Raw genomic sequence first — 57,671 nt, 5'->3', positions numbered from 1 at the left:
TGGTCGGAATCGTTGACCATGAAGTAGGAACACGCGATATTCGCCGATTAGGCGGATTGATGTCGTTAATGCCATTTACATTCACTATTGCCGTAATCGGCAGTGCCTCAATGGCAGGTTTACCACCATTCAATGGCTTTTTAAGTAAGGAAATGTTCTTTACAGCAACATTAAAAATTACACAGCTTGATATTTTCTCACTTGATAGCATCGGCCTTTTATTCCCGATTATCGCCTGGGTGGCAAGTATTTTTACGTTTATTTACTGTGTCATTATCGTCATGCGTACATTCTTCGGGAAAATACAGCCGGATCGTCTGGAAAAGCCGCCACATGAAGCGCCATTTGGTATGTTAATTTCACCATTTGTTTTAGTTGCTTTCGTTATTGGGATTTTTATATTCCCGAATGTTTTGGGACATTATATTTTAAGTCCGGCGATGGCAAGTATTTATCCAATGTTTCCTTCGGCAGAGGAATTGACGCCTCATATTTCAGCATGGCACGGGTTTAATACGGAGCTTATTATGACGTTTGGTGTCATTGTTGTAGGTGTTTTCTTATACCGTACATTAAAAAAATGGCGTCCGGTCTATCAATTAATTCCGCAAAGCTTTACGTTAAATGCGATTTATGAACGTGTCATTAATTCAAGTGAGGGTGTATCAGGACGTGTAACAAACCGTTATATGAACGGTAATTTAACTTATTATTTCGTATATATATATGTGTTTTTTGTAACGCTGCTGGCAGGGTATATGATTTATGCTGACGTATTCAGCTGGAATCCATCAAAAGACTCGGTGATCGAGCCTTACGAATTAGTTCTTGTATTCGTTATGATTGCTGCTGCAATTGCGATTATTTTTGCAAAGCAGCGTATTACAGTCGTGCTGTTGAACGGGGTACTCGGATATTCTGTTGCCTTTTTCTTCGTAGTATTTAGAGCCCCGGATTTGGCGCTCACTCAGCTTGTCGTTGAATCGGTCACAACAGCGCTGTTCTTACTATCATTCAAATATTTACCGAAGCTTAAAAATGAGTATATTTCTAAAAGCTGGCGTTTTGCGAAGGTTACAATTTCGATTGCGGTCGGTGCCACTGTGACACTGATCGGATTAGCTGTGATGAATTACGATCGTTTTGAACCAATTTCAAAATACTTTGAGGACTCGTATGATTTGGCGGGCGGGAAAAATATCGTTAACACGATTTTAGGTGATTTCCGTGCATTTGATACGATGCTTGAAGTAGTTGTACTTTTCATTGCAGGTCTTGGCGTCTACACACTTATTAAGCTTAAGGCGAAAAAGGGGGATGCAGACGTTGAAAGTAAATGATGTTATTTTAAAATCAGTCGTACGAGGCGTTGTGTTCATCGTCTTTACGCTAGGTATGTATTTATTTTTTGCGGGACATAATGCTCCGGGTGGCGGATTCATCGGCGGATTAGTGCTTGGCTCGGGCATTGTCCTGCTATATTTGACATACGACATTGAAACCGTGCATAAAGGCATGCCGTTCGATTTTAAAAAAGTTGCTGCAATCGGTGTATTGCTGGCGACAGGTTCGGCCATTGCCTCGATTTTCTTTGATGTACCATTTTTAACACAGACAGATGGCTATTTTAATCTCCCGTTGGTAGGAGAAAAGCATTTGTCGACTGTTACGATTTTTGAAGCAGGTGTCGCATTGACGGTTATCGGTACACTCGTAACGATTATTTTAAATATAAGTGAGGATGAATAGTATGGAATCATTAATGATTGTACTTGTCGGTATTCTAGTCGCAGTCGCTACTTATTTAATCCTCTCTCGTAGTGTCATACGTGTGATTGTCGGCACCGCCATTTTATCTCATGCCGTTCATCTATTGTTATTGACGGTCGGCGGGTTAAAAAAGGGAAGTGTGCCGTTATTAGGTCAAGCGGCCGCACCATATACCGACGCTTTGCCACAAGCATTGATCTTAACCGCAATCGTTATTAGCTTTGCTGTTACGGCCTTTTTACTTGTGCTGGCTTATCGAATGTATTTAATGAACGGAACCGATGATCTAGGGGAACTTGGAGGGTCATCAGATGAATAATATAATTGTTTTACCAATGATTGTGCCGATTATAACGGCCGCATTATTAGTATTTTTAAATAATAATATTAAACTGCAGCGTGTTGTAAGTTTAGTAACAATGATTTTTGTAATAGGAACTTCTGTTGTCCTGTTACAGCTTATTCAAACGGAAGGTATCATGCGTATAGACTTTAGTGGTTGGGCTCCGCCGTTCGGTATTTTATTTGTCGCCGATTCATTCTCGGTACTACTTGTTTTAACTGCAAGTATTGTTACGGCGATCTGTTTAATTTATGCCTTTTCCACAATTGGCGAACGTCATGAAAAAATGTATTTTTATCCGTTTGTATTGTTTTTACTGGCAGGTGTAAACGGTTCGTTTTTAACAGGAGATATTTTCAACTTATTCGTTTGTTTTGAAGTTATGCTCCTTGCTTCTTATGTACTTGTTGCTCTAGGCGGGGGAAAGATGCAGCTGCGCGAGTCGATCAAGTATGTGCTTATCAATGTTGTCGCATCATGGATTTTCCTCGTTGCACTGGCGTTTATGTATGGAACATTAAAGACGCTTAATATGGCGCATATTGCACAGCGTGTTGCAGAAGCCGGCCAAGATCCATTATTAACGGTTGTGGCACTTGTTTTCCTAATTGTTTTTGCTTTAAAAGGAGGCTTGCTGCTGTTCTTTTGGCTTCCTGGTTCATACAGTGTGCCTCCAACGGCAGTACAAGCATTATTTGCGGCTCTATTAACAAAAGTCGGTATGTATGCATTGTTCCGTACGTTCACGCTCATGTTCCCGTTACAGCCGGAAGTTACGCATACAGCTATCGGTGTGATGGCAGGTCTGACTATTATAGCGGGATGCATGGGTGCATTTGCCGGGCGGGATGTTCGGACAATTGCTACGTACAACGTCATCATTAGTGTCGGCTTTATAATGGCGGCACTTTCGATCGGAACTGAATCGGCTATGGCAGGCGCGGTTTATTATTTAATCCACGACATGCTTGGTAAGGCGCTACTGTTTTTACTTATTGGAACAATGGTGCTTTTAACAGGAGAAATTGTCGTGAAAAATATGAATGGATTAATTCGAATTTATCCGGTATTTGGCTGGCTGTTCTTTATTATGATGTGTGCACTTGTCGGAATTCCACCGTTAAGCGGATTTATCGGAAAAGTACTGATCGGGCAAGGTGCTGTTGAAGCAGAGGCCTATATTTTACTGGCATTGGCATTCGGCTCGAGCATCATCGTACTCTATTCATTAATGCGTATTTTCCTTGCTTCATTTTTTGGAGAAACATCGATTAATGAAGAGGACAAAATTCGGATGCCACGCGGTGCGATGGTATCGTTTGTGCTATTGACGATTTGTATCGTTGCTTTAGGAGTTGGTGCAGAAGGGCTGGCAGTTTATGTGAATGATGCAGCTTACACATTATCCAACCCTTCCGTATACATTGATGCGATATTAAATACGAATAAATAAAGGAGGGTGAGCACATGTTAGGTCAATTTATTATTAATTTATTTATTGCGGCGCTATGGTTTTTGTTAAAGGATGATCCAACTGCAGACTTTACGACGTTTATGTCAGGCTTTTTAGTCGGAACATTGATTTTATATGCTATGCACCGATTTTTCGGAACACAGTTTTACTTGCGTCGTGTATTAAAGATTATTAAGCTCATCCTCATATTTATTCGAGAGCTGCTTTCATCAAGTATTTCTGTATTAAAACAAGTACTGGATCCACAGATGAATTTCACACCGGGTATTTTCACTTATGAAACAAAATTAAGAGGAGACTACCAAGTGACGACATTGGCCCTGTTATTAACGTTGACACCGGGTTCTGTTGTAATGGAAGTTTCAGAAGATAACAGTACGTTTTATATTCATGCAATGGATATAGAAGAATCGAAAGAAACGGTACTCCGTTCAATCGGCAAGTTTGAACGTGCCATTTTGGAGGTGACACAATGATCGATTTGATTCTAAAGGCGGCACTTGTTCTATTTATGGTGGCAATCGGACTATCCCTATTCCGTGTGATAAAAGGACCGTCGCTGCCTGACCGAGCAATCGCTCTTGATACGATTGGTGTCAATTTAATTTCAGCGATCGCCATCGTGTCGATTGTTTTAAAAACAAAGGCATTTTTGGAAGCCATTCTAATATTGGGGATTCTAGCATTTATCGGAACGATTGCATTCTCGAAATATATAGAAAGAGGTGTCATTGTTGAGCGTAAATCAGCTGATTGAATTGATGGCGGCACTTCTTATCTTGTTTGGTGCAATTGTGAGTGTCATTAGCGCATTCGGCATGATACGTTTACCAGATGTGTACACACGCTCACACGCAGCAACGAAAAGTGCGACACTCTCTGTATTGCTATGTTTGTTCGGCGGGTTCATTTACTTTTGGATTCATGATGGCTATGTGAGTATTCGCCTCATTTTAGGAATTATCTTTGTATTTATTACAGCACCTGTTTCCGGGCATTTAGTATGTCGCGCTGCATATCGTTCACGTGTGCCGCTAGCTGAAGGTTCTGGAGACGATGCATTAAATGAAATCCTGTTCGGTGAAGAGAATTTGCAAGTAAAAGAAGAAGTAGAAGCTACATTGAAAGAAATTAAATAATGAATGGAAAAGCATTTTAAAAGTGATGACCTGTCGCTTTTAGAATGCTTTTTTAGTGGATAAAAAATAAGGTAATGTGGATAACTTGTAGATAAAGTTTTACATTTATCCATAGGTAAGGGGGCAGTTGTTTATTTTTAACGGAGCATTAGTACTGGAGATTTAAATTATTCTTTTTTTGGGGAATGGACAGGGTTAACTTAGAAAAATGTGACGATTTTTAGAACAAATGAAAATATATTCGAATATTTTTTTGGAATCTTGTTCTAAAATAGAATTCCAAAATATTTTTTGTGGATAAGTATAATGCAATCTGTTGAAAAATCGTGATTAAATTGTGGATAATCAACGTTAATGTGTATAACTTTGTGGATAAATAGTATATGTGGATAATATTTCTTGATTTATTGACAAATAAGCTCGTTTTTTATATAGTACATTACAACACTAATGTACTGGATGACCTGGAAAGGAGGATCTCTTTGATTTTTAACACACAGAGTACAATGCCTATTTATATGCAAGTAGCAGAATGGATCGAAAATGAGATATTGGCGGATCGGCTGCTTCCGGAAGGAAAAGTGTATTCTCAGTATCAGCTTGCCGAAATATTTAATATTAATCCGGCAACCGCTGGAAAAGGCCTGACAATTTTAGTAGAAAAAGAAATTTTATATAAAAAGAGAGGGCTTGGAATGTTCATAATCGGGGATGCAAAACATCGAATTTTAACAACAAGACGAAGTGACACCTTGACGAAGATGGCAAAGGAAATCGTAGAAGAAGCAAAACGTTTAGGCGTGATGGATGAAGATTTGCTTGAGCTGATCAAACATATTCAAAAGGAGGGGTGAAAGAATGATTTTTTGCGAACAAGTGGAAAAACAGTACGGCAGGAAAACGATTTTGACACAGTTATCTTTTGAAATTACGGAGCCAAAGATTATTGGACTGATTGGACGAAATGGTGTCGGCAAGTCGACATTGCTAAAAATTTTGGCAGGGCATGTAAAAACATCGGACGGGAAAATTGAAGTCGTTGGTAAAAGACCATTTCAAAATTTAACGGTTGCCGCAAATACCATTTTTATCGAGGATGCAATGACATTTCCGTCTGTCATGAGTTTACAGGAAATAATTGAATCGGGTGAAAAGTTTTATAAAAACTTTGCAACAGAATTAGCGTTTGAACTATTGAAGTTTAGTCGAATATCCGAGAAGAATCACCACCAACACCTATCAAAAGGTCAAAAAGCAGTATTCAATTTAATTTACGGTATTGCTAGCCGCTGTGCCATTACATTACTGGATGAGCCAATGAATGGCATGGACGAGACAATCCGTGATGATATGTACCGCGTTATTTTAAAGGACTTCCTGGCATATCCACGTATAATGATCATTTCCAGCCATCATTTAAATGAAATGGAGCATTTAATCGAAGACATTTTACTGTTGCATGAAGGGAAAGTGGAGTTATTCTCATCTGTTGAAGAAGTGCAGCAGCTGGCGGTCAAGCTAGTAGGGCAAAAAGAGAATGTGGAGCCGTCATTAAAAGGGTATGAAGTGCTTGCGACATATGAAAACGGCCCAATTTTTGAAGCAATTGTGAAAACCAGTGAGTTGTCATTACCTGAAGGAGTGAGGATGCAAAATCTATCGGCAAGTGATGTATGTAAAGTGTTGACGACATCGAAAGGGGGTTCCGTTGATGACATCTATCGTAACAGTAAGTCCAATGCGTAATATTTATGAGCAGGTGAAGTGGAAATGTAAGGCGTACAGTTCAATGTTCAGTACGGTTCTGATTGTATACATTTTAATGGGGTTACTTTCAGGGGGGATGAGTGGCACTGTAGGAAGAGGCGTAAGTTTTGTGAATTATGAAGAGCAATTCTATTCACTGGATGGATTTTTTATCTATACAATCATGCTAATGCTGATTTTAGGGTGGATGCTCGCTTCAAAGCAGCTTTCCCGGCAAAACTATTCGATTGTAACGACAAATCTAACGGAAGTTGTTTCAACAGGAATATTCCTTATAGTTTTATGTATTTTTACATTTACTGCAGCGATTAGCACTTTAACTATTTCGGTTTTAATCAATCTATTGAGTGCGGGGGATCAGAATATATATTACGACTTCACTATATCACTTACTGCAATTATCGGTTTTATAGTTTGTTCATTACTCGCTGCATCGATCGGCTATTTTTTTCATGCTGTGTTTGATTTCTCAAAGATTGCTTTTATCATAATCGCTGCCGGTATCTTCTTGTTAGTTCGGCAATATACGTATGATACATGGCAGTTTGTTTTTGGTGATGGAACGATGCAGATTATTGGACGAAGTGCTGTTTATGTCATAGTTCTTTGGCTTCTGATTGCATTGATCCGCCAGAAAAGAGAGGTGACACGCATATGAGTGGCGTTCTGATAATTCTCCTAATAATAGGTATAGCTATGATATTTACAAACTTGTTAGTTTCAAAGGTACAAATTTGGAAGCCGAAGCGGACGTTTTGGTTTGCAATTGTTTACTTTAGTTGTGGAATAGTAGCGCTTGTTTATTTGCTGTTTGTGTCGGGCAATGTGGAAAAAATCGCTTCTGATAAAGTTTTACAGCAGCAACTAGAGGAAACTGAGCAACTGGAGATAGATTTAAAAAATCGCCGGTTTGAAAGTTTGAAGGAAGAGCACTTAAAATTTACAAAAACTTTTGAAGCAACGGAAGAAAATATTGAAGTTGTACGTAATCAAACAGGCCATTACTTGCCGGTCGTTATTTCATGGACGGATTCAACTGACAATAAAATAGAAGCTTCTTATTATGAAACACCGCTCTACTTGAATCGTGTTTATATTTCGCCGTATGTTATAGCACCAAAAATTGAGTGGGATGAGAATAAGCTGTACATTGTGGAGACCGAAACGAAAATTATGGCGAAATCAATGCGTTTGTCTATGGAACTATTGAACTCTTCTGAGTATGAACGCTATAATAATCCACTCAACGAATTAATTGGTAACAGGATTTTACACTTGAATGTTCCGAAACAGTTCAATATTATTGATAAAGATGGGTGGTATTAGTAGCTGCTTAAAACTCACAATGAATTGAGCGAATAAATTGAAAAAGTTATTGAAAATAATCATCTTTATAGGTATAGTCTATCTATTTTTATATATAAATAATAATTGGCTTGTCACAACCGATTATGTACATGAATCAGAGAGAATTCCGGAGAACTTTGATGGCTACCGGATTACCCAAGTGACCGATCTGCATGATGCGACATTCGGTGAAAATCAGTCACGGTTAGTGGAAAAAGTACGGGCTACCAAACCGGATGCTATTTTCATAACGGGTGATTTAGTTGATAGTCGCCGCTATGACTTGGAAAACAGTTTGCAGGCTGTCCGCCAGTTAGTCGATATTGCGGACGTATACTATGTACTGGGTAACCACGAAGTTGCATTGAATTTAACAGATGAAATATATACAGCTTTAATTGAGCTCGGTGTCCATGTATTGCCGAATGATGCGGTACAGTTGGAGCGTGACGGAGAGCACATCGTCATTGCGGGTATTGAGGACCCGTTAATGGGAAAAGAAGTGGGCCAGTCGATTGATGAAGCGCTGTACAATATGGATCCGGATGCATTTAAAGTGTTATTGTCGCACCGTCCTGAGCTGTTTGAGGCATATGTTGAAAAGGATATCGATTTAGTGTTAACAGGGCATGCACATGGCGGCCAAATTCGTCTGCCATTTATCGGCGGGCTTTTTGCGCCAACACAAGGTTTCTTGCCAAAATACACTGCAGGTATTTATGAACAGCAGGAAACGGAAATGATAGTAAACAGGGGATTGGGGAACAGTCTGTTTCCTTACCGAATCTTTAATCTGCCTGAAGTTTATGTCGTTGAGTTGAAAAAGGAAAGCTAGTTAGTAGTTTTTTAATATATGCTGCGCGTTTTCTAATAAATTCGAAAAATTTCTAATACATTTCCCGTTCTTTAATAAATGGCAGCAATCCCGTTCTAAAAGCGCAAAATATTCGTAAGCTTGTGCAGAGTATCGTAAAATAAGTGAAAATAGATTTTAGGAGTATGCAAATGGAAGGGATTATTACACTACTTGCAATGGTGGGAATCATTGTAATGGTCGTGCGTTTTATGCCGAAAAAAGGCGTGAAATATATTACGACTAAAGAACTGCAGCCTATACTGGAAGACGAGAAATATGTATTTGTGGATGTGCGGACGGAAAAAGAATATAAAGAGGCCCACATTCCTCAGTTTATCAATCGTCCCCTTGGAACTTATTTAGGAGATTTGCCGAAAGATCGTCCTATTGTTGTCATTTGCCAAAGTGGTGCGCGCAGTAATAAAGCATGCAAGGAACTCGTAAAGCTCGGTTATACCGATATAACAAATGTTCGCCGCGGGATGAATGGACTACGGGCAGGATAAAACATGAGAAGCTAATGAATGGTCCAACCCATCATTAGCTTCTTTTTCATTTATCCCGCATTAACTGGTAGTAAGACTCCAACCTCCAGGTTTAGGCAGGGCAAAGGAATAGGCGGGAGATCAACTACCCGTAAAAGCCCGATTGGTTCAACTAACAATCCGTGGGGGAAAACCCCCACGGATTGAAGTTTCACTTTATTGAATTGCTTCTTTCATTGCCTCAATCAGAGCTTCTGCTGAAACGATTTTTTCACCGCCGCCTTGTACAAGTGCATCATTTCCGCCGCCTTTACCATTTATGAGCGGTAAAGCAGCTGCAGAAATATCTTTCATCGATTTCGTTTGTTCACTGCCGCGTGCCGCAACAAATTGTAGCTTGTCTTCATTATTGGCAACAAGCAGTGCGATTGCCTCACCATTTTGCTGTGTAATAAAACGCGCCAGCTTCTGCAAGCTTTGAATCGAGCGGTTTTCGAATGTCGCTGCAGCAACTGTTTCGTTTGCTAATTCTTTGGCTTCGAATTCAAGTAGGGCGTCTTGTGCTTCCGTTAAACTTTTCTCTGTTTGCTTCGAAGTTTTCAATAATTTACGTAACGCATCAGCAGCTTCTTCTTCCGGTGCGCTCAACTGACGGGCCACATCACTTAAAACCTGTTTACGCATAGCCAGCTGCTGTAATACGCGATTACCGCATACGAAGTGTACACGAATCTGCTTCTTCATTTTCTCTGTTGCTAAAATTTTCAACAAGCCTACTTGTCCCGTAGAAGTAGGGTGTGTACCGCCACAGCCATTGTAGTCATAGTCAGGGATAATGACTAAACGGATATCTTCGTCGACTTTTACATCTTTCCGTAAGTTATATTGCGCTAATTCTTCTTTTGTCACCCATTTAGTTTCAATCGGGCGATTTTCCAAAATAATTTCGTTAGCCCGTTTTTCCACTGCTGCCAGCTGATCTTCCGACACTTCGCCAGCATTTAAATCGATTGTGACAAGCTCTGTTCCTAAGTGGAAGCTCACTGTCGCCATATCGAATAATTCCACAAAGGCCGCTGTTAAAATATGTTGACCAGCATGTTGTTGCATATGGTCGAATCGGCGCGACCAATGAAGTTTCCCGGATATTTCCCCGGAAATATTCGACACATCGGCTGCCGTATAATGACGAATTTCTTCATCAATTTTCTCAACATCAATAATTTCCATTTCATTAATCCATCCGGTATCATGGGGTTGCCCCCCACCAGTAGGATAAAATGCAGTATTGTTTAGTACTATGAAATTTCCTGTTTCGTCTTTACCTGTTTTCACAATTTGTGCCGTAAATTCCTTCATCATTGCATCTTCGTAATAAAATAGATTTTTCAAAGTCCATCACTCCTTAATTTCTAGTTTGTCATATGAAAACGTTGCTGTCACGGTGTAAATGAATGATTGTTATTTGACGCGGGGCAATTTTCGTTTATGATAAAATAGAAGCATTTCCCGGAAGGAGCATGAATATGAATATTACGCAATTTTCGATAGAAGAAATTTTAGATCCGACAAAGATTATTGAAGGTAAGCGTTATGAGTTTTTATTAGATGTAGAAGTGGATGAGGAAGATGAACTGTATTCCGCTGCAGGATTAGAAATTCGAGTAATTGTAGGGGTAATTGACGATAACGTACGCATCGTGAACTATTTTATTACGGATAAAACAAATAATGAGTTTTTGGATTTTGCATTGGAAGAAGACGAAGAAGCGATGATTTTAGCGTTTTGCAAGGATGAATTATCTGCTGATTCTAGTGAAACAGAAGCTGAATAATTGGTATAAGAAAGGTAGCAAATACGCTACCTTTTTTTAGTCAATATATTTTGTTTTTAACTGGTCTGCACCAATCCCGCCGATTACCATTAAAGCTAACGGCAAGAAGTTTGATAGGATTTTTGGTAAGCCTTCAGGAATGATAACATCCATACCAGTAAAATGATTTAAGCCCATAATAATAAGTTTTGCGACCAATAAAAATGCCCCTAATAAAAACACACTATCAAAGAACGCTTTCCATTTTGGATACGCCAATTTCTTACTATCCCGAATTACCTTTTCTTTCAATTCTCCGTCACTCCTCAACATTTCATCGATAGTGATGCCAAACAAATCACTCAAATCAATGATTACTTCAATACTCGGATAGTTCTTCCCAGTTTCCCATTTAGAAACGGATTGGCGACTAACATGAATTTTTTCGGCAAGATCCGCTTGTGACCAACCTCTTTTTTCTCGCTCTTTTTTTAATCGTTCACTAAAAATCATGTGAGTCATCCCCTTCCTTGTTTTCAGTATTGATGAAGTGTACCGGTAAAGTAAAGATAGTTATAGGTGCGTGAGGGGGCAACCTCGTGTTGCCACTGATTTTCCGCAGTTTAATCATTTAATCATAACTTATGATGGTCCATAACTGAAAATATAAATATAAACAGGAGTATCCCGCAAAATTTGGGATACTCCTGTTTTATGTAATAAACTATCTTACCAAGCCGCAATTGCGCCATCTGTACGTGGTTCTGTTCCACCGTACAATACGCCTGTCTTCTGGTCGCGCCATATAATTTGACCGCGTCCGAAACTGCCGCCATCGACTGCAACATGAATTTCATGGCCTTTACGCTGCAATGCATGCACTAAATAACTAGGAAAGTGCGGTTCGACTTCAATGCGCTTTTCACCAATCCATTGCCATCTCGGCATATCAAGTGCTGCCTGAGGGTTGAGTGCGAAGTCTATTGTGGATGTAACGACCTGGAAATGCCCTTGAGGCTGCATATAGCCACCCATTACGCCGAATGGACCGACCGCTTCATTATCCTTTGTCAAGAACCCTGGAATAATTGTATTGAAAGTTCGTTTTCCAGGCTTTAAGAAGTTCGGATGTGCTTCATCGAGAGAGAAGTCATACCCGCGGTTTTGAAGTGTGATACCTGTTTCAGGAATGACAACTCCTGAACCGAACCCCATATAGTTACTTTGAATGTACGATACCATATTCCCATCTGCATCGGCTGTAGCCAAATACACCGTACCGCCTTTTGGAATATCGAACCGTTTCGGATCAATTGCCGTATCTTTAATTTCGGCGAATCGTGATTCTCCATATGTTTTTGATAAGAGTGTTTCGACATCTACCGGCATGTCATTTAATTCTGTGACAAATGCTTTACCGTCCGTATATGCAAGCTTCATCGCTTCAATCTGATTATGTAATGTTTGTGCATCCTGCCATTTTGGCTCGGCATGCTGATAAATATTCAATGCCATTTGTGCAACAATTCCCTGACCATTCGGAGGAATTTCCCATACGTCATAGCCTTTGTAATGTACTTTTATCGGGTTTACCCATTCAGGTTCATAGCTTGCCAAATCGTCCTTCGAAATAAAGCCGTTATGCTTTTTCATAAAAGCATCTATTTTGTCTGCAATTTCGCCTTTGTAGAAAGCCTCCCCATTTGTTTTGGCGATTTTATGCAATGTTTCTCCGTGGGCTGGAGAGTTCCAAACTTCACCGATTTCCGGCATCCGGCCATCGATTGAAAATGTTTCAAACCAGTGTTGGAATTCTTCGGATGTGAAATTTTGTTTATATTTTTTATAGGCCGATTGCCAGTAATGTCCGAGTGTTACGGAAATCGGATATCCTTCTTCTGCATAGGAGATGGCAGGGGCCAATACTTCGCTTAACGGCAATTTCCCGAATCGCTTCGATAAGGCTGCCCATGCTGATGGAGCGCCTGGAACAGTGACCGGGATAACTCCATGCATCGGAATTTTATCTAATCCCCGCTCTGTTAACGCTTCTTTGGAAATCGATTTGGCAGAAGGACCTGAAGCATTTAACCCGTAAAGCTCATCCTTCATCCAGACGAGCGCAAATGCATCCCCGCCGATTCCATTTGATGTAGGTTCAACAACAGTAAGTGCTGCTGCTGTTGCGATTGCTGCATCGACTGCGTTACCGCCTTTTTTCAAAATATCCAGTCCGGCCTGTGCTGCGAGCGGCTGGGATGTTGCGACCATTCCACGATTGGCGATGACTGTATTCCGCTTGCTTGGAAACGGATAATGTAAATAGTCCAAAAATAATCCCCCTTTTGATTTAATGACGCAATAAAAAGAATATTACAATTATTTTAGTATAGAAAGCAGGTTTTTACAATTTAAATATTTCACAATCCGAAATAAAAAGTTGTTCGGAAAGGGGATTCACTTTCCGAACAACTTCATAGTCATATTATTTTAGCAATTCATCAATCCAACGCTGTACTTTTAAGCCTTCCTCGAATGGTACGACAAATGCTTCCTCGCCTAAAAGTACTTTTCGGCATGCCTCAAGCATTGTTTCAGGGGTTTCGGTAAGGGTAATTTCCACTTCCGGCTCATATGCTTTGCTTGTGTAAACTTCGGACCAGTTTCGTAATGTTACAACTTTATCTGTTCCGAAAATTTTAAAGTCGATGCGCTCTTCCTGTCCAATGCCTGCAAGCCCGTTAATGACCATTGGGATGCCGTTTGCTGTTTTCGCCAAAGCAGATACTCCAACTTCGCACAGCGCTTCATCTTCAGGATAAGCTGTTTCATGCGCCAAAATTTCAACATCACCGAATAAATGGTGCGTTAATTGCAAATAATGCGGGAAAATCTCCCGAATAAACCCGCCTTGCTCACGTGAAGCAATCCAAGGGTTTTGCTGCCATTTACGCGGCCATTCAGGGAAATACGTATGCAGCTCAATACGTGTAATGTCACCCATATCTTTTGCCAATTCTTGTTTTAGCCGATGGACTGCCGCACCGTACATTAACGGAAAATGCATCGCTGTTTGTACATTTGCTTCGTTTGCAATGCGTACCATCGTTTCTCCGTCTGTAGCATCATGGGCAAGCGGTTTTTCCGATAGAATATGTAATTTGTGCTTTGCGATCTCAGCCGCTAATGTTGCGTGGCTGACAGGCGGTGTGCCAATATACACCCAGTCCGGTTTTAAATTCAATAGCGCTTGTAAATCATTAGTAGTGGGTACATTATATTTAGCGGCCAATTGTGCTGTACGTGTTTCATTCGTATCAAAAATTGCCGCAATTTCATAATGTTCGTTTTGCAGTGCCTGGTTAATAATGCGTTCACCGACAACACCGGTACCGATAATGCCAATCGTCGTTGTTTTAGTCATTTAGGTTGCTCCTTTGCGAAATGTAGGATTTTTCTGATAGTTAGTGTAACATATTTTGGGAGTACATAGGATTACGAAACAACAGGGAATGATATGCTATAAATAGAAACAGTTTTCGGTAGCATGTTAAAAGAAGAGAAAAGTGTATTGAGGAGTGGATCAAATATGAAAGTTGTAATTATAGGCGGCGATGCGGCAGGAATGAGTGCAGCAATGGAAATTGTGCGTAATAATAAGGCCGCCCACGTTGTAGTATTGGAAAAAGGAGAGGTTTATTCGTATGGACAATGCGGATTGCCATACGTAATTAATGGGAAAGTCCCTCATACAGAAGAATTGATTGCAAGGGATGTCGAGGAATTCCGCTCAAAATACGGAATTGATGCACGCATTTTCCATGAAGTGACAGCAGTTGATACAAAGCTGCAAAAAGTGAGTGGCATCGATGTAAACAGTAATGAACCTTTCGAATTTATATACGATAAACTGCTCATCGCTACAGGAGCGTCACCAACAATGCCGAAAATTGAAAATGCCCACTTAAAAGGGATTCATACAGTAAAAACCATTCTACAAATGGATGAACTGATGAAACAGTTGCCAAATGTGAAACACGTTACGGTCATCGGTGGAGGCTATATTGGTCTGGAAGTTGTTGAAACAGTAAGGGAGCGTGGTCTGGATGTGCGTCTCATTCAACGCGGAAGCACATTAATGTCGATCCTTGATGATCAGCTGACCGACAGTATTTATGAGGAAGCAGTCAAAAATGGTGTGGAAGTTTTATTAAGTGAAGATACGATAGGCTACGAAGGAACCGAATTTGTGGAGGCAGTTCGGACAAATAGTGGTGTGCATAAAACTGACCTCGTCATCGTCGCGACAGGAGTACGTCCAAATACACAGTTTGCACAAGGTTTTGCCAAGCTTGAAAATGGGGCACTTATCGTCAATGAAAAAATGGAGACTTCGATTGCTAACGTGTATGCAGCAGGGGACTGTGCTTCCCATTTTAATCGTGTAAACCAAAAGAATGATTATTTACCGCTTGGTACGACAGCAAACAAACAGGGGCGAATTGCCGGGTTGAATATAGCCGGCTTTAATCAGAAGTTCCATGGAATTGTCGGGACATCCATCCTAAAGTTTTTCAATCTGCATATAGGCATGACAGGATTAAATAATGAAGCTGCAGATCGTTTAAATGCACTTGTAGAAGCGTATGTAATGGAAGTAAATGATATTGCAAGCTACTATCCGAATGTCCAGCCGATGAAGCTTCGAATGCTTGTCGAACAGCAAAGCCGCAAGCTCGTTGGCCTTCAAATAGTAGGAAAGCACGGTGTCGATAAACGGATTGATGTATTTGCGACAGCGCTTTACAATGAAATGACTTTCGAGGAACTGCTGGACTTGGATTTAGCGTATGCACCTCCATTTAGCGGCGTGTGGGATGCAATTATGCAGGCACCCAAACGCTATGGTAAAAAAGAATAAAACGTCAAAAGCTCCAGCTACTATTGGGAAATAGCTGGAGCTTTTTGGTGCTTAACTTCTTTTAGTAGCATCTTCCCACCTCTACGAAAGGTTGCAAGATGGCTGGAGGAAGTGTTTATATTTGTTTTAAGTGTGTGTTATAAACACTCGCTAAATGAAGTCAAAACCTCGGGTGGATATCCAACGTTTGGATACAATTACGCTGTGACGTAATCGGCAAAGAGGTGTTAGTCAAATTTGTTCAAATTAATTATGTATAGTTATACGTTCACTCATGCTAGCAGCTATGACTTTCTGCAAAGGTGGAATCATGGTGAAGGCTCACTACTTGTTTTGAACTTATCCATACTATAGCGCATAATTATTAACAAAACGCCATTTTAATGAACATGTAAATAACATGTAAAATAGCGAATTATATAGCAAAACCTTTCGTATCAGGGGTTTGAAGGTCTTTTTAGTGCTTTTTATAATTATTTTATTGTATTTGTATAACAAAAATATGACATCTGTGACGAAATAAAGAAAAATTATTTTGGAATAAATAAAGTGAAGCAAAACAAACTAAATTTATCATCGAAAAGGAGGAATCATGATGAAAAACGACAGACATGATGTTTTCAACAAAGGATCGGAAAATGCGATAAGTTTAGGTAAAATGATCAACAATACAAAAGAAAATATACACGAGGCTGAAATTAGTAAAGAGTTTGCACTTCCTGATGAACTGGAAAATATTGAAGAAAAAAATGCTCATCGTAGAACCGCAATTGCCCAGCTGGAAGAACAAATCAGAGAAAGAAAAGCAGCCAAAGCTAGAAGGGACTCATTTAAATAGCTTAAAAGATCGAGTATCAACTTAAAAAAAGCAGCGATTTTCTAAATCGGAAAATTGCTGCTTTTCTTTATGTCCCATATTTCTGTATACAGAGCAAAATTTTAAGAGATTTTTGTTAGGAAGTTTTCATTTTCATACTAAAACTATCATACAGTGTTTTGGGAGAGTTCTTCTATTTTAAATGGGATTGCTCAAAATAGTTATTTGTACCAATCAAATGACTTGAAGGAGGTTTTAAATGAAAGTAACAGAATATTACCAAGCATCTGTACAAGAGGTAATGAAAAAGTTAGATGTGACGCAATATGGATTAACTGATTACGAAGTCCGGGGCCGCCAGAAAAAGTATGGCTATAACGAATTGAAAGAAGGAAAGCAGAAAAGTATTTTCCAAGTTTTCTTCGAGCAGTTTCAGGATTTTTTAGTGCTCATTTTAATTGTTGCGGCAGTTGTTTCGATCTTCCTTGGAGATACGGACAGTTCCATTGTCATTTTAATCGTCATTATATTAAATGCCATTCTTGGAACCGTTCAGCATGCCCGAGCTGAAAAATCATTGAACAGTTTAAAGGAAATGGCCGCACCCGTTTCAAAAGTAAAACGTAACGGGGAAATTATTGAAATACCATCTAGAAATGTAATAGTAGGGGACCTGCTCATTTTGGAAGCGGGCGATTCTATTAGCGCGGATGGACGAGTAGTTGAAAGTCATAGTTTGCAAATAAATGAAAGTTCATTAACAGGTGAATCTTTGGCGGTCGATAAAGTTGCCAATACAATTGTTGAAACAGAGCTAGCACTAGGAGACAGAAAAAACATGGTGTACTCCGGAAGCTTTGTAACAAATGGCCGTGGAGCAGTGGCTGTTACTTCAATTGGGATGAATACGGAAATCGGAAAAATTGCAAAGCTGATCGACAATGCGAAAGAGAAAAAAACACCTTTGCAAGTCAATCTTGATAAATTCGGAAAACGTCTTGCCATCGGAATTATCCTTATTTGTATCGTAATTTTTGCTTTGGATATTATTCGGGGACGTGAGCTAATTGATTCCTTTATGTTTGCAGTTTCACTGGCTGTCGCGGCAATCCCTGAAGCGTTAAGTTCGATTGTAACGATTGTTCTGGCAGTAGGAACTCAAAATATGGCAAAAGAAAATGCAATTATCCGCAAATTGCCAGCAGTAGAAAGTTTGGGAAGTGTTTCGATTATTTGTACAGACAAAACCGGGACGCTGACACAAAACAAAATGACAGTTCAGGAAGTTTATACAGGGGGGCAGTTTTTTTCCTCCAACGAGATGGAGCCGAACAACCCGAATCATAAAAAACTGCTGGATTTCGCAATACTGTGCAATGATTCCATGATGCTAAGAGAGAAACCAATAGGGGATCCGACAGAACTTGCGCTCATAAAATTGGGTCATGGACATGAATTGAACGAACAAATGATACGTGGGCTTCATCCGCGTGTTGGAGAAATTCCTTTCGATTCCACTCGAAAATTGATGAGTACCGTGCACCGAATGGGGAATCGGAATGTCATGATTACAAAAGGAGCAGTGGACGAGCTTATTCCCCGTATTAGCCGTATCGATTCAAGCAGCAGTTCGATTATTACGAACAAGCAGCTGGAACAGATTAATCAAGCGAATGCTGCATTTTCGAATGCGGGATTACGGGTAATTGCCATTACGTATAAAGAAGTCTTTTCTTCTAATATAAGTGAAAAGGACGAGCAAGGTTTAACATTTGTCGGGCTAATCGCGATGATGGATCCTCCGCGCGATGAATCGGCACAGGCAGTTGCAGACTGTATTGAAGCAGGAATTAAGCCTGTCATGATTACAGGAGACCATAAGATTACGGCAATCGCGATCGCGAAACAGCTCGGTATCTTAAAAAGCCCTGATGAAGCAATTGAAGGAAAGGAAATTGAAAAGCTTTCAGACCGGGAACTGAAAAATAAGGTGGAAAGCTTCTCCGTCTATGCCCGTGTATCACCGGAGCACAAAATCCGGATTGTAAAGGCTTGGCAAGAAAAAGGACATGTTGTCGCGATGACAGGGGACGGGGTAAATGACGCCCCGGCGTTAAAACAGGCTGAAATTGGAGTGGCAATGGGGAAAACAGGAACGGAAGTAGCCAAAGATGCGTCATCGATGATTTTAACAGACGATAATTTTTTAACGATCGTTAAATCCATCTCGAACGGGCGAAGTATTTACGCAAATATTAAAAATGCGATCAAATTTCTGTTATCCGGAAATGCAGGGGCAATTTTCGTTGTTTTATATGCGACGCTTTTTGCTTTGCCTGCCCCGTTTCTGCCGATCCATCTGTTGTTTATTAACTTATTGACGGATAGCCTGCCAGCAATCGCGATAGGCTTGGAACCGCATAATAAGAAACTGATGAAGGAAAAACCGCGGAATATAAATGAGTCACTGTTAAATAAAAAATTCGTCTCTCAAGTAGGATTTGAAGGACTGATTATTGCGGCAGTCACAATCATCGCATTCCAGGTGGGCTTATCGACCGGCGATACAGCGGTAGCTACAACGATGGCGTTTGCAACATTATGTTTATCAAGATTGCTGCACGGATTCAATTGCCGTTCGGAAGACTCTATTTTTAAAATAGGAATCTTCTCGAATTTGGCCGTTTGGATTGCCTTTTTACTCGGATTTACAATATTGAACTTTGTACTGATCAACGGGTTATTTGAGGTAGCCGATTTGACAAGTAACCAATATTTAATGATTTATGGATTATCGTTAGTGCCGTTAGTTATTATCCAGGTCCGTAAACTGTTTTTCGGATCTGCCAAGGCATAAATAGAAAATGTAATGATACAAAACAGTATATGGCAACTTTTTTAGCCGGTTAACATAAAAATAAAGTTAACAAGGTTATGGAAGGATGACATTATTAGCACGACAATTAAACATTTCTTCGGCCAGGCAATGACAGGGCAGGGTATTAAAAATATTTATAAAGAGTTGATGGATGAAGCGAAAGCTGTGTATTTATTAAAAGGAGCGCACGGTTTCAAAGTTTCGGAGTTACTGCAGAAAATCGGGTCGCATTATTATGAAAAAGGTGCACACATTGAATTTTTCCATGATCCTTTATTTGAAAATACGGTCGAAGCTGTTTATATTCAAGCCCCTCATCGAATATTAATTGTTCAAGCGACAAACCCGTCAATAGAACCGGTACTGCCAGGAGTACGGGATCATGTCATTTCCCTTTATGACTGTTTGGATGAACAGCACATTGCATTGAATGGAAATTTATCTTTGGTAAACGAATCGAAACAAGCCTATTATGACCGGTGCTTTGCTAAGCTATCACATGCTATTCACATTCATGATGACTGGGAAGTGGAAACGAGAAAGCAAATGGAATGGAGCGGGTTGGATCAGCAGTTTGCTTATTTGTCGAACAATCTATTTGGTGAAACGAATCGGCAGACATCCGGTCAGCTTACTCACCGTTTACTTGGAACATTGACTCCAACAGGAGCACAGGACACAGTACAAAGTATTACACAAAATCTGGAAAAGAGATTGTTTATTAAAGGGTATCCAGGAACAGGGAAGTCTTCGATGATGAAAAAGTTGGCGAACGAAGCGATAAGCAGAGGGTTTGATGTACAACTCGTGTGGTGCGGACTGGATTCAAATTCGATCGATATGGTCATTATCCCTGAACTGAAATTCTGTATTTTTGACAGTACGGAGCCGCATGTGTACTTTCCGGATGAAAATCGTCCTGGTGATGAGATTTTCGATATTGCCCAGCATTGTCATCCGACAGAAATAGAGGAAAGGAATATAGAAGCAATCGTAGAAAAGTACAAAGCAACGATGGCAGATGCAAAACTTTTTGCAGCAAAATACGCAGAACAAGAAAGGGAAGTTCGTGAAGCAGTAGATGCTGCAATCAATTTGGATGAATTCAGTAAACGAACAGCCTTACTATTTGAGCTTTTCAAATAAGGATAAGAGTTTTAACAGGCATGGGTCCGAATTCATTTCGGGTCCATGCCTTATTTATTAATGGTAGAACCCTAGGATCAATGCTATTTTAATATAATTTTAGAACTTTCTAAATATTAATTTTTTTAGGAGCTATAAATTTTACTCAAACAGAAAATACTGTATGCTGATGGTGAGCTTTTCATTACAAAGGAGGACAACTAATGAATCGTTTTGAAGGAAAAGTTATAATTATTTCCGGTGCAGGTTCGGGATTAGGACAAGCTGCGACATTACAGCTTGCAAAGGAAGGCGCAAAGCTTGTACTCGTTGATTTAAACCAGGCAGGACTGGATGAAACGAAGAAAAAAGTGCTGGAAGTGGCGCCAAATGCTGAAACATTATTAGTGACAGCAAACGTAGCTACAGAAAGTGAAGTTGAGAATTTTGTGAATCAAACGGTTGAGAAATTCGGCAAAATTGATGGTTTCTTTAACAATGCAGGAATTGAAGGGAAGCAAAACTTAACTGGAGATTACGGTATTGAGGAATTTCATAAAGTTATATCCGTCAATTTGAACGGTGTATTCTATGGTATGAAATATGTGCTGAAAGTAATGAAGGAGCAAGGTTACGGCTCGATTGTCAATACAGCTTCGGTTGGCGGGATCCGCGGTGTCGGAAACCAGTCAGGCTATGCGGCCAGTAAACATGGCGTTGTCGGATTAACGCGTAACTCCGCGATTGAATACGGCCAATACGGAATTTCGATTAAAGCAATTGCCCCAGGTGCGATCATGACGCCAATGGTAGAAGGATCACTGCGCCAAATGGGTGGCGATAACTGGGAGGAAGTCGGCAAGGAGTTTGTAAAGCCGAATCCGATGAGACGTTTCGGTAAGCCGGAAGAAGTCGGTTATTTAGTAGCATTCCTGCTATCAAACGAAGCGGACTTCATTAACGCAGCAGTTATTCCAATCGACGGCGGCCAATCTTATAAATATTAAATGCTAATCCCCTTAAAATAATCTTTAAGGGGATTTTTGTCCTCTTTGAATTCTCTGTCTTTTAACGCTTCAATACCCGGCTTTCCAATAAATACGTTACTTCATATTTTTCTGCCAATCCTCTTAAAAAGGGCAATAATTCACGGAAATTAGTTGTCTGTATCAATTGTTCGTACTGTATTTTCTCTTCTTCGTCTGCAACCTTCTTAAAATAGCCCCACATATGTTGGCAGGCATTGCGCATGCTGCCTTCTGTTGGTGTTAAGCTTAATGCCTGTTTGATCAGCGCTGAAATTTCTTCATAAGAAGCCTTGTTTTTCATCGCCTGACGAATTGCATTATAATGATTCTGACTATAAAACATCACATTGTACTTTTCCTCACGCCACAGGATTTCCGTCTTCTTTTGATCCATTAAAAATTTCACCTCATGTTCCGCATCTGCATAATCTACTAGTTGTTCACATTATATAAGATAGATAAAAGTTTTGCTTTTATTAGAAGTCAAATCCGACTTATAATGTAAAAAATTTGTATAATGAAAATAGCACTTGAATTTACTGAATTTACTTAAAATTAAAGGGGAGAGGGATTCCAATGGTAAATGAACTAACATCAGTGAATGGACAATTAACAGGGGATTCGGTATACCGGGATACACCAGTTATTCAGGCGGCCGAAACAATATTCGTCAATGAATTTACAGATGGTGTGTTAAATCCGAATGCACCTATGTTAGGACCTTTAAAAGATGGGGGTACAATCATTGCCAATACAGCTCCTGGTTGTTGGGGCCCAATGATTACACCGACGATTCGCGGAGGGCACGAAGTCACGAAGCCTGTATATGTGGAAGGCGCGGAAGTTGGGGATGCAATCGCCATCCAGATTAAGTCGATCCAAGTTACATCGATTGCGACTTCTTCGGGAACAGACGAAGCGCAAAATGAACGCTTTATCGGAGATCCTTTCGTAAAGGTAAAATGCCCGGGCTGCGGGAAACTCCATCCGCCGACAATTGTACAAGGAATCGGTCAGGAGTCTATAAAATGTATGACTTGCGGGACGGATACAACGCCATTTAAAATTTCCAACGGCTATACGATGGCATTTAATTCAAAAGGGAATGTAGGATTGACAGTCGGAAAAGAAGCTGCGCGCCGGATTGCCCAAGACAGCAAAAACTATATGCGAACTCCGGAAAATTCGATTCAAAATCCAATTACTTCATTCGCGCCGAGTGACCTGATCGGAGTACTTGCAAGAATGCGTCCGTTTGTTGGACAGCTTGGGACAACACCATCAAAAGCAATGCCGGATTCTCATAATGCTGGCGATTTCGGAACGTTTTTAATCGGAGCACCGCATGAATTTACAATGACCGAAGACGAGCTGAATATCCACCGTACAGATGGACATATGGATATTAACCGTGTGCGTGAAGGGGCTGTTGTCATTTGTCCTGTAAAAGTTCCTGGTGGCGGTGTATACGTAGGGGATATGCATGCGATGCAGGGTGATGGTGAAATCGCCGGACATACGACTGATGTATCGGGTATTATACAGCTACAGATAAGTGTACTGAAAAAAGTAAACTTGGATGGTCCCATCTTACTTCCGAATGTTGAAGATTTGCCTTATACCGCAAAACCTTTTACGAAAGAAGAAAAGCGCATTGCACGGGATTTGGCTGAGGAATTTGGTGTGAAGCAGGTTGAGGAAAGTTTCCCGTTATCAATTGTAGGAACAGGGGTTAACTTAAATGCGGCTACAGAAAATGCACTCGAGCGCTCGGCAAAGTTATTTGAACTGTCAGTGGAAGAAGTGAGAAACCGTGCAACCATTACCGGAGGAATTGAAATAGGAAGACATCCGGGTGTGGTGACTGCTACAGTCCAAATGCCAAAAACACTTCTGAAAAAAGCACGACTGTTCAAAACAGTTAAGCGCCAGTATGATTGAATGCCGTTGTTCAATTGTTAAAAGCACTAATATCATAGTTAATTAGATAAGTTTTTGTTCTTTATTTTTCGGGAAAAAGGAAATTACTAGAAAAGTAGAGGGGATGAAGCGATGCAGCCATTGATCAAGAAGATAGAAGCTCTTGTCATCTCGATTAGCGTTCAGTCCGGTATTGGTATTATTGAAGCAATTAGTGAAAAAGACGGCAATAAGAAAGTCATATTCCAAATTACATCAAAAACGCCTTTAATGACAAAGGACGGGTACCAAATTGGGGCATCAGCCATTCCGGTCAAGGCGAAAATTATTGCCTTTATTGATTCCAGAAATCCGTTGCCGATGGTTTCTCCGCCGCATACAACACCATTGCTGATTATTTTTGATCAGTTTGATAAAGACGGTGAGATATGTGTCGGTGCATTTGATCGGGGGCTTTACTGTGATCAGCTCAAGCTTAAACTCCATGTGAATGAAAAGACAGAAATAGTGGATTTGGCTGGAAAGCGCGTGGATCAGAAAGATTTGGAAGGAAAGATGCTGTTCGTTTTTTATGACCGTGCAACAAAAAGTAAACCTGTGCAAGCCAATCCATCAAAAATTATCGTGACCTCTATTTTGCATAACGAATAGTTATGAGGCATATCAATTTCTATTGTCAGTACGTATGTTTTAATCAATATTTCATACGAATTGCTGCAAATGAAATGGTATGCTTTTTTTGTGGAATCAGCCTGAAGGAAAGTAAAAAAATTAAAAACGTTACATAGATATTTATTTTTTGGTATATTTTTGTATAGAAATAAGGTGGAAAAAATGGAGGGATCTTTGTTGTTGCTTTCATTTGATGAGCAGCTCTTTCAACAGACGAACGGACAAACAGGGAAAAAGCTAGAGCAAGCTTTGGAAGAAAAGTATCTATTTATAAAACAAACTGCGATTTGGGGCGCACCTATACAAAGCAATGAATTTTTGTTGGAGCAGGAGCGTGCAGAGAAGTTTTGCTTTCAGTTAATCAAAAACTATTGGGGTAGATCAGACTTATTTGTTAATGATTCAGTTAACGAGAAGAATACAGCGAATGAAAAAATGGAACAGTTTTTTGCCAAACAGCAAAACAGAAAAGTGCTACTTTCATTTTTACAAACACAGGGAGAAGTGGTATTTGACCAGCTGATTGAATATATTTTTTCAAAACCGGTCCCTGTATCCCATATACAAACAGAACTTAAGAAAATTTATGTGTACAAAGTTAACAATCATTTCTTTGTGCAACCGGTTTATAGTGCAAATGAAAAGTACTGGGAAATAATTGGTGCAAAAAAGATTTATTCACTGTTTTTACAAGTACCTTTAATGAAGATTACGAGACCTGTTGATTTAATGAGGCATTTTAAAGCATTGCTTGCCGGACAATTGACGGCGAATCGGATTGCGACAATCATTCATAAGCTTGTACAGAAAATTGATTATGAAAATCCGAAATCGGATGAAGTTAAGCAGCTGCATCTTTTAAATGTCCGCACGCATTTTACGAGCGGGCGACGGCATATGCTGAAACTTCGAAAATGCATTCAGGCATTACTGGAAAATTGGTCAAACGGAAAGTTTGCATTGAATACGAAAGAGCAAACATTGCTTGGCTATATGTTGTTTCAGGAAGCGGTTTATAAAAGAGATTATCGGAGTATTTTACTGCAAGGAATGTATTTAATTGAGGAAGAGCGGATAAATAATCATGCGATCGAACTTGTCGTTGAATATGCGGATGTGTTGAGCAGCATGAACCCGCAGCCCGATACACTTGTGAAAGATTACCGGGAAAACTACTTGGAGCATGTCTTTTATGAACTGATTAATAGTGTTGTAAAAGAGGAGCAGTTTGAGCTTGGGATAGAGCTGTTGAAAAATTATGAACTTGCGTCATGTACAGCCATTTTTCAGCTCCTTCATGCAGATGAAACGGAAACGATCCTGCATATGATCGAGGCAACTGTTCAACGCGATATTGCTCTATTCGTTGATGGTTCGCCACAAAATATCCGGGAATCGATCATTATTTGGCAACAGCAATATTTAAATAAAAACAGCGATTATTATCGTATAGCTGAAATGACATCACAGCATATTTGCAATTTGTTGAAGATACTGTTTTGGGCAGAAGAAGATATTTTAGTGGAGAAACTGTTAGCGGTCTATAAGAAATATTTGCTCATACCGCATCATTTCCAATATTTGCGCCAGTTTATTGAGCGCCGTGTTGTACAAAGCAAATAATGAAAGGTGAAGCAATGCCCATACATGCTTCACCTTTTTGCTTTATTGTAATACGCCATCGTTTGTTAGTTGCTCGATTTGTTCTTTAGTATAGCCATATGCAGTTAAAATTTCCTCGGTATGTTCACCTATTTTTGCCCCAACATGTTTGTAAGTCGGTTCAACACCGCTTATTTTCAAGGCTGTTCCAATTTGGCGCTGCGAAGATCCATCCGTTTTCTGAACATCTACAAGCATATTCCGTGCTTTTATTTGCGGGTGTTCGCAAGCTTCGTTAAATGTAAGAACCGGCTCAACACAACCATGGAAATCTTCATTGAAAATTTCAAGCCATTGATCAAATGTTTTCGAGCAAAACGCATCGGTAACTGCTTCTTTAAAGCGTTGCTGTGTATAGTAGGAGTCATTAAATGTGCTGTCGATCAGTTCTGGAATGCCAAGAGCTTCACATAGGAGTTTGCGGAATTGTGGCTCCAGGCTGCCGACTGAAAAGTAACGACCGTCTTTCGTACGGTAGTAATCATAAAATGTCCCGCCATTTAAAATTTCCTCTTCCGGCTGAGGTGGACGGCCGCTTCCGAGATATTGCGTCCCATATAAGGCATTCATCGAAAACATCGCATCGGTCATCGAAACATCGATAAACTTCCCTTCACCGGTTTTTTCACGGTGAAGAGCAGCCGCTAAAATTCCGATAGCAGCATGCATTGTCCCGCCTGCAATATCGGCAATTTGAATGCCCATAGCAACAGGCTTTTTATCCTTCAAACGGGAATGATGGAGCACCCCGCCAATTGATAAATAATTATTATCATGGCCTGGCCGCGTTGCATATGGCCCGGTTTGCCCATAGCCTGTAATTGCACAGTAAATTAGGCGCGGATTATATTCACGGAGTGTTTCATAGTCGATTCCTAGGCGCTTCATCACACCAGGACGGAACCCTTCAATGACAATATCGTAATCTTGGATAAGCTTTTTAATAATTTCAATGCTCTCCGCAGACTTTAAATTGAGCTGCAAAGACTTTTTTGAGCGGTTTAAATGCTGATGGAAGTAAGATTCCTTGTCCTCATCATACGGCGGCATAATCCGCATTAAATCAACACGGCGCTCTGACTCCACATGAATCACATCTGCCCCGAGATCCGCAAACATCATTGACGCAAGCGGTCCAGGTAATAGAGAAGAAAAATCCAAAACTTTTAACCCATTTAAAATAGACATACCCATCCCCCTTATGTGTAGAACAGTTGTAGTAGAAGTATTGATTGTTTATTATGGAAAGTAAAAAAACTTTGCCTGAAAGTAGAACCTGTCGATACAAAAATAGAAACAAGTTCAATGAAAGTAGAAAGTATTGGTGGCAAAGTGGAGAGTTCTAAATGAAAAGTAGAACGGATACTAAATTAAGAACTCCCAATAAAACATAATACGCCAACACTTTCAATCAATATAAATATAAGAAAAAGAGTCCCCTTATTTTCTAATTCTCTATTATCTATTATATTTTAAATACTCTGAAAATTATAGTGCGAAAATAAGCAAAATGTGCAGAAATATAGGAAAAACAAATAGAGACAGATTATTATCTAACTTTTTTAAAAAAATAGTCATTTTAAGGAATAAAATGGTATTTTAGTGAATATTAACTAAGTATAGAAACCCTATTAAAGATTAGAAAGTTTTTAGCTAGGGTAAAGTATGGATGGTTGGCTATTTATTTATAGAACGATTTTGCTTTATGACATTCAAGTCGGAGCAGGGTCGTTCCTTTTTTTGTCCAAATTTAGAAATCCAGAATTAAAATGAAAAACTGCATAAATTTCATACAGTTTTGCGCACCGTTAGCCGATATAAACAATAGATGTTTTTACTAGATTGAACATGTTACGACATTTCAAAAGGGAGGGATTTTCTAACATGGACTCGAAAAAAGCACAAAAACTTTCAAAGGCAGCGGTCGCAACGGTTTTGGCGACAAGTGGTGTGCTAGTTGCAATACCCCACCAGGCAAATGCCTATTCATTCAGTGATTTAAATCCAAATGCGGATTATTATCAGCCGATTATCGATTTAGCCAACCGTAAAATTGCAACTGGCTATTCAAACGGTACATTTAAACCGAATTCAGCAATTACTCGTGAAGATGCCGCAAAAATGCTGGCACTGACGATTGATGTAAATATAACAAATCCAAAAAATCCCGGCTTTAAAGACGTGCCGGTGAATAACCCAAACTACCGTTACATTGCCGCATTGGCAGAGGCGGGTGTCATTAATGGTTATTCAGATAAAACATTTAAACCAAAAGAGCCAATTACACGCGGACAAATGGCGAAAATTTTAACGCTTGGCTTCAAATTTGGTATTTCCACAAAACTTAACCACGGTTTCAAAGACGTTACAAATAAAAATGCCAATGCTTATTTTATACAGACACTTTATGACCTGAATATTACAAAAGGAAAAACACCTGTTTCATTTGACCCTTTTAATACCGTAACCCGCGGGCAGATGGCGACATTTATTTGGCGTTCAGAAAAAGCGGACCGCGGCAATCCTGTCTACACAGTCGGGGATATTGTAGGAAATCAAATATACATAAACGGTGTCGCGTACACGGTGGCATCCCATTTACGCAGTATTATTAATGCGGGAAATCAAAATGTATTAAAAGGTGCTTACATCGAGGGAAGTTATTCAGGAAAGACCCTTCAAAATATTTCAAAGCTGACGATCAATGCGAGCGGGAATTCTTCGCGTTTACTGGCGCTTGATGGGGGCTATTCTTCGTTTGCAGGGGAACTTGTCGTTCATGGAAGCTATGTGCGCTTCAAAAATATTAATTTTACCGGACGTGTAGAAGTTGCGGAAGCACCGCGACGTTCACTTGGCGCATTGGAAAATGTGCGTATTGCAAGTATAGGAAACTTCGCATCGTTTATCGATTGGGGAACACCTACAGATCCGGAAAATGAAGATTTCCTCAACCCTAGTGAAAACGAGAATTTACAGAACAAGCCGGACCCGACAAAACCCGAGCACCTGCAAAAATACACAGAACGTATGGCAAACGTAAAGAAGTACGTGGACTTTGAAAACGCGGATATTCGTCATTTGTATGTAACTGCTGACCGTACATTTTTAAAGGCTAACTATGATATCGACCGCCTTACAGTACAAGGAAATGTAGCAAATGTGGAACTGTATGCAAGCCCGAAAGCGATGTATATCGATACGGACTATAATGTTTCTATTTATGGCGTTCATGATATTCAATACATGTATAAAAACACGTTGAAAAATGTGTACCTGAATACAGACAGCACATATGATTATTATTACATTACATCAAGCAACGGCTTTACGAATCTTGGTACACATGCCTATATTTCTAAAGCGATCATCCCAAACAATAAAACTGTAAATGATGTGTTTGACGATTATAAAACAGATGACCCGAACATTGGGTATGTAGAGGATGAAAATGGAAAAGCGGTTGATCGTGATCCGGTGGAAAATACAATTGTTACCGATGTTACGTCTCCAACCATTACACAACTGGATGTGGCAGCTGGCGGATCGACAGCCGATGTGACATTAACAGCGGATGAAGATGGAACATACTACTATGTCATTAAAAAAGCTAATGAAAAAGCGCCAACAATCAGCGAGATTAAAACTGGGGGTACTAAATACAACGGCAATGGGCCACTCGTAATGGACGAGCCTGTGAAATTTACGGTATCCGGTCTGGAAACGATGACGGACTATGTCATTTATGCGATTGTTATTGATGATGCGGACAATGTATCGGAGAAGGAAGAGCAGGAGTTCTCGACAATCGATAACCGACCACCGACATTCCGCCTCGATAAAGGCGAAACGATGTACGGCGGAAAGCGTGTACAATTTGTTATTAAGGGGATTACCGAGCCGGGTGAATACTACTACTATATTCGCGAAAAATCATCCGTTACGATGCCGGACCCGACTGTTGATGAAATTATGAAGCGCTATACAGGAAAAGGGACAATCACAAAACCTGATGATATCGTCATTACCGAAACTAAATATGGTGCAACTCCGGCGATTGGTGATATTAAGCCAAGTACAGAGTATGAAATTTATGCGGTAATGGTCGACAAATCGGGCAATAAGATGCGCAACCCTGCTCCGAAGATTGTGATTAAAACAGAGGGACCGGATACAACTTATCCGTATGTACTGGATCCGCCAGTATTGGAGTTGGCAGATAAAAACAAAGGCTATTTCTACATTACGGTGAGTGAAGAATTAGATAAAGCAACGGCTGAGAATCCAGATAATTACCTATTATCAGGGACAGGAATTGTCAATATTTCTGGTCATAAAGAAATGAAGCCGGTGGAAGTACAATATTCGAATAAGCGCATTCGTTTAACTATTCCTGCAGTAAGCTCTCTGGTAAATGGAGATACAATTGTGGCCACTGTTTTAAAAGGGGTAAAAGACTTAGCTGAAAATGAATTTGAAAGTAAAGAAACCGTAGCGGTCGGTGTAGAGCCACGTAACTATGCTCAATACAATCATTCAGATTCGGTAAAACCAGAATTAACAATTAAAAATGTTATAACAGGTCCAGATAAATATGAGGTAGAAGCAGAGGCCAAAAAAGCAGGTACTTACTATTACATGATTTTACCGAATGATTTTGATTTTAAAGATATAACAAATCGTGATTTTGTAGATGAATTTTCAAATGACCCTAAAGTAGTTACTGGTAAATTTCAACTAACAACACCACTAGGGAAGCAGAATGCCTATATTGGGAATGGTCAAAATCCGGCTCCTTTAGGAACATTTAAGTTTGACGTATCAAAGCCTGGTACACCTCCACGTGATCCGTTTAAAAGTTATAAAATCTATATGGTGTTGAAAGATCGTTCTGGACAGCTTTCAAATATTATGGAAAAAAGTTTAATTGACGATGTGAAACCACCGTTATTAACAGGTGTGTCTATTAAAAATGTTGAAGGCAGCGATACACAAATTAAATTTACAGCGTCGGTAGATGAAAAAGCTAATTTCTATGTACTGCCTGTAAAGAAATACATTAGGAAAATAGTGAACGGCAGAGAAGTATATGAGTTGAATACTGCTTATTTTGATACGTCAGGGAATTTAAAAGATATTACGACAGTATTAAATACACCAGCAAATGCATCAAATCTATATGATAAGTTTAAATCTTTAGGAGCAAAAGATATTGGTGGTTCTGAAGGAAAGGGATTGGTCGAAAAAATCCCTAGAGCTATTGAATTAGGGTTAGAAGCGCATGAGGAGTACGGATTTTACATTGGAGCTAGAGACACGATTGGTAACTTTACTATTTTAGAAAAGAGTTCCGCTTCAATAATTGAAGAAGACGAGCCTAAAGGTCCGCAGATGAAAGCGATACTTTATATGGACGGAACAAAACCATATGTGAAAACTAGTCAGGATAATCCATATGCATCAATTACAAACGATGCCATAATTTACAGAACGCCAGATTCTAAGTTTGAAATTACATTTAACGAAACAATTTTACGTCAGGATGATACAAACTTAACAAACTATAATAAGTCTCAAATTAAACTTATAAATTCATTAAATCTCTCGTCAATATTGAAAATTACGAATGATGCGGGTACAGATATTACAAGTCAATTTGAGTTTGATGGCTATACTGTTGGCAGTAAAACTACTGATGAATCCAAGTTGGTAATTAAACCACTTGACCCTGTTAATGCTGATAAATCCATTACAGTAACACTAAAAGATGATTTAAATAATGCTTATGATTATGTAGATCACTTTACATTTGATATTTCTAAACTTGGTAAGTATATTTATCCTTCAAATAAGGTTAATATTATGTCTAACGCGCTATTAGGTCCGAGAATGGCTGATCCTAATAACTCTAAACAAATTATTATTACACCACAATTAAGTGCTTCTGACGTTAAAGAAGTATATTATGTTGTTGTGAATGATGGAGTTACATACGCACCTACAGAAACGGATATTTTAAATGTAGTTAGATATGGTCAACAACCTTCGGCGGTTACAATCAATTTATATGGTAAAAAGTTAATCACAACAGCCGCTGATACAAGTTCGGAAATGACATTGGTTGCTAACGGAAATACGAATGTCTTCAGAAAAGGCCAAAAAGTTTACATGATTACACTAGATAGATATGGAAATATTAACTGGGTAATGAATGAAAATAATCGAACTCAAAAATATAGTACTGTCGTAGATTAATAAAGAAAGTTAAATTAAAAACAATCTCACAAAGCGAAAGCTGCGTGGGGTTGCTTTTTTGTTTTGTATTTATTCTAAGTGCAGAACCCCTCAATGTTTAAAATTCTTCGCTCTTCGTTATAAAATAATGCTTCTTTTAACCTTCTTCACACCGTTTTCATAAAATATATAGCGATTAAATTATGAAAAGGATATTGGAGTGAAATTTATTTAAGTAATCACAGTTAGGTGATTGCTGTTATTTAAGATTTGAAAATAACAGCAAAAGCTACCCTTATTTAATTACGATTGCCATCCCTATTTCCGGAAAGGACCTGCTTATTAAACAGCCCTGTAGTACAAAGGCTCAGCCCGTTAAACCTCATAGTTTCTTCATTCCTAAAAGACAATTTAGTACGCTCGGGTTAAATGCCTTTAATGTAAAGTTTGGAAACAGTGGGCGCTTTACCTCTTTATTAAAAAATTGAATTCATATTATTTCAGTAAGCTAAAAATAGGAGGAGTATAACATCATGAACAGAGACTTAATGCTTTCGCTTGTCGGGAAAGTTGTAAAAATCGACAGAGGTGGTCCGGAGTCACGCGTTGGAATGTTGCTGGCAGTAGAAGGGGATTATTTTGTGCTATTCACGAAAGATGACGGTGTTGTTTACTATAAAATGCAGCACGTAAAGAGTATTACGCTTCATACTAAGGGCGGTCTAGACAAAGGATTCGAAGGAAATGAAAATGTCGGTTACCACCAAGGCGAAGATTTCAAGTCCGTCATTTCGAATTTTAGACATAGTTGGGTAAAGGTAAACCGCGGAGGCCCGGAATCACTTGAGGGAATTTTAAATGAGGTAGAAGATGATTATGTAACCATTTTCTCTAAAGAAGAAGTTATCCAGCTTTCAATGTTCCATATTCGAAATATCAGCTTCGGTGCAAAAGAAGAAAGCCAAGAAGAAAGCCAAGAAGCTCAAAGTCAAGAAGCAAAAAACAGTACGAATACAAAGTCTTCAGGGAACAGAAGAAGGTAAAATAGTACTTAGTCACTTAAAACTCATTAAACTAATTTTCGTGCCAAAATTCCAAAAGAAGGAGGTGAAATGGTGCTCATTTTATTTATAATCCTCTACTTCTCGATAGTGGGAGGTTTATTTTATAAATTATATATTTCAACTCCAATTGAACAAAGACTAGTCAACGGGCCAGGAGTCGAACCAGTACTGGAACTAGAGAAAGAATTCGCACATGAACCAGTAAGATCGAAATATATTAGTAATGAGGCGGCGGATATTAATGTGGGATAGCTCGCTCATCATGATGCTTATTATCTTTACATTCACGATTGTCTTTATGCTTTGGAGACCTATGAATGTTAATGAAACGGTCCCAACAACTATCGGGGCGGCAATTGTGTTAATCCTGGGTATCGTATCGTGGACTGACATTCTTGATATTATGGGCATCGTCAGTGGACCTTCACTTACAATCCTTTCGACCATTATGATGACGATTGTTTTGGAAAGTATCGGCTTTTTCAAGTGGATTGCGTTCAACATTGTCAACAGGTCTAAGGGATCTGGTATTAGGCTTTATATTTATACAAATTTGCTCTGCTTTTTAATGACAATGCTGTTTAATAATGATGGCAGTATTTTGATTACAACACCAATCATCATTCGTATAGTCCAACTTCTCAAATTCAAACCGCATCAAATGTATCCATATTTAATTTCGGGTGCTCTTATTGCTACAGCTGCCAGTGCCCCCATTGCAGTTAGTAATATTTCGAACTTAATTGCTCTGAAAATTGTTGGACTCACTTTGAATGATTATGTACTCATGATGTTTATCCCGTCGATGATTGGTATCTTTGTTATCGCCTGGCTGCTTTTTTTATATTTCAAAAAGGATATACCGAAAGTTTCTACCATGATTCCCTTTAAACGTGCACACCTCCATTCTACTCAATTATATACACATCCACTTGATCCGGCAGGCAATCCGGAAGATATCGACTGGAAGATGTTCAAAGTATGCTTACTCATTATTATAACAACTCGAATTGCGTTTTTTGCCCTCACTCCTTTTGGTATCTCGCTTGAATTTATCGGATTATTCGGTGCTGCCGTCCTCATTATTTATCGATGGATTCGTATCCGCATTGGAATTAAAGATGTGATAAGAAATACACCATGGCAAATATTTTTATTTGCTTTTAACATGTATGTCCTTGTTTATGGGCTCAAAAATGTCGGTTTAAATGACTTCATTGTAACTTCATTGAGAGAGGTCATAGCTCAGGATGCGTTACAAGCGACAATTATTATGGGAATGCTGACTACTGTGCTTTCAAATTTAGTAAATAATTTACCGGCTGTCATGTTTAGTACAATGGCAATTGTTGATATGGGACTGGAACCTCTTATTATACAGATTGCATATCTTGCCAGTGTAATCGGGAGCGATATAGGGGCGCTATTAACACCAATCGGTACACTTGCCACATTAATTTGGATGTTTGAACTTAAAAAGTTTGGTGTGAAAATGACATGGCGTAAATATTTGAAAGTAACATTCCTAGTCATTCCAATTGGATTGTTTGTCAGTTTATTTAGTTTATATTTATGGATTATGTTGTTTGTTCAGTAGATAGGAGGAAGCAATTTGTATGACATATGGCAAGGAGATAAGAAAGAATATGTCACAGTCAGTTTAATAGGAGATCAGCTTTTCAAAGGGATTATTTTCGATAGCGGCAGCGACATTATTGTATTATTTAACGGAGAAAATTTTATTTATATCCCCGTCAGCCATATCGAATATATTGTAGCGGAGACACCAGATACTGAATTTGCAGTACCATCCGATTCTCCGATTATTCCTTTGGATAACAATAAAAAGAATTTAACATTTGAGAGTATCCTGAAAGAGGCAAAAGGAATTAACCAGGAAATATGCATTATCAATAAAAAGTACTTATTTGGCACAGTTCTAGAAGTGATGGATGATTATCTTGTGTTCTTTTCACCTGTTTATAAAAGAACCTATATTCCAATTAATCATATAAAATGGCTTATTCCTTATACGCCTAACGAGCGGCCTTATGGTTTATCCGAGGCGGAATTTAGTTGGAAACAAGCAGATGAGGGGTTTGAAGCGAATTTCGAGAAGCAGCTTGCGGTACTATTGAATAAGCTGATCGTGTTAAATATGGGGGAGAAAACTCATCATATCGGGAAAGTGAAAAGCATTAATGGCAAGATGCTCGAGCTGAAAACAGCGAAAGAGAAACGAACGTATGTAAATATTGAACATATTCAAACAATACATTGCATATAGGCAACGCTGTAAAAGCGGCGATATGTAATTCGTATAGTTTTTATATGTACAGAAGCTTATATCGAAATTTGGCGTGGCAAGTTTAAAATAACAGAGCGGGGTTATAAGTAACGGAGACACAATTCAATTTGAATTAGTGTCTTTTTTGATGTGGTGTTGTATTTTATGAATTCCCTCTAAACGTTATACAAATTTAAAAGGTTTTAAGAGGGATTGTACAAGGATTGGAATTTGATATTAGGACAATAAAGTTGAAAAAGTTACTTGTTAATTAGGATTGAAAGCAAGGAGTGAAGGGTAAATGTTTTGAGGGAAAGTAAAAAACTTGAAAATTTAAATAAGTAAAGGTTATACAGATTTAATTTTAATGTATAATGTTTAATGGGAGCTATTAATTTACATATATGAGGAAAAGTCATTGTTATTGGAGCTGATGTAGCGGGGATGGCACTGCTTAACGAAAGGAAATTTTGTTGACAGGGAACGGTTAGAGGAAATCAGAGTTTAAATAAAAGGCAAACAGAGGGGGAGACAATATGTCCGGTAAGAAAAAAGTGGTTGTAATAGGCGGAGGACTTGGCGGTTTATCTGCAGCAATTTCACTCCAGCAAAAAGGGTACGATGTTGACATATATGAACAGAACAACCATCTAGGCGGAAAATTGAACCGTTTAGAGCAGGATGGTTTCGGTTTTGATTTAGGGCCCTCGATCCTAACGATGCCTCATATATTCGAAACTTTATTTCAGCAAAGTGGAAAACAAATGAGTGATTATGTTCCGATTCAGCGTTTGGGCCATCAGTGGCGCTCATTTTTCCCGGACGGTAATACACTTGATTTATATGAGAGTCTGTACGATATGGAAAACTTGAACCCGTCTCTAACGAAAAAAGATATTAAGCAATACAATAAATTACTGGAATATTCCAAGGGATTATATGAGATAACGGAGGAAGGTTACTTTAATCAAGGGTTGGATAATCTTAAGGAAGTGCTCCAATTTCACGGTGCCTTTCAATCATTGAGAAAATTTGATTTATCTTCCACAATGTTCGATGCAATTGATAAAAGAATTAAGAACCCTCAATTCCGGGATATGCTGAGTTATATTGTGAAATATGTTGGATCTTCCGCCTATCATGCGCCGGCAGTTCTTAATATGATGATTTACATGCAGCATACCCAGGGGATATGGTATGTGCCTGGCGGAATGCACAATTTAGCAAATGCTTTAGTGAAGCTAGCTGAAGAGATTGGTGTAACGTTCCATCTTGGGAAAAAGATTGTGAAGTTGGATAAAAACAAAAGAGTTATTACGGCGGCCTATACAGATGATGGGACGAAACTGACTGCGGATTATTTTGTTTCCAATATGGAAGTCATCCCGACATATAAACAATTAACTGAGGAAAAAGAAAGTTATACCGATAAATTAGATGAAAAATTCGAACCCGCAAGCTCGGGTCTTGTTTTACATTTAGGGGTTAAAAATAGCTACCCCCAACTGGCCCATCATAATTTCTTTTTCTCCGAAAATATGAAACGGCAAATGAATCTGATCTTTGAGAAGCATGAACTTCCTGATGATCCTGTCATTTATTTAGTGAATGTTAATAAAACAGATCCAAAACAAGCACTGCCTGGTCATGAGAACCTTAAAATCCTTCCACATATTCCTCACCTTCAAGACAAGCCTCTAACTCGGCAGCAGTATACCGAGTTTGCGGAAAAGGTATTAATAAAACTGGAAAACATGGGGTTGGACAACCTTAGAGAAAGTATTGTCACAAAAGATATGTGGACACCTCATGATATTGAAAGAACGTATTCTTCAGACCGCGGTGCAATTTACGGGACTGTATCTGATAAGAAAATGAATAAAGGATTCAAACATCCGAAGCAAAGTGAACGCTATGATAATTTATATTTTGTTGGAGGAACTGTCAATCCAGGTGGCGGTATGCCAATGGTTACGCTTAGCGGGCAGCAGGTTGCTAAGAAACTGATCGAAAGAGATAGGAAGAAGTAAATAGTCTATTAGACAAACGTAAAGGGAAGGAACAGGATCAATGGAAACTTTGTACTTGGTTGTGCAAATACTATCCTTGCTCGGTTTATTATGTGGTGTGCTGATGTTTTGGTCTATAAGAAAACCGCCAGTAAAAGAGGGGAATCAACCATTACCTACATTGTCGATTGTCATACCAGCAAGAAATGAAGCGCTTCGTTTGCCCCCATTGCTTAAATCGCTTCAGGCGCAAAGTTGGAAGCATTTTGAAATAATTGTAGTCGATGACGGTTCCTCTGATCATACTGCTGAAGTTGCATCGTCATACGGAGCGAAGGTTTTAAAATGTAAACAAGTAGGGGAGATGAGCCCGGGTAAATCCAATGCTTGTGCGTATGGGGCCCAATCTGCAAAAGGGGAATGGCTGCTGTTCTTAGATGCGGATGTTCAGCTTGCCGCCGAGGACAGCCTTGAACGTATTGTAAACAGTTTTAGCAAGCAAGAAGGAAAAGGAATATTATCCATTCAACCGTATCACCGGATTGTAAAACGATATGAAAATTTATCCGTAATATTTAATATTATTGTGCTGACAGGAATGAATGTATTTACAGTTTGGAAAGAAAAGTTTGCGACGGCAGGATCGTTTGGCCCATGTATTCTTTGTGATAAGGAGAGCTATATTACATCAGGAGGGCATGAAGCTGCGGCAGAATCGATTATGGATGATTTTGCGCTAAGTGATGTTTTTATAGCGAAAGCCTTACCGGTGACCAATTATGCCGGAAAAGGGATTATTAATATGCGTATGTATGAAGAAGGGCCAAAGCACCTAATGGAAGGCTGGACAAAAAATCTGGCAACAGCTTCCCAATCTACTCATAAATTTGTCATGCTACTCATTCAGCTGTGGATTTTTGGTGTCATTATGACTGCAATGGCACCCTTCCTCGCCTTTTTAACTAAATCTTCTGTAGCGCTCTTCAGCAGTATTGTCCTCTATTTATTATACGGTGGACATTTGTATTTTCTTGCGAGGAGAGCAGGAGATTTTCATTACATTGTTTTCGTGATCTATCCCTTTTTTGTTTTATTTTTTACAGCCGTATTTTTGTACTCATTATACCGTACGCATATTTTGCATTCGGTAATGTGGAGAGGCAGAAAAATCAAAGTGTAATAGGAGAGAGGTATGACAGTTATTAATGCAATTTGGCTTCTCGTTGTTAACATAGTGGCATGGTTAGTTCTTCACTTTTCGATTTCAGCGCTCTGTTTCAAAATACCTCTACGCTTTTTTCTGAAGGATATTGTATTTCTCCGTATTGCAAAGTGGGAGGAGCACGGGAAGATCTGGGATCGGTTATTTTTAGTGAAGAAATGGAAAAAGCACTTAATTGATGGATCTTCTATTGCAAAGAAAAGTTACAATAAAAGCCATCTGCATGGTACGAAGCAGGAAGAACTGATCGTCTTTGCGGCTGAAACAAAAAGGGCAGAAATAACTCATTGGCTGCTCATTCTTCCTGCACCTCTATTCTTCCTGTGGAATCCTGTTTGGGCAGGCTGCATTAATATCGTTTATGCACTTTTCGCCAACATCCCATTTATTCTAACGCAACGTTATAACAGAGGACGAATTGAGAATATTTTAGGTTTATCTAATCGTGGTAGTTAGAGAAGTAAAACTATACATCAGCCGAACTCAATTTAAGACGTATGGAAGTTCACTATGGTAAAATTTCATTGGAATAATGTATAAAGGAGACGATGAAATTGGGTCAGTCATTACAAGGTAAAGTAGCGGTTGTAACAGGTGCTGCACGCGGAATCGGTAAAGCGGTAGCAGTAGCATTAGCAACAGAGGGTGTGAACGTAGGGATTATTGCACGTTCAGAAGAAGCATTACAGCAAGTGGCGAAAGAAATCGAAAGCCATGGTGTTAAAGCTGCCTATGCAGTGGCGGATGTTTCGAATTTAGAACAAGTACAGAACGCTGCTGCCCATCTAAAAGAAGAGTTGGGTTTAACGGATATTTTAGTTAACAATGCGGGCGTAGGTAAATTTGAAAAGCTCGTTGATATGGACCCGGCAGAATTTAAAGAAATTGTCGACATCAATGTAATGGGGACTTTTTATGTATCGCACACAATTGTACCGCAATTAATCGAAAAAAATGCAGGTGATGTCATTAATATTTCATCAACAAACGGTTTAAACGGCGCTGCAACATCAAGTGCATACAGTGCTTCTAAATTTGGTGTCATCGGCTTAACAGAGTCGCTTGCAGCAGAAGTGCGACGCAACAACATCCGTGTAACAGCATTAGCGCCAAGTACAATCGCAACAGATCTGGCGGATGCACTGAACTTAGTGCCAGATGAAAAAAGAGATCAATATATGCACCCTGAAGATATTGCAGACTATATTATCGCGCAACTAAAGCTGAACAATCGCATGTATATTAAAAATGCAACATTAATGAATACAAATCCGTTCTAATAATAATGCAAAATTAAGAACCGATTGAATTTGAAAAGCCCTTCATTCTGAAAACAGAATGAAGGGCTTTTTTTGTAATGATCCAGATTTTTGTATTAAGCCTGCTGGAATTCCTCTTTTAAAATAGAGTAATATACACTATCTACGAGAGTACCTTTAATCATGTGATTTTTTCGCATCGTTCCTTCATGGGTCATCCCTAAACGCTGCATTACTTTAGCGGAAGCCGCATTTTGAACGTGAGATTCCGCAAATACTCGTTCTAAACCGAGTGTATTGAAGGCTAGATCCAATACAACTTTGCTGGCTTCTGTTATATAACCTTTTCCCCAGAAGCAACGGTTTAACGTAAAGCCGAGTTCACCGCTTTTATTCCATTCATGGATACGGAATTCGATCGCACCAATCATTTTATTGCTTTCTTTTAATACGATCGCATACTTTCCGGCAGGTTCTTTCATAAAATAATTCTCAATCATCTTCTTCGTTTGATCCAGATCTTTGTGGGCATGATAAAGAAATTTAGTTGTTTCTTCATCCGCTGTATATTCGTACATATCTTCAGTATCTTCAATAGAAATTGGACGTAAAAATAGACGTTCGCTTTCCAAATGACTGTTTTTTTCAAGCAATAAATAAAGATTTTCCATTAATTTTCTCCAATAATATGTCTTTTATTCGAGAGTGTTATAGGCTTGCTTATCATAACATAATATACATTTTTTAACTATATTTAGTATATACATTCAATTAGAAAATGGAGATTAATCAAATGGAAGTTGAATGAACTGATCAATGATAAAGGAGGCAGCACCGAGAGCAATTGCACGATCCTTTAATGTTGAAAATTGTACAGAATAGTTATCCCGCTGAAAATGCATAGTATTCGAGTGGATCGTATCTAGTATAGATTGCTCAATAAACTTTTGCGCTTTTATAATACGATTACCAATAATAATTTTTTCGGGGTTAAATGTTTGAATTAAATTGGTGATACCGAGACCGATATAGTAACCGGTTTCCTTGAATAATTGCATAACATCTTCATGGCCTTCTTCGGCTAGAGTTATCAACTGCTCTAATGAAAGTTCTCGTTCTTTTAACATATAAGTCGCATCATGGATAAGGGCATATTCTGAAGCGTATGCTTCCCAACATCCATTACGGCCGCATGTGCATTTACGCCCATTCATGTGAATGATGGCATGTCCGCTTTCGCCCGAATAACCGTTAACACCTAGATAAATATTATGATCAATAATAATCCCGACTCCTAGCCCGATTCCTATACTTAAATATAATAGATTTGAAGTTTCTTTATTATTTTCAAAAATATATTCTGCATAAGCACCAGCATTCGCTTCATTCGAAATATAGATTGGGAAGTCAAAACGATCACGTAAATAGCTGCTGATATCAAAATTTTCCCAACGTAAATTGGGCGCAATAATAATGACACCGTCTTTATTAACAGAACCAGGAACAGCAACGCCTAATCCGACAATCGAGAATGGGCTGGGAGGTACATTTTCCATTAGTAATTCTATTAAGTCCAAAATATTTTTTAAATACGAATCAAGTTGGCTTGTTGGTACGAGTTGGAGATTATCGAAAACAATTTCGCCTTTTAGATTAAAGACTGCTCCGTATAAATAGTTAACACCAATATCAATACCAAGTGCAAAACCGGCTGTTTCATTGAACCTTAATAATTGGGATCTTCTCCCTCCAGTTGAAAAATCTTTCCCGTCTTCTACGATTAGTTGGTCCTCTATCAGTTCGGTTACTAAATTTGCAACCGTTGCTTTTTTTAACCCGATTTCTTCAATGATTTCTCCTCTGGAAACGATTCTTTTAGAGAAAATATAATTTAAAATCTGCTGCTTATTAAATTTCTTCCCTATTTGTTGATTCCAAGACAAAGTAACAATCCCTCCAATACAAAGCGATTAAAAATTTAATTAAAGTATAACAAAAAAACTTTGTTCATCCAATAGACAAACAAATATTAACATGTTATCCTAATTTTAAATTAAGAATATTACAAATATTAAAAGGGGTGTAGTTCATGTATAAATGTAAGGGCTTTCTTTTTGCGATTCTGTTAGTAATGTCGATGGTATTGGTGGCTTGTGGGCAGGATGCAGGCGGTTCAAGCAAAGATACAGGCAAGGCTAATTCAAGTGATTCGGCAGGGGATAAATTGAAAATTGGCTTATCAGTATCGGACTTAACATTGGAACGTTGGCAGCATGATCGTGATTTCTTCGTAGCTAAAGCGGAAGAAATGGGAGCTGAAGTCGTTGTACAGTCTGCAAATGGCGATGAGGCAAAGCAATTATCACAAATTCAAAATATGCTGTCTCAAGACTTAGATGCATTAGTAATTATTGCGATTAATTCGGATTCTTTATCTACTGTTGTAGAGCAGGCAAATGCAGAAGACGTTCCAGTATTAGCGTATGACCGACTGATTAATGGGGCAGATATCAGTGCATATGTTTCATTTGATAACGTACGTGTGGGCGAGATGCAAGCAGAGTATTTGGTGAATTTAAAGCCTGATGGAAACTATTTCCTGATGGGTGGATCTCCAACGGATAACAATGCAAAAATGTTCCGTGAAGGGCAAATGAATATTATTCAGCCATTAGTTGATAAAGGTGATATTACGATTGTCGGCGATCAGTGGGCGAAAGATTGGGATGCAAATGAAGCATTAAAAATCATGGAAAACGCATTAACGGCAAACAAAAACAATATTGATGTTGTCGTAGCTTCAAACGATAATACGGCTGGTGGCGCAATTCAGGCGTTAGAAGCACAGGGATTAGCCGGTAAAGTATTAATTTCCGGACAAGATGCCGACCTGGCGGGTGTTCAGCGTATAGCTGAAGGCTTACAGACAATGACCGTTTACAAGCCGATAAAAGCAATTGCTGAAAAGAGCGCGGAAGTAGCGGTTCAATTAGCAAAAGGTGAGGAGATTTCTGCTACCGATTCTGTAAACAATGGCCAAATGGATGTTCCATTCATAAAGCTAGACCCAATTTCAGTAGGTAAAGATGAACTTATGACAACAGTTATTGAAGATGAATTCCATAGCTATGATGATGTATATAAAAATGTACCTGAAAGTGACCGTCCGTAATTAACAGCAAAAGGAGGGGAGAATTTCCCCCCTTTCTTTTAAATGAGGATATCGAGAATGGTGGTGGAAACATGACTGAATATGTTTTAGAAATGAAAGGAATAACAAAAGAGTTTCCAAGCGTTAAGGCTCTGGACAATGTTACTTTTTCAGTCCGAAAAGGTGAGATTCATGCCTTATGTGGCGAAAATGGTGCAGGAAAGTCGACTTTGATGAAAGTACTAAGCGGTGTTTATCCGGCTGGCACATACAGTGGGAAAATTTTAATTAAAGGCAAAGAAGCAAGCTTCAAAAATATTAAGGAATCTCAAGATGCAGGAGTGGCAATTATTTATCAGGAGCTGGCATTGGTTGGTGAGATGACGATTGCTGAAAATTTATTTTTAGGACATGATTTAATGCGCTCGGCCATTATTAATTGGAATGAAATTTATAAGAAGTCAATTGTAGCACTTGAAATGGTTGGTTTAGATCTGGACCCACAAACGAAGGTATCCGAATTAACGGTAGGAAAGCAGCAACTTCTGGAAATTGCAAAAGCTTTGACAAAGGAAACGGATATTTTAATCTTAGATGAGCCAACAGCTGCTCTTACAGAAAGTGATGTAGCTGTTTTAATTAAATTGTTAAATGAACTTCGAAAACAAGGTGTAACATGCATATACATTTCGCACAAATTAGGAGAAGTAATGGAGCTGGCTGATTCTGTAACAATTTTACGTGATGGTCAGACAATTTCAACGAACTCCATCGAATATCTAACTGAGGAAAAGATCATTACAAAGATGGTTGGTCGTGAACTGACAGAGTTATTCCCTTATGAGGTGCATGAAATTAGTGATAAAAATGTATTACATGTAGAAAACTACACTTCATACAATAAATCAGGAAAAAAAGTTGTATCTAATATTAATTTCAATGTTAAAAAGGGTGAAATTGTAGGCTTTTCCGGCTTGATGGGAGCAGGTCGCTCAGAGCTGTTTATTAGTTTGTTTGGCGGTATGCCTGGAAAAAAAGAGGGTACGGTCAAACTAAATGATAAAACCGTAACAATTAAATCACCAGCAGATGCCATTAAAGAGGGATTTGCATATGTATCGGAAGATCGTAAGCGATACGGTCTAGTACTAGGAATGGATATCTCAAAAAATACAACACTAATTGCATTAAACAAGGTAATGAAACTAAATGTGATTAGCCAGGCACTTGAAGTAAGAGCAGCAGAAGAGATTACAACCAAAATGAAATTAAAAGCACCTAATCTAGACATAGAGGTAGGAAAGCTAAGTGGCGGAAACCAGCAAAAGGTTGTGTTGAGTAAGTGGATTATGAATAATCCAAAACTATTAATCTTAGATGAACCTACTAGAGGGATTGATGTTGGAGCTAAATATGAAATTTATAAAATTATGAATGAGCTTGTTCAACAAGGTGTAGGGATTGTACTAATTTCATCTGAGCTGCCCGAAGTTTTAGGGATGTCAGATCGAATTCTTGTTATGTGTGAAGGAAAAATTACGGGTGAATTTACAAGAGAAGAAGCAACGCAGGAAAAAGTAATGATGTGTGCAACTGGAGGGGAAAAACGTGATTAATGAACAGACAATCAAAAAAGAAAGTAAATTATCCTTCAAATTCGATTTACAATCCTATACCTTAATTCTTGCTTTAATTTTTATTGCTATTATTTTCACATTTTTTACTGAAGGAGAATTCTTATCTTCTCGTAATATTTCCAATTTATTTACCCAAATGTCAATCATAGCTGTACTTGCGGTAGGAATGACATTGGTAATTGTGGCAGGGCACATCGATTTATCTGTAGGTTCGATTGTAGGGGTTACAGGTGGGATTGCCGCAATGCTGCAAGTTTGGCAAGGATGGAGTACACCGGTTGTTGTCCTCGCAGCAATTATAATTGGAGGGTTAATTGGGTTATGGCAAGGATGGTGGGTCGCATACCGAGCAGTACCGGCATTTATTGTTACGCTTGGCGGTATGTTGATATTCCGAGGGGTTCTAATCGGCTTATCGGATGGTCAAACGATTTCATCATTAAACCCAAGTTTTAAACAAATCGGCAACAGTTACTTACCATTTATACCAGGTTATATTATAGCTGCTATAGCCGTTATTTTAATGATAGCTTTCACGGTAAATAGTCGTAGAAAGCGTAAGGAAATGGGTTTATTATTATTGCCTTCTGTAATCGATTATGGAAAAGTGACAGTTTATTCTGTTGTTCTAGTAGTCATTACGTATATGTTGAATCGTTATTTAGGTATTCCTATCCCGTTTTTAATTGTAACGGTAATTGCGCTTGTTTTCATGTTCATTACAACGAAAACGGCATTTGGACGCCGGATTTATGCAATTGGCGGCAACCCGGAAGCAGCGGCATTATCGGGAATAAATATTAAACGTAATACGCTATATGTATTCGTCAGCATGGGTGCTTTAGCGGGAGTAGCCGGTGTGTTATTAACAGCGCGTTTAAATGCAGCAACAGTATCTGCCGGGAACAGTTATGAACTTGATGCCATCGCAGCCTGTGTAATTGGCGGTACATCTCTAATGGGTGGTAAAGGGAAGATTTTTGGAGCGATTATAGGTGCACTAATTATGGCAAGTATTGATAACGGAATGTCGATGATGAATATTGGCGCATACTGGCAGTATATCGTAAAAGGTTTGATTTTGATTTTGGCAGTATGGGTTGACATCATTTCTAAAAACAAATAAATCGGGGGAATATTATATGGCATATTTCAGCAATATCTCAGCAATCAAGTATGAAGGACCAAAATCATCAAATGATTTAGCATTTAAATACTACAATCCAGAGGAAATTGTAGGCGGAAAAACGATGGAGGAAACTTTACGTTTTGGTGTAGCTTATTGGCATACCTTTACGTATGATGGCGGAGATCCGTTTGGAGCAGGAAATATGGAGCGTTCATGGGATAAATTTTCCGGCATGGACCTAGCAAAGGCACGTTTAGAAGCTTCATTTGAATTTTATGAAAAGTTAAATGTGCCATTTTTCTGCTTCCATGATGTAGACGTTGCACCAGAAGGCCAGTCATTGGCGGAAACGAATAAAAACCTGGATGAAATTATTGACATGATGGAAAAATACATGGCTACATCTAAAACAAGGCTCCTGTGGAATACAGCCAATATGTTTTCGAATCCACGCTTTGTTCATGGTGCTGCGACTTCACCGAATGCAGATGTTTTTGCCTATTCGGCCGCGAAAGTGAAAAAGGGCTTGGAAGTAGCAAAGCGTTTAGGTGCTGAAAATTATGTCTTCTGGGGTGGTCGTGAAGGCTATGAAACATTGCTTAATACTAATATGAAGTTAGAGCAAGATAATCTTGGTAAGTTCTTAAACATGGCAGTAGATTATGCAAAGGAAATTGGTTATGAAGGTCAATTCCTGATTGAACCAAAGCCAAAAGAGCCGACAAAACACCAATATGACTTCGATGTAGCAACAGGGATTGGTTTCTTGCGTACGTACGGATTGGAAGAAAAATTCAAATTCAATATTGAGGCAAATCATGCAACATTAGCGGGACATACATTCGAGCATGAATTACATACAGCTCGTATTAACGGCATGCTGGGCTCCGTAGATGCCAACCAGGGTGATACATTACTTGGTTGGGATACGGATGAATTTCCTACAGACCTTTATACAAACACGTTAGCAATGTATGAAATTTTGAAAAATGGCGGCCTGGGAAAGGGCGGTTTAAACTTTGATGCAAAAGTACGCCGTGGATCATTTGAGCAGGATGATTTGTTTTATGCACATATTGCCGGAATGGACTCATTTGCAGTCGGGCTGAAGGTTGCCCATAAGCTATTGGAAGATGGTGTGTTAGAAAAATTCGTAGATAATCGCTATAGCAATTATAACGAAGGTATCGGCAAACAAATTGTTGACGGGACTGTCGGCTTCAAAGAGTTGGAAGAATATGCTTTAGGGCTTGGGGAAGTTAAAAACAGTTCTGGTCGCACAGAAAAATTGAAAATGATTATAAATCAGTACATTTTAAATGCTTTAGCTGAATAATTGTTGTAAAAAAGCTTTTTTGAGGCTAGAGCAAAAGATTTCTACTTTTGGTCTAGCCTTTTTAATAGTAAATAGTTAGTTTTATGCAGTATGAGGGTGGAGGCAGAAAAATGAAGTATGTAATCGGAATTGACCTAGGAACAAGCGCAGTAAAGGCACTGTTAATGAATGAGCAAGGAACCATTGTCGATGAAGCATCAACAAGCTATCCGCTTGTTCATGAAAAGCCAAGTTACTCAGAGCAAAATCCAAATGATTGGGTTACTGGAACTAAAGCGGCAATTCAGGAAATTGTTAAACGGTTTACGGGAGATGTTTCTTCTATTGTAGGAATTAGTTATTCGGGTCAAATGCACGGATTGGTACTACTTGATAAAAACAATGATGTTCTTCGACCTGCAATCTTATGGAATGATACGCGAACAACAGAGCAATGTAAGCGAATTGTTGATTGTGTTGGGCAGGAGGAACTGCTGAGAATCACTAAAAATAAAGCTCTTGAAGGTTTTACGTTACCAAAAATTTTATGGGTAAAGGAATATGAACCGGAAATTTTTAATGCGGTAAAAACTTTTCTATTACCTAAGGATTATGTACGTTTTGTGATGACTGGAAATTTGCATATGGATTATTCTGATGCGGCAGGCACATTATTACTGGATATAGAAAAGAGCGAATGGAGTCAGGAAATAGCTGCAGTGCTGGAAATTGATTTAGCAATATGTCCACCGCTTGTGTCATCGGCAACAGAAGTGGGGCAACTGACAGAGGAATTTGCTAAAAGCACAGGATTAACGGCTGCAACTAAAATTTATGCTGGTGGGGCGGATAATGCTTGTGGGGCAATCGGTTCTGGTGTTGCAGGCGATGGTAAAACAATGGTCAGTATCGGTACATCGGGAGTTCTATTATCATACGAGGAATCCAATTCAAAGGATTTTGAAGGAAAGGTGCACTATTTTAACCATGTTGTAGAGGATGCGTACTATACGATGGGAGTTACGTTGTCGGCGGGGCATTCCCTTAGCTGGTTTAAAGAGAGATTTGCGGAAGGGCAGTCTTATGATGAATTATTTGCGGGGATTGATACAATTGCTGCCGGGAGTAACGGATTATTGTTTACACCGTATATTGTAGGTGAACGTACACCTTATGCGGATTCTACAATTCGCGGAAGCTATATTGGCATTGATGCGGCACATACGAAGCTACATTTTGCGAGGGCTGTGATGGAGGGAATCGTTTTTTCACTGCGTGATTCGTTAGAGATTTTCCGCGCCTCGGGCAAAGATATTACCGAAATGGTTTCCATCGGCGGTGGCGCAAAAAGTCCAGTCTGGCTACAAATGCAGGCGGATATTTTTAATGTTACGGTGTATAAACAAAAAAATGAGCAAGGGCCAAGTATCGGTGCATGTATGATTGCAGCGGTAGGAGCGGATATTTACACAGATTTTGAAGAAGCTGTTCAGGCTTGTGTTCAAGTAGAAGGGAAATTTGAACCGAATCCTGAAAATGTAGAAATATACAATCGACTATATGCAATATATCAACAGATCTATACTCAGACAAAAGCGTTAAATGAACAATTAAAACTATTTCGCTAGGGAGGAATTCACAATGAACACAGTAAAATGGGGCATTTTAAGTACAGCAAATATTGCGCAAACGCAATTAATTCCAGCTATAAGACGTGCTGAAAATGCGGAAGTCATTGCGATTGCCAGTCGTGGCCCAAAGGTACATGCAATCGCTGAAAACTTAGGGATCAAAAGAGCTTATGAGAGTTATGAAGAATTATTAAATGATCAAGAGGTAGAAGTAATTTATATTCCGCTCCCAAATGATTTACATAAAGAGTGGGTCATTAAAGCAGCAAAGGCAGGAAAACACATTTTATGTGAAAAACCTGCTGCATTAAACGAAGCTGATCTAGAAGAAATGATTAAAGTTTGTAATGATGAGAATGTACAGTTTATGGAAGCGTTTATGTACCAATTTCATCCACAGCATATGCGAGTGAAAGAAGTTATAGATTCTGGAGAAATTGGTGAGGTGAAACTTTTTAAATCAAGTCACTCATTTTATTTAACAGATCGTAAAGGTGACATCCGCATGGACGCAGTAAAGGGGGGGGGTGCCATTTGGGATGTGGGCTGCTATTCCGTTCATGCAATGCAATTGATTTTGGGTAAAGAAGTTAATTCACTTTCATTTAAAAGAATTATAGATGCAAAAACAACTGTTGATGTTTCTGCTTTTGGAATAGTCGAGCTGGAAAATGGAATCCATGGCATAATCGATTGTAGTTTTGATATGACAGAACGAAATGAATATGAAATAGTTGGGACGAAAGGAACGGTAAAAGTTAAGAATGCATTTAGACCAGACCGTCTAAGCGGGAATGGACAAATTACTATCAGCACTTTAACAACAGAACGTATCGAACAAACCGCCGGAGACATATACAAGCAAGAGGTTGAATACTTCTCCGATGCTGTACGTACAAATAGAGCCTTGATGGTACAGCATAATTATTCACGTAAGAATGTGAGGATTTTGCATGCAATTCAGCAATCGGTAAACACAAATCAACAAATCGTATTAGACGATTATGTTTGCAATGATTGAAATTAAATCTTTTGGCCAAGTAAACAAGCATCCCATTTATGAAATTATTTTAACGAATACAAATGGGATGTATGTAAGCAGTTGTACCTTAGGGTGTACTATTACTGCAATCGCTACCTCCGATGCTAATGGAATAATTGAGAATGTTGTTTGTTCATTTGATACGGCAGAAAAATATAAACAATATCCGCAGTTTTTTGGTGCGGCAATTGGACCTTTTGCAGGCCGTCTTGAAGATGCTATTTTAGAAATCAATGGAGTTTCTTATCAAGCGAGGGCAAATGAGGGATACCATTTACTGCACGGCGGAAATGACGGTTTTCACAATCAGCTGTGGCAATTTGAAACAGGTGTTTCCTCGCGTGGACCATTTGTAAATTACTTCCTTGATTTTGAATCCGTTGATTTTCCAGGAAAGTTAAATATGTCAATTACCTATACATTAACAGACAGTAACGAGCTAATCATTTCTTATGAAGGTATAAGTGATACAGACACGATTTTAAACTGTACAAATCATAGTTACTTTAATTTAAGCGGAAATTTAAAGCGTATGATTGATGGGCATGCATTAAAATTTCCCAGTAGAAGAATGCTTTATATTGATGAGCGGGGGTTACCGTTGGGCAATATAGAAAATGTAAATGGAACAATATTTGACTTTAATGAAAAGAAATATTTGAGGGAAGTCATTGAAAGTAACTCTACGCAAGTCAAATTGGCGAGCGGAGGCATAGATCATCCATTTCTATTAGAGAAAAATGAAATTGAATTATCGGAAGAAGAAAGTGGCCGCAAACTTACAATCATAACGGATGAACAAGCTTTAGTTGTATATACGGGTAGTAAAATCGGCAGTGGCTACTCATTTAAAGAAGCACCAGCACAGAATTTTTTAGGTATTTGTTTAGAAGTACAAAATGTTCCTAATAGCGTGAAATATAAACATTTACCAAGTTCTATTATAAAAAAAGGAATTCCTTATCAGCACGAAACAATCTACAGATTTACAAATCTATAATAAATATATAGCAAAATAGAAGAAGCACCATTCGATTATAAAACGAATGGTGCTTTTAACTTTATATATTCGAATGATGGGCATCCGAAGTAGAAACTTTTTCTTCTCTTCCGTTTGTTTTTCGAGTTAAAGAAAAGACTGCACATGCTAAAGCAACTAGTACAAGTGCGCCACCGTACCAAGCTGCATGTGAAATTGTGTCTGTTTGAGTTATTACGATTCCGCCAAACGCTGATCCCATCGAAATACCGATCTGTAAAGCCGAATTGTTAAAGCTTTGCTGGATATCGGATGTAGCAGGATCTGTCTGAATCAAGTAGCTTTGCTGTGGTGGTGATAAACTCCAGCTTAGCGCTCCCCAAATCATCATAATCGGTATGAAGACGATAAGAGAGAAGGTTGTGAATGGCAGGATAAAGAGCACGACTGCAAATGAAACTATAACGAAAATGATACTCTTTGGTGCACCGATTTTATCCGAAAGCGTTCCGCCAAATGCGCCGCCACTTACTGCAGCAATCCCGAATAATAAATAGCAAAGACTGATCCAGCTGGAATTCAGACTTAGTTCTGTTTCCAGAAACGGCGTGAAGTACGCGTACATAGTATAGTGGCCTGCCAGCATAAACATTGTTGCGAGATGGGCACTTCCGATTTTGGAGCTTGCAACCGCTTTTAATTGTTGCGTAAGTGGAATTGTCATTTCCCCAGGAACCTTCTCTAAGAAGATTGAGATGAGAATAAATGAGCCTACCGATAAAATCGCGATGCCTAGGAAAATTACACGCCATCCGAAATAATCGGAAATTAAAATGCCAAGCGGTACACCTAATACGAGCGAAGAACTAATTCCCATATAAATGAAACCAAGTGCCTTCGCACGATGCGCCGGGGAAACAACTTTTGCAGCGATGATTAAAGAAAGCACGGTAATCAGTGAAGTACTCATAGCACTTAAAATACGTGCACCCATCATAAATGTGAATGTCACACTGAAATACATCATGATGTTACTGATGAAGAAAATAAACAACGAAATTAGATATAGCTTTTTCCGTTCAACTTTACTCGTTAAAACTAATAACACCGGACCGGCGATTGCATAAATAAGGGCAAATACGGTAATAAGCTGTCCGGCAGTGCTTATTGAAATATTCATATCAGTTGCAATAATTGGGAGAATACCTCCAACGATTAATTCTACCAATCCAACAGCAACCGTTGATAATGCAAGTATTAAAACTTTGAAATTCATATTTTGTCTAACTTCCTTTCTTTGGAAAAATAAAAAAATCCTGATTACAAAAAATGAAAAAAATCATTTTCTGTAATCAGGATTTTATGGTTCCTGGTAGAGACCCTCAAGCCATATTCTTGAGGTTATACAGTTACTATTAACTTGGATGAATGAGCACTTTGATAGTTTACTCGTTTTCGAAAAAAATTTCAAGTATATATTATTCATTAAAAAAGCTTCCCTCGGAATAGAACGAGGGCAGCTTTTTAAATGGAGTTAATTAAAAGCTGAAGTGATCAGGATCCGGCCCGATACGTAAATTTTGGTTAAGGCCATTAATCAGTTCCATATCTTCATTAGTCAGTTCAAAATCAAAAATATCGGCATTTTCTACAATGCGATGTTCTTTCGTTGATTTTGGAATCGTTACAACACCGTTTTGCAGATCCCATCTTAAAATGACTTGAGAAACAGTTTTATTATATTTAGCAGCCAATTCGTTTAGTAGAGGGTTGTCCAATAATTTTGCCTGCATTAGCGGAGACCATGCCTCGAACTGAATGTCGTTGTTTTCACAGAAAGCTTTTACTTCCGATTGAGCTAAGCGAGGGTGGTATTCCACCTGGTTGATCATCGGTTTAATTTCCGCATCTTTCATCAAATCTTCTAAATGGTGAACTTGGAAGTTACAAACGCCGATCGCTCTCACTTTTCCTTCTTTGTAAAGTGTTTCCATCGCACGCCATGCATCTTTGTATTTATCTACAACTGCCCAGTGAATAAGGTATAAGTCCAAGTATTCAAGACCTAATTTCTTTAAGCTTGTTTCGTAGGCAGCAAGTGTTTCTTCATAGCCTAAATCTGTATTCCACACTTTAGAAGTGATGAACAGTTCTTCTCTTGAAATGCCGGTTTCTTTTAGTGCTTCACGGATTGCTTCGCCGACGCCCTCTTCATTTTGATAAACAGCAGCTGTATCGATACTGCGGTAACCGTGTTTAATTGCAAATTTCACAGCGTTTAACAGTTCTGGTCCTTCCTCAACTAAATATGTACCGAGTCCTAGCAAAGGCATTTTAACACCGTTATTTAATGTTGTTGTATCTTGCAAACTTTTGAGCATCGTAAAACCTCCATCTCTAAAATAACACTTAATAGTGCAACTTCAATAATATACCATGATAATCAAAGGAATACCTATTAAATAGGAGTAAAACAGAGCTGATATAATCTTTTTAATTTTCATTAAGGAATCACAATTATATAGAAAAAGTTGTAAAAAAAATAAATAAAAGGTTGTATTAAATTAACTTTAAACTTCTTTATATATTAGAAAGATCATTATGAAAGGTAAAAAGAAATAACCGAGTTTACCTTTCTTTTTTTTATATTTATAAGAACATATGTTTTGTTTTCGGAAAAGAGCAAATAAAGGATGTGATTATGGATGTATTTAGATGAACAAAAAATAAAAGAATTTGAAAAAGAGAATACCAAATTATTACAAAATGATATAGTATCCTCCTTCTTAAAACAACCATTGAATAAACAAATTTATTACAAGGCTATTTCGAACCCAACAAAAGAAAATATGAAAGAGTTAGATAATAAATTTAAGCATTTTTATTTTAATATCAGATTCATATCTCATATATCTACAACATTGCATTTTAATTCTGTTAACTTTGATAAACGACAGAGAAAATTACAATCTAGATTTCAAGCACCACGGAATATCGTCAGAGAATCAGATTTTGAAAGTGAAGAAAATAACTACCTTGAATCTATACCTGATGAAAATGCAATGATTTCTCTAAATACTTTCTTATCAAAAGACGATATTACCAAACAAATTTCAAGCCCTGCTTTATACCAAGCCTTGAATGGATTATCTCCAAAACAAAAGCAAATTATTAATTTAGCTTATGTAAACGGATTAAGTGATACTGAAATTAGCAAACTGTTAGGCAAAAGCCAACAAGCTGTTTCCAAAATGCATAAAAATGCTTTAGGCAATCTTTTAAAATTCCTTGAATCTGATAAAGCGGAAGGTGGGTCTGCAAGTGCTATTAAATACATCTGAATTAATAACTGTAATAGGGAATTTTGGATTTCCAATAGCGATTACTGTATATCTGTTTATACGGTTTGAGAAAAAAATTGAAAACCTAGAAAATAGTATTCTTAAATTATCAAACGTGATAAATGATTTAGAGAAGGGATTGAAAAGAAACCATGAATAAAGACTTAATTACCTTAGTCAAAGAATCAAAATATGATAATTCGGCTTTATTAAATGTTATAACCCTCTTTGAACCAAAATTAAATAAAGTTATTTATCAAACCCAACCACTATATAGAGAAGATTTACAGCAGGATTTATTAATTAAAATGATGAGTTGTATTAAAAAGTATGATATAAACTCGGTTCCAGGATTCTGGGAAATGAAGAAACTATATTCTAAAAACTAAATATAAAACGGCCTTTTAATTGGCCGTTTTCATAATTGTCCTCAAAAAAAGCACCGATTTCCATGCGAAAATGCATAAAAAAAGGTGCTTTTACTTTTCTAAAATATCCCCATTCGTTTATATTATGAAAACATAAGAATAATCTGTTTTTCATAATATGGCTTCTTTGATCATGCTTATTTCGGTTTCGGTCTATCAGTTTCTCCTACCAATTGAAAAAAAGAAGGAGCCTTGGAGAAGTACTTTTTATTTTTCACTTTGGTAATAATCATTAGTAATAATTCTTGTTCCAAATCTTCCTGGTACTGACGCTGTGTTTGTTTTAAAACACTTTTTATTTTCGGGGATAACATACGAACAATTTCTTCTTCCAAATTGTCACTCATAAATTGCCTCCCTATCCGTTAAATCGCTGCTTTATTTGCTTTAATATGATGTTTTTTCTTTTATTCACTGCCTGTATTGTAAGTCCCAACATCTTTGCTACTTCTTTTTCTTCAAGACCTTTAACATAAAGTAAGTACAATAATTCTTTGTTTTTTGGCTTCAGATTGTCGACAATCATATAGAGCTGCTTATTGGAAATGATTTCACTAAGATTCTCATAATTATCAACAGCGTATTCGTCATAGTCATCTTCAACAGTTTCCCGTACCAGTATATCTTCAAATCCATTATCCTGATTTAAAATTAGAGGGTATTTTTCGGAATGGTCGCGTATTTTCTTGTCAAAACGTTGCGCATCAAAATGAAGTGTTTTAGAAAAGTAACTTAAAATTTGGATTTTACGACAGTACTGTGAAAAGTGGTATTCAATGATTTCTTTAGTAAACTCATCTGGGTTGTTCAAATAGTCTAGATATAAAGCTTTCATATTTTCATTCTTTAAAAAAGAAATTATTAAAGGATTTTCCATAGCCCCTTCCATCCTCCCTACTAGTATGGGAACTTATGTTCTTATTTTATCATAAAAAAAAGGTATTCTTCAGTTATTTTCTTTTTTCTCTTTTTCTGCAACAACAATTGAACTGCTAGTATTAAAACAATAATCAAACCGGTGATATCCCTTGTAAAGCTGTTTGGTAATAAAAATACTCCTTTCATTATTTATATTTATTAAAGAGGTAAAATTTATCATTTTTTCAACTTTTTTTGTTCAAATAATTATTAAGGACTTACATATTGAGGGCAAATACTTACTGATTGTTGTTATGTGAACTGTAGGGTTTCATGGTAAGGAAACCAATCTTATATTTGTAAATATTTTACTAGGTTAACCGATTTATGTTACGGTAAAAATTCGAGAAATCTATTATAATTTTTTCAATTAAAATAGAGCTTTTGTTGTAAAACTTAAATATATTTAATAATCAAGGGAGGCAATCATTAATTGAAGAATCTAACAAAGCTTATTTTTTGTAATTTTATTTTACTATTCCTCTTTGGTTGCTCAGTGGATCCAAAAGAAGAAAAGGAAATTGAAGGTTCGAATAATAATGCATCAATAGGTGTAGATGCAAAAGTTTCGGAAGAAGCTTTTATAAAAGGTTCAAGTTCTGTAGGAGAAACAAATGAAAATGAAGGCGACTCCAACAGTAATTTTACTGAAGAAAATTTGAATGCTGATGATTCTTCTAAGGGACTAGTCATGAGAGAACAAAAAGATAGTACTGATAATAATAAGAAAGAGAATAGAGAGCTTTCTAAGTATTCGCCCGAACAAATCGAATATGCTAGAGTCTGGTTGCAACTAGGTCCAAATCAGGAGATAGATGAATTGTATGTGAAAGAAATTTCTGAAGGAACCCTTCTTAATCCTGAAGATAATATGAGCGTAAAATATCCCGAAGATGTTGTACAATTAACTGGTTCACGATTAGTTGATGGCATAGTAACTTATAGTAGTAATGGAGATGGCACGATTAATGTCTATAATGTACCGTTACGCTGGTATGGTGGCTTTACTCCTCCTAAAGATATAGACAAAGAAAAAGTACATCAGGAAATGGAAGATATAATCAATAATACAAAAAAAGTTTATATCCACCCTAACAATGAGGAAAAGATAATAGCGCTTATAAAGAAAATTAAAACTAATTAAGCAAGCTTTCATTATGTTAAAAAATCCAAAAGGGGATGTTCAAAGGTAGAACATCCCCTTAATATATTTGATGTTATTTAAAAACTTGAATACATCGGTTGTAATACATTCTGCGATCTTCTAAACCGTTGTAACCACCATTTACTCTTTTTGTTACAGCTTCAACAGTAGGGTTAGTATCACATAATGCATTCATTTTATTGTTATCCCACCAGAAGCCTGCACTTGTCCAGGGATAGTTGGCTGCTACATAGTTAACACCTTGATTTACGACTTCTTGGTCGCCGATAGCTTGCGAAAACTTTGTATAATTGTAACGCCCTGTTAACTGAATATATCCGCCACCTTTATACTTCGGACCATCCCCGGGTTGAGTATTTCCTAAATCTGCACGTCCTTCGTAGGCTTCACCGGATGCTAACTCTTTTGTCCATCTACCTGCACCTGACTCATGACTACACTGACTAATAAAATGGCGAGCTCTAGAATTTGTCGTAATATTATATCGCTGTAGACAGCTATTCAAATCAGCAATAATCTTGGCAGAAAGATATGTGCTTGACCAACCGATTTGATTTAATTGACTTTCTGTTACATAAGTTACGGCTGAACCGCCGTCGCCTGTATCGCCGCCAGAACCTGTTCCGTTATCATATACTTTCAACACTTGACCCACTTGGATTTTATCTGGATCTGTAATATTGTTCAGAGATTGGATTTCAGCTAATGTCATTCCAAAGCGTATGGCAATGCTACCTAAATTATCTCCGGACTTTACAGTGTATGTTGTTGTTTTCGGTGATGTACCACCGCCAGAACCTGTTCCGTTATCGTATACTTTCAACACTTGGCCAATTTGAATT

Annotated in this window: 54 protein-coding genes and 1 riboswitch (1 of these 55 cut by a window edge); of the genes, 41 read left to right on the top strand and 13 right to left on the bottom strand. The window is 38.3% G+C overall.

Translation table 11 applies throughout. The features are described 5' to 3' along the window. The 13 genes from ABS917_RS15150 to ABS917_RS15090 all read left to right on the top strand — a co-directional run. A protein-coding gene (locus ABS917_RS15150; protein WP_350479779.1) for a Na+/H+ antiporter subunit A crosses the window boundary here: on the top strand, positions 1-1,340 show its 3' portion. Its footprint begins 1,069 nt before the window's first position; 1,340 of the gene's 2,409 nt are visible here — the last part of the coding sequence; its start codon lies beyond the left edge, outside the window; it ends in the stop codon at positions 1,338-1,340. Further along, positions 1,327-1,749, top strand: a complete 423-nt coding sequence (locus ABS917_RS15145) for a Na(+)/H(+) antiporter subunit B (protein ID WP_350479778.1) — start codon at positions 1,327-1,329, stop codon at positions 1,747-1,749. The genes ABS917_RS15150 and ABS917_RS15145 overlap by 14 nt, the downstream gene beginning before the upstream one ends. A gap of 1 nt (position 1,750) precedes the next feature. Then, entirely contained in the window at positions 1,751-2,089 is a 339-nt protein-coding gene (locus tag ABS917_RS15140) for a Na(+)/H(+) antiporter subunit C (protein WP_008407452.1), read from the top strand. Continuing rightward, the gene (locus tag ABS917_RS15135; RefSeq protein ID WP_350479777.1) at positions 2,082-3,566 is read left to right on the top strand and encodes a Na+/H+ antiporter subunit D; all 1,485 of its coding nucleotides are present in this window, start codon (positions 2,082-2,084) and stop codon (positions 3,564-3,566) included. The genes ABS917_RS15140 and ABS917_RS15135 overlap by 8 nt, the downstream gene beginning before the upstream one ends. A 14-nt stretch (positions 3,567-3,580) precedes the next feature. Beyond that, the gene (locus ABS917_RS15130) at positions 3,581-4,063 is read left to right on the top strand and encodes a Na+/H+ antiporter subunit E (RefSeq protein ID WP_350479776.1); all 483 of its coding nucleotides are present in this window, start codon (positions 3,581-3,583) and stop codon (positions 4,061-4,063) included. Continuing rightward, the gene (locus tag ABS917_RS15125; protein ID WP_008407457.1) at positions 4,060-4,344 is read left to right on the top strand and encodes a Na(+)/H(+) antiporter subunit F1; all 285 of its coding nucleotides are present in this window, start codon (positions 4,060-4,062) and stop codon (positions 4,342-4,344) included. Before ABS917_RS15130 ends, ABS917_RS15125 begins: the two co-directional genes overlap by 4 nt. Beyond that, on the top strand, positions 4,322-4,726 hold the full coding sequence (locus tag ABS917_RS15120; RefSeq protein ID WP_350479775.1) for a Na+/H+ antiporter subunit G: 405 nt from the start codon (positions 4,322-4,324) through the stop codon (positions 4,724-4,726). Before ABS917_RS15125 ends, ABS917_RS15120 begins: the two co-directional genes overlap by 23 nt. Before the next feature lie 482 nt (positions 4,727-5,208). Then, positions 5,209-5,580 carry a GntR family transcriptional regulator gene (locus tag ABS917_RS15115; protein WP_350479774.1) on the top strand — a complete coding sequence of 124 codons (372 nt, stop codon included), beginning with the start codon at positions 5,209-5,211 and terminating at the stop codon, positions 5,578-5,580. Between the two features lie 4 nt (positions 5,581-5,584). After that, positions 5,585-6,472, top strand: coding sequence for an ATP-binding cassette domain-containing protein (locus ABS917_RS15110; protein ID WP_350479773.1), 888 nt, complete (start codon positions 5,585-5,587; stop codon positions 6,470-6,472). Then, positions 6,438-7,151: a silver transporter gene (locus ABS917_RS15105; RefSeq protein ID WP_350479772.1), complete on the top strand. Its 714-nt coding sequence runs from the start codon at positions 6,438-6,440 to the stop codon at positions 7,149-7,151. The genes ABS917_RS15110 and ABS917_RS15105 overlap by 35 nt, the downstream gene beginning before the upstream one ends. 38 nt (positions 7,152-7,189) lie before the next feature. Continuing rightward, positions 7,190-7,819, top strand: coding sequence for a glucose-6-phosphate isomerase (locus ABS917_RS15100; protein WP_350479771.1), 630 nt, complete (start codon positions 7,190-7,192; stop codon positions 7,817-7,819). A gap of 37 nt (positions 7,820-7,856) precedes the next feature. Continuing rightward, positions 7,857-8,675, top strand: coding sequence for a metallophosphoesterase (locus ABS917_RS15095; protein ID WP_350479770.1), 819 nt, complete (start codon positions 7,857-7,859; stop codon positions 8,673-8,675). Between the two features lie 170 nt (positions 8,676-8,845). Continuing rightward, positions 8,846-9,202: a rhodanese-like domain-containing protein gene (locus tag ABS917_RS15090; protein WP_350479769.1), complete on the top strand. Its 357-nt coding sequence runs from the start codon at positions 8,846-8,848 to the stop codon at positions 9,200-9,202. 195 nt (positions 9,203-9,397) lie between these two features. Here ABS917_RS15090 and ABS917_RS15085 read toward each other — a convergent pair whose 3' ends face one another. Then, the gene (locus tag ABS917_RS15085) at positions 9,398-10,573 is read right to left on the bottom strand and encodes an alanyl-tRNA editing protein (RefSeq protein ID WP_350479768.1); all 1,176 of its coding nucleotides are present in this window, start codon (positions 10,571-10,573) and stop codon (positions 9,398-9,400) included. Between the two features lie 134 nt (positions 10,574-10,707). On the opposite strand from ABS917_RS15085, the gene ABS917_RS15080 reads away from it, so the two are divergent. Continuing rightward, the gene (locus tag ABS917_RS15080) at positions 10,708-11,016 is read left to right on the top strand and encodes a DUF6509 family protein (RefSeq protein ID WP_350479767.1); all 309 of its coding nucleotides are present in this window, start codon (positions 10,708-10,710) and stop codon (positions 11,014-11,016) included. A 36-nt stretch (positions 11,017-11,052) separates the two neighbouring features. On the opposite strand, the gene ABS917_RS15075 is transcribed toward ABS917_RS15080, so the two are convergent. From ABS917_RS15075 to ABS917_RS15065, 3 genes are all read right to left on the bottom strand, one after another. Continuing rightward, complete coding sequence (locus tag ABS917_RS15075) at positions 11,053-11,508, bottom strand: helix-turn-helix domain-containing protein (protein ID WP_350479766.1); 456 nt, start codon at positions 11,506-11,508, stop codon at positions 11,053-11,055. Positions 11,509-11,724: 216 nt separating this feature from the next. Then, complete coding sequence (locus tag ABS917_RS15070; RefSeq protein WP_350479765.1) at positions 11,725-13,326, bottom strand: gamma-glutamyltransferase family protein; 1,602 nt, start codon at positions 13,324-13,326, stop codon at positions 11,725-11,727. A gap of 154 nt (positions 13,327-13,480) precedes the next feature. Next, the gene (locus ABS917_RS15065) at positions 13,481-14,419 is read right to left on the bottom strand and encodes a Gfo/Idh/MocA family protein (protein ID WP_350479764.1); all 939 of its coding nucleotides are present in this window, start codon (positions 14,417-14,419) and stop codon (positions 13,481-13,483) included. A gap of 165 nt (positions 14,420-14,584) precedes the next feature. Between ABS917_RS15065 and ABS917_RS15060 the strand changes: the two genes are divergently transcribed. The 5 genes from ABS917_RS15060 to ABS917_RS15040 all read left to right on the top strand — a co-directional run bounded on the left by ABS917_RS15060 (position 14,585) and on the right by ABS917_RS15040 (position 21,743). Continuing rightward, entirely contained in the window at positions 14,585-15,916 is a 1,332-nt protein-coding gene (locus ABS917_RS15060; RefSeq protein WP_350479763.1) for an FAD-dependent oxidoreductase, read from the top strand. 595 nt (positions 15,917-16,511) lie between these two features. Then, entirely contained in the window at positions 16,512-16,754 is a 243-nt protein-coding gene (locus tag ABS917_RS15055) for a spore protein Tlp (protein WP_350479762.1), read from the top strand. A 238-nt stretch (positions 16,755-16,992) separates the two neighbouring features. Next, on the top strand, positions 16,993-19,590 hold the full coding sequence (locus ABS917_RS15050; RefSeq protein ID WP_350479761.1) for a cation-translocating P-type ATPase: 2,598 nt from the start codon (positions 16,993-16,995) through the stop codon (positions 19,588-19,590). Between the two features lie 129 nt (positions 19,591-19,719). After that, a complete protein-coding gene (locus tag ABS917_RS15045; RefSeq protein WP_350479760.1) occupies positions 19,720-20,757 on the top strand; it encodes a nucleotide kinase in 1,038 nt (345 codons plus the stop codon). 203 nt (positions 20,758-20,960) lie between these two features. Beyond that, positions 20,961-21,743, top strand: coding sequence for an SDR family oxidoreductase (locus ABS917_RS15040; RefSeq protein ID WP_350479759.1), 783 nt, complete (start codon positions 20,961-20,963; stop codon positions 21,741-21,743). Between the two features lie 61 nt (positions 21,744-21,804). Here ABS917_RS15040 and ABS917_RS15035 read toward each other — a convergent pair whose 3' ends face one another. Continuing rightward, entirely contained in the window at positions 21,805-22,158 is a 354-nt protein-coding gene (locus tag ABS917_RS15035; RefSeq protein ID WP_350479758.1) for a YbgA family protein, read from the bottom strand. A gap of 251 nt (positions 22,159-22,409) precedes the next feature. Here ABS917_RS15035 and ABS917_RS15030 point away from each other — a divergent pair, with 251 nt between their 5' ends. The 3 genes from ABS917_RS15030 (at position 22,410) to ABS917_RS15020 (ending at position 25,979) form a co-directional block, all read left to right on the top strand. Further along, positions 22,410-23,705: an acetamidase/formamidase family protein gene (locus tag ABS917_RS15030; protein WP_350479802.1), complete on the top strand. Its 1,296-nt coding sequence runs from the start codon at positions 22,410-22,412 to the stop codon at positions 23,703-23,705. 111 nt (positions 23,706-23,816) lie between these two features. After that, positions 23,817-24,335: a hypothetical protein gene (locus ABS917_RS15025; protein WP_350479757.1), complete on the top strand. Its 519-nt coding sequence runs from the start codon at positions 23,817-23,819 to the stop codon at positions 24,333-24,335. Positions 24,336-24,533: 198 nt separating this feature from the next. Further along, the gene (locus tag ABS917_RS15020) at positions 24,534-25,979 is read left to right on the top strand and encodes a Fe-S-cluster redox enzyme (RefSeq protein ID WP_350479756.1); all 1,446 of its coding nucleotides are present in this window, start codon (positions 24,534-24,536) and stop codon (positions 25,977-25,979) included. Positions 25,980-26,021: 42 nt separating this feature from the next. Here the strand turns inward: ABS917_RS15020 and ABS917_RS15015 are convergent, their stop codons facing one another. Then, positions 26,022-27,206 carry a CaiB/BaiF CoA transferase family protein gene (locus ABS917_RS15015; protein WP_350479755.1) on the bottom strand — a complete coding sequence of 395 codons (1,185 nt, stop codon included), beginning with the start codon at positions 27,204-27,206 and terminating at the stop codon, positions 26,022-26,024. Positions 27,207-27,902: 696 nt separating this feature from the next. Between ABS917_RS15015 and ABS917_RS15010 the strand changes: the two genes are divergently transcribed. The 8 genes from ABS917_RS15010 to ABS917_RS14975 all read left to right on the top strand — a co-directional run bounded on the left by ABS917_RS15010 (position 27,903) and on the right by ABS917_RS14975 (position 40,114). After that, complete coding sequence (locus ABS917_RS15010) at positions 27,903-32,273, top strand: S-layer homology domain-containing protein (RefSeq protein WP_350479754.1); 4,371 nt, start codon at positions 27,903-27,905, stop codon at positions 32,271-32,273. Between the two features lie 512 nt (positions 32,274-32,785). Then, the gene (locus tag ABS917_RS15005; RefSeq protein ID WP_350479753.1) at positions 32,786-33,295 is read left to right on the top strand and encodes a hypothetical protein; all 510 of its coding nucleotides are present in this window, start codon (positions 32,786-32,788) and stop codon (positions 33,293-33,295) included. 262 nt (positions 33,296-33,557) lie between these two features. Further along, positions 33,558-34,913 carry an arsenic transporter gene (locus tag ABS917_RS15000; protein WP_350479752.1) on the top strand — a complete coding sequence of 452 codons (1,356 nt, stop codon included), beginning with the start codon at positions 33,558-33,560 and terminating at the stop codon, positions 34,911-34,913. 15 nt (positions 34,914-34,928) lie between these two features. Further along, a complete protein-coding gene (locus tag ABS917_RS14995; protein ID WP_350479751.1) occupies positions 34,929-35,603 on the top strand; it encodes a DUF6897 domain-containing protein in 675 nt (224 codons plus the stop codon). 536 nt (positions 35,604-36,139) lie between these two features. Next, positions 36,140-37,633, top strand: coding sequence for a phytoene desaturase family protein (locus ABS917_RS14990; RefSeq protein ID WP_350479750.1), 1,494 nt, complete (start codon positions 36,140-36,142; stop codon positions 37,631-37,633). Positions 37,634-37,673: 40 nt separating this feature from the next. Continuing rightward, on the top strand, positions 37,674-38,792 hold the full coding sequence (locus ABS917_RS14985) for a glycosyltransferase family 2 protein (protein WP_350479749.1): 1,119 nt from the start codon (positions 37,674-37,676) through the stop codon (positions 38,790-38,792). A gap of 12 nt (positions 38,793-38,804) precedes the next feature. Continuing rightward, positions 38,805-39,290 (top strand): glycosyl-4,4'-diaponeurosporenoate acyltransferase CrtO family protein, encoded by a 486-nt coding sequence (locus ABS917_RS14980; protein WP_350479748.1) that lies wholly within the window; start codon positions 38,805-38,807, stop codon positions 39,288-39,290. A gap of 98 nt (positions 39,291-39,388) precedes the next feature. Beyond that, positions 39,389-40,114 carry a 3-ketoacyl-ACP reductase gene (locus ABS917_RS14975; RefSeq protein WP_350479747.1) on the top strand — a complete coding sequence of 242 codons (726 nt, stop codon included), beginning with the start codon at positions 39,389-39,391 and terminating at the stop codon, positions 40,112-40,114. A gap of 95 nt (positions 40,115-40,209) precedes the next feature. On the opposite strand, the gene ABS917_RS14970 is transcribed toward ABS917_RS14975, so the two are convergent. Both ABS917_RS14970 and ABS917_RS14965 read right to left on the bottom strand, forming a co-directional pair. Further along, the gene (locus tag ABS917_RS14970) at positions 40,210-40,764 is read right to left on the bottom strand and encodes a GNAT family N-acetyltransferase (RefSeq protein WP_350479746.1); all 555 of its coding nucleotides are present in this window, start codon (positions 40,762-40,764) and stop codon (positions 40,210-40,212) included. Between the two features lie 114 nt (positions 40,765-40,878). Next, positions 40,879-42,036 carry an ROK family protein gene (locus ABS917_RS14965; protein ID WP_350479745.1) on the bottom strand — a complete coding sequence of 386 codons (1,158 nt, stop codon included), beginning with the start codon at positions 42,034-42,036 and terminating at the stop codon, positions 40,879-40,881. Positions 42,037-42,182: 146 nt separating this feature from the next. Here ABS917_RS14965 and xylF point away from each other — a divergent pair, with 146 nt between their 5' ends. The 7 genes from xylF to ABS917_RS14930 all read left to right on the top strand — a co-directional run bounded on the left by xylF (position 42,183) and on the right by ABS917_RS14930 (position 50,998). Next, positions 42,183-43,265: a D-xylose ABC transporter substrate-binding protein gene (xylF, locus tag ABS917_RS14960; protein WP_350479744.1), complete on the top strand. Its 1,083-nt coding sequence runs from the start codon at positions 42,183-42,185 to the stop codon at positions 43,263-43,265. 71 nt (positions 43,266-43,336) lie between these two features. Beyond that, complete coding sequence (locus ABS917_RS14955) at positions 43,337-44,860, top strand: xylose ABC transporter ATP-binding protein (RefSeq protein ID WP_350479743.1); 1,524 nt, start codon at positions 43,337-43,339, stop codon at positions 44,858-44,860. Further along, positions 44,853-46,007 (top strand): sugar ABC transporter permease, encoded by a 1,155-nt coding sequence (locus ABS917_RS14950; protein WP_350479742.1) that lies wholly within the window; start codon positions 44,853-44,855, stop codon positions 46,005-46,007. Before ABS917_RS14955 ends, ABS917_RS14950 begins: the two co-directional genes overlap by 8 nt. Positions 46,008-46,023: 16 nt before the next feature. After that, positions 46,024-47,346 (top strand): xylose isomerase, encoded by a 1,323-nt coding sequence (gene xylA, locus ABS917_RS14945; protein ID WP_350479741.1) that lies wholly within the window; start codon positions 46,024-46,026, stop codon positions 47,344-47,346. 110 nt (positions 47,347-47,456) lie between these two features. Further along, positions 47,457-48,953, top strand: a complete 1,497-nt coding sequence (gene xylB, locus ABS917_RS14940) for a xylulokinase (RefSeq protein ID WP_350479740.1) — start codon at positions 47,457-47,459, stop codon at positions 48,951-48,953. Between the two features lie 13 nt (positions 48,954-48,966). Further along, on the top strand, positions 48,967-49,977 hold the full coding sequence (locus tag ABS917_RS14935; protein WP_350479739.1) for a Gfo/Idh/MocA family protein: 1,011 nt from the start codon (positions 48,967-48,969) through the stop codon (positions 49,975-49,977). Continuing rightward, positions 49,970-50,998, top strand: coding sequence for an aldose epimerase family protein (locus ABS917_RS14930; RefSeq protein WP_350479738.1), 1,029 nt, complete (start codon positions 49,970-49,972; stop codon positions 50,996-50,998). Before ABS917_RS14935 ends, ABS917_RS14930 begins: the two co-directional genes overlap by 8 nt. A 61-nt stretch (positions 50,999-51,059) precedes the next feature. On the opposite strand, the gene ABS917_RS14925 is transcribed toward ABS917_RS14930, so the two are convergent. Continuing rightward, positions 51,060-52,253: an MFS transporter gene (locus tag ABS917_RS14925; protein ID WP_350479737.1), complete on the bottom strand. Its 1,194-nt coding sequence runs from the start codon at positions 52,251-52,253 to the stop codon at positions 51,060-51,062. A 53-nt stretch (positions 52,254-52,306) separates the two neighbouring features. Beyond that, positions 52,307-52,406, bottom strand: a riboswitch (purine riboswitch). Positions 52,407-52,515: 109 nt separating this feature from the next. Beyond that, positions 52,516-53,358: an aldo/keto reductase gene (locus ABS917_RS14920; RefSeq protein ID WP_350479736.1), complete on the bottom strand. Its 843-nt coding sequence runs from the start codon at positions 53,356-53,358 to the stop codon at positions 52,516-52,518. 324 nt (positions 53,359-53,682) lie between these two features. On the opposite strand from ABS917_RS14920, the gene ABS917_RS14915 reads away from it, so the two are divergent. The 3 genes from ABS917_RS14915 to ABS917_RS14905 are packed head-to-tail and all read left to right on the top strand — an operon-like array spanning position 53,683 to position 54,707. Beyond that, positions 53,683-54,318 (top strand): sigma-70 family RNA polymerase sigma factor, encoded by a 636-nt coding sequence (locus ABS917_RS14915; protein ID WP_350479735.1) that lies wholly within the window; start codon positions 53,683-53,685, stop codon positions 54,316-54,318. Next, on the top strand, positions 54,299-54,478 hold the full coding sequence (locus ABS917_RS14910; RefSeq protein WP_350479734.1) for a YvrJ family protein: 180 nt from the start codon (positions 54,299-54,301) through the stop codon (positions 54,476-54,478). Before ABS917_RS14915 ends, ABS917_RS14910 begins: the two co-directional genes overlap by 20 nt. Further along, entirely contained in the window at positions 54,471-54,707 is a 237-nt protein-coding gene (locus ABS917_RS14905; RefSeq protein WP_350479733.1) for a helix-turn-helix domain-containing protein, read from the top strand. The genes ABS917_RS14910 and ABS917_RS14905 overlap by 8 nt, the downstream gene beginning before the upstream one ends. A 176-nt stretch (positions 54,708-54,883) precedes the next feature. Here the strand turns inward: ABS917_RS14905 and ABS917_RS14900 are convergent, their stop codons facing one another. Together ABS917_RS14900 and ABS917_RS14895 are read right to left on the bottom strand one after the other, a co-directional pair. Next, positions 54,884-55,093, bottom strand: a complete 210-nt coding sequence (locus ABS917_RS14900; RefSeq protein ID WP_350479732.1) for a hypothetical protein — start codon at positions 55,091-55,093, stop codon at positions 54,884-54,886. A gap of 11 nt (positions 55,094-55,104) precedes the next feature. Beyond that, positions 55,105-55,635: an RNA polymerase sigma factor gene (locus ABS917_RS14895; protein WP_350479731.1), complete on the bottom strand. Its 531-nt coding sequence runs from the start codon at positions 55,633-55,635 to the stop codon at positions 55,105-55,107. 462 nt (positions 55,636-56,097) lie between these two features. Here ABS917_RS14895 and ABS917_RS14890 point away from each other — a divergent pair, with 462 nt between their 5' ends. Then, on the top strand, positions 56,098-56,808 hold the full coding sequence (locus ABS917_RS14890; protein ID WP_350479730.1) for a hypothetical protein: 711 nt from the start codon (positions 56,098-56,100) through the stop codon (positions 56,806-56,808). A 73-nt stretch (positions 56,809-56,881) separates the two neighbouring features. Here ABS917_RS14890 and ABS917_RS14885 read toward each other — a convergent pair. Beyond that, positions 56,882-57,671 (bottom strand): LysM peptidoglycan-binding domain-containing protein (locus ABS917_RS14885; RefSeq protein ID WP_350479729.1); only part of this gene is annotated, 790 nt, incomplete at its 5' end.

Source organism: Solibacillus sp. (genome assembly GCF_040273735.1).
GTDB lineage: Bacteria > Bacillota > Bacilli > Bacillales_A > Planococcaceae > Solibacillus.
This window is presented reverse-complemented; position numbering and strand designations above follow the sequence as displayed.

Coding starts and splice junctions, on each gene's coding strand:
- ABS917_RS15140 (WP_008407452.1), top strand. CDS start 1,751: ATGGAATCATTAATGATTGTACTTGTCGGTATTCTAGTCGCAGTCGCT.
- ABS917_RS15135 (WP_350479777.1), top strand. CDS start 2,082: ATGAATAATATAATTGTTTTACCAATGATTGTGCCGATTATAACGGCC.
- ABS917_RS15130 (WP_350479776.1), top strand. CDS start 3,581: ATGTTAGGTCAATTTATTATTAATTTATTTATTGCGGCGCTATGGTTT.
- ABS917_RS15125 (WP_008407457.1), top strand. CDS start 4,060: ATGATCGATTTGATTCTAAAGGCGGCACTTGTTCTATTTATGGTGGCA.
- ABS917_RS15110 (WP_350479773.1), top strand. CDS start 5,585: ATGATTTTTTGCGAACAAGTGGAAAAACAGTACGGCAGGAAAACGATT.
- ABS917_RS15105 (WP_350479772.1), top strand. CDS start 6,438: ATGACATCTATCGTAACAGTAAGTCCAATGCGTAATATTTATGAGCAG.
- ABS917_RS15100 (WP_350479771.1), top strand. CDS start 7,190: ATGATATTTACAAACTTGTTAGTTTCAAAGGTACAAATTTGGAAGCCG.
- ABS917_RS15090 (WP_350479769.1), top strand. CDS start 8,846: ATGGAAGGGATTATTACACTACTTGCAATGGTGGGAATCATTGTAATG.
- ABS917_RS15080 (WP_350479767.1), top strand. CDS start 10,708: ATGAATATTACGCAATTTTCGATAGAAGAAATTTTAGATCCGACAAAG.
- ABS917_RS15075 (WP_350479766.1), bottom strand. CDS start 11,508: ATGATTTTTAGTGAACGATTAAAAAAAGAGCGAGAAAAAAGAGGTTGG.
- ABS917_RS15065 (WP_350479764.1), bottom strand. CDS start 14,419: ATGACTAAAACAACGACGATTGGCATTATCGGTACCGGTGTTGTCGGT.
- ABS917_RS15060 (WP_350479763.1), top strand. CDS start 14,585: ATGAAAGTTGTAATTATAGGCGGCGATGCGGCAGGAATGAGTGCAGCA.
- ABS917_RS15055 (WP_350479762.1), top strand. CDS start 16,512: ATGAAAAACGACAGACATGATGTTTTCAACAAAGGATCGGAAAATGCG.
- ABS917_RS15050 (WP_350479761.1), top strand. CDS start 16,993: ATGAAAGTAACAGAATATTACCAAGCATCTGTACAAGAGGTAATGAAA.
- ABS917_RS15045 (WP_350479760.1), top strand. CDS start 19,720: ATGACAGGGCAGGGTATTAAAAATATTTATAAAGAGTTGATGGATGAA.
- ABS917_RS15040 (WP_350479759.1), top strand. CDS start 20,961: ATGAATCGTTTTGAAGGAAAAGTTATAATTATTTCCGGTGCAGGTTCG.
- ABS917_RS15035 (WP_350479758.1), bottom strand. CDS start 22,158: ATGGATCAAAAGAAGACGGAAATCCTGTGGCGTGAGGAAAAGTACAAT.
- ABS917_RS15025 (WP_350479757.1), top strand. CDS start 23,817: ATGCAGCCATTGATCAAGAAGATAGAAGCTCTTGTCATCTCGATTAGC.
- ABS917_RS15015 (WP_350479755.1), bottom strand. CDS start 27,206: ATGTCTATTTTAAATGGGTTAAAAGTTTTGGATTTTTCTTCTCTATTA.
- ABS917_RS15010 (WP_350479754.1), top strand. CDS start 27,903: ATGGACTCGAAAAAAGCACAAAAACTTTCAAAGGCAGCGGTCGCAACG.
- ABS917_RS15005 (WP_350479753.1), top strand. CDS start 32,786: ATGAACAGAGACTTAATGCTTTCGCTTGTCGGGAAAGTTGTAAAAATC.
- ABS917_RS15000 (WP_350479752.1), top strand. CDS start 33,558: ATGTGGGATAGCTCGCTCATCATGATGCTTATTATCTTTACATTCACG.
- ABS917_RS14990 (WP_350479750.1), top strand. CDS start 36,140: ATGTCCGGTAAGAAAAAAGTGGTTGTAATAGGCGGAGGACTTGGCGGT.
- ABS917_RS14985 (WP_350479749.1), top strand. CDS start 37,674: ATGGAAACTTTGTACTTGGTTGTGCAAATACTATCCTTGCTCGGTTTA.
- ABS917_RS14980 (WP_350479748.1), top strand. CDS start 38,805: ATGACAGTTATTAATGCAATTTGGCTTCTCGTTGTTAACATAGTGGCA.
- ABS917_RS14970 (WP_350479746.1), bottom strand. CDS start 40,764: ATGGAAAATCTTTATTTATTGCTTGAAAAAAACAGTCATTTGGAAAGC.
- xylF (WP_350479744.1), top strand. CDS start 42,183: ATGTATAAATGTAAGGGCTTTCTTTTTGCGATTCTGTTAGTAATGTCG.
- ABS917_RS14955 (WP_350479743.1), top strand. CDS start 43,337: ATGACTGAATATGTTTTAGAAATGAAAGGAATAACAAAAGAGTTTCCA.
- xylA (WP_350479741.1), top strand. CDS start 46,024: ATGGCATATTTCAGCAATATCTCAGCAATCAAGTATGAAGGACCAAAA.
- xylB (WP_350479740.1), top strand. CDS start 47,457: ATGAAGTATGTAATCGGAATTGACCTAGGAACAAGCGCAGTAAAGGCA.
- ABS917_RS14935 (WP_350479739.1), top strand. CDS start 48,967: ATGAACACAGTAAAATGGGGCATTTTAAGTACAGCAAATATTGCGCAA.
- ABS917_RS14930 (WP_350479738.1), top strand. CDS start 49,970: ATGATTGAAATTAAATCTTTTGGCCAAGTAAACAAGCATCCCATTTAT.
- ABS917_RS14925 (WP_350479737.1), bottom strand. CDS start 52,253: ATGAATTTCAAAGTTTTAATACTTGCATTATCAACGGTTGCTGTTGGA.
- ABS917_RS14920 (WP_350479736.1), bottom strand. CDS start 53,358: ATGCTCAAAAGTTTGCAAGATACAACAACATTAAATAACGGTGTTAAA.
- ABS917_RS14915 (WP_350479735.1), top strand. CDS start 53,683: ATGTATTTAGATGAACAAAAAATAAAAGAATTTGAAAAAGAGAATACC.
- ABS917_RS14905 (WP_350479733.1), top strand. CDS start 54,471: ATGAATAAAGACTTAATTACCTTAGTCAAAGAATCAAAATATGATAAT.
- ABS917_RS14900 (WP_350479732.1), bottom strand. CDS start 55,093: ATGAGTGACAATTTGGAAGAAGAAATTGTTCGTATGTTATCCCCGAAA.
- ABS917_RS14895 (WP_350479731.1), bottom strand. CDS start 55,635: ATGGAAGGGGCTATGGAAAATCCTTTAATAATTTCTTTTTTAAAGAAT.